This window comes from Acinetobacter colistiniresistens (assembly GCF_000413935.1).
GTDB classification, from domain to species: Bacteria; Pseudomonadota; Gammaproteobacteria; order Pseudomonadales; family Moraxellaceae; genus Acinetobacter; species Acinetobacter colistiniresistens.
Map to the genome: position 1 here is coordinate 1 of NZ_KE340377.1, position 57,671 is coordinate 57,671.

51 protein-coding genes, 1 rRNA gene, 1 pseudogene and 1 other annotated feature (1 of these 54 running past the window's edge) are annotated in these 57,671 nt (G+C 44.6%); of the genes and pseudogenes, 31 read left to right on the forward strand and 22 right to left on the reverse strand.

Features of this window, described 5'->3' with window-relative positions:
• Positions 1–75: 75 nt before the first annotated feature.
• From rrf to F907_RS15755, 6 genes and pseudogenes are all read left to right on the forward strand, one after another.
• Positions 76–190: ribosomal RNA gene (rrf, locus tag F907_RS15780) — 5S ribosomal RNA — on the forward strand.
• Between the two features lie 161 nt (positions 191–351).
• Positions 352–753, forward strand: a complete 402-nt coding sequence (locus F907_RS15775; RefSeq protein ID WP_016651239.1) for a cytidine deaminase — start codon at positions 352–354, stop codon at positions 751–753.
• 220 nt (positions 754–973) lie between these two features.
• Positions 974–2,193 (forward strand): IS3-like element ISAba19 family transposase gene (locus F907_RS15765; protein ID WP_087486619.1). Its coding sequence is split into 2 segments (ribosomal slippage): positions 974–1,250 and positions 1,250–2,193, totalling 1,221 coding nucleotides; the frame shifts between segments, so codons are not numbered across the junction.
• Positions 1,249–1,365: a sequence feature (AL1L pseudoknot), on the forward strand. (Overlaps the previous gene by 117 nt.)
• Before the next feature lie 100 nt (positions 2,194–2,293).
• A pseudogene (locus F907_RS0117815) lies at positions 2,294–2,617 on the forward strand (GNAT family N-acetyltransferase); the annotation flags it as partial.
• A gap of 10 nt (positions 2,618–2,627) precedes the next feature.
• The gene (locus F907_RS15760; RefSeq protein WP_016651242.1) at positions 2,628–2,939 is read left to right on the forward strand and encodes an ankyrin repeat domain-containing protein; all 312 of its coding nucleotides are present in this window, start codon (positions 2,628–2,630) and stop codon (positions 2,937–2,939) included.
• Positions 2,940–3,301: 362 nt separating this feature from the next.
• On the forward strand, positions 3,302–5,077 hold the full coding sequence (locus F907_RS15755) for an SLC13 family permease (protein ID WP_005270094.1): 1,776 nt from the start codon (positions 3,302–3,304) through the stop codon (positions 5,075–5,077).
• Positions 5,078–5,125: 48 nt separating this feature from the next.
• Here the strand turns inward: F907_RS15755 and F907_RS15750 are convergent, their stop codons facing one another.
• Entirely contained in the window at positions 5,126–5,887 is a 762-nt protein-coding gene (locus tag F907_RS15750) for a TIGR04219 family outer membrane beta-barrel protein (RefSeq protein WP_016651243.1), read from the reverse strand.
• 132 nt (positions 5,888–6,019) lie between these two features.
• Between F907_RS15750 and F907_RS15745 the strand changes: the two genes are divergently transcribed.
• From F907_RS15745 to F907_RS18305, 3 genes are all read left to right on the forward strand, one after another.
• On the forward strand, positions 6,020–7,462 hold the full coding sequence (locus tag F907_RS15745) for an aldehyde dehydrogenase family protein (RefSeq protein ID WP_016651244.1): 1,443 nt from the start codon (positions 6,020–6,022) through the stop codon (positions 7,460–7,462).
• 377 nt (positions 7,463–7,839) lie between these two features.
• Positions 7,840–9,318 (forward strand): sodium-dependent transporter, encoded by a 1,479-nt coding sequence (locus F907_RS15740; protein WP_016651245.1) that lies wholly within the window; start codon positions 7,840–7,842, stop codon positions 9,316–9,318.
• A gap of 10 nt (positions 9,319–9,328) precedes the next feature.
• Positions 9,329–9,472 (forward strand): methionine/alanine import family NSS transporter small subunit, encoded by a 144-nt coding sequence (locus tag F907_RS18305; protein WP_005237973.1) that lies wholly within the window; start codon positions 9,329–9,331, stop codon positions 9,470–9,472.
• A 40-nt stretch (positions 9,473–9,512) separates the two neighbouring features.
• On the opposite strand, the gene rsmB is transcribed toward F907_RS18305, so the two are convergent.
• Both rsmB and fmt read right to left on the reverse strand, forming a co-directional pair.
• The gene (gene rsmB, locus F907_RS15735) at positions 9,513–10,820 is read right to left on the reverse strand and encodes a 16S rRNA (cytosine(967)-C(5))-methyltransferase RsmB (RefSeq protein WP_016651246.1); all 1,308 of its coding nucleotides are present in this window, start codon (positions 10,818–10,820) and stop codon (positions 9,513–9,515) included.
• Complete coding sequence (gene fmt, locus F907_RS15730) at positions 10,817–11,779, reverse strand: methionyl-tRNA formyltransferase (protein ID WP_016651247.1); 963 nt, start codon at positions 11,777–11,779, stop codon at positions 10,817–10,819. The genes rsmB and fmt overlap by 4 nt, the downstream gene beginning before the upstream one ends.
• A gap of 210 nt (positions 11,780–11,989) precedes the next feature.
• Between fmt and ilvD the strand changes: the two genes are divergently transcribed.
• The 3 genes from ilvD (at position 11,990) to F907_RS15715 (ending at position 16,063) form a co-directional block, all read left to right on the forward strand.
• Complete coding sequence (gene ilvD, locus F907_RS15725) at positions 11,990–13,819, forward strand: dihydroxy-acid dehydratase (protein WP_032861725.1); 1,830 nt, start codon at positions 11,990–11,992, stop codon at positions 13,817–13,819.
• Positions 13,820–13,962: 143 nt separating this feature from the next.
• Positions 13,963–15,252, forward strand: a complete 1,290-nt coding sequence (locus tag F907_RS15720) for a hypothetical protein (RefSeq protein ID WP_016651248.1) — start codon at positions 13,963–13,965, stop codon at positions 15,250–15,252.
• 79 nt (positions 15,253–15,331) lie between these two features.
• Positions 15,332–16,063 carry a sulfite exporter TauE/SafE family protein gene (locus F907_RS15715; RefSeq protein WP_016651249.1) on the forward strand — a complete coding sequence of 244 codons (732 nt, stop codon included), beginning with the start codon at positions 15,332–15,334 and terminating at the stop codon, positions 16,061–16,063.
• 6 nt (positions 16,064–16,069) lie between these two features.
• Here the strand turns inward: F907_RS15715 and F907_RS15710 are convergent, their stop codons facing one another.
• The 4 genes from F907_RS15710 to F907_RS15695 form a co-directional block, all read right to left on the reverse strand.
• A complete protein-coding gene (locus F907_RS15710; RefSeq protein ID WP_005270108.1) occupies positions 16,070–16,966 on the reverse strand; it encodes a LysR family transcriptional regulator in 897 nt (298 codons plus the stop codon).
• A gap of 108 nt (positions 16,967–17,074) precedes the next feature.
• Complete coding sequence (locus F907_RS15705) at positions 17,075–18,370, reverse strand: solute carrier family 23 protein (RefSeq protein ID WP_005270110.1); 1,296 nt, start codon at positions 18,368–18,370, stop codon at positions 17,075–17,077.
• Positions 18,371–18,678: 308 nt separating this feature from the next.
• Complete coding sequence (gene ppc, locus F907_RS15700; RefSeq protein WP_016651250.1) at positions 18,679–21,360, reverse strand: phosphoenolpyruvate carboxylase; 2,682 nt, start codon at positions 21,358–21,360, stop codon at positions 18,679–18,681.
• 84 nt (positions 21,361–21,444) lie between these two features.
• Entirely contained in the window at positions 21,445–22,068 is a 624-nt protein-coding gene (locus F907_RS15695) for a TetR/AcrR family transcriptional regulator (RefSeq protein WP_016651251.1), read from the reverse strand.
• Positions 22,069–22,220: 152 nt separating this feature from the next.
• Between F907_RS15695 and F907_RS15690 the strand changes: the two genes are divergently transcribed.
• The 6 genes from F907_RS15690 to F907_RS15665 all read left to right on the forward strand — a co-directional run bounded on the left by F907_RS15690 (position 22,221) and on the right by F907_RS15665 (position 29,903).
• Complete coding sequence (locus tag F907_RS15690; protein ID WP_005270113.1) at positions 22,221–23,321, forward strand: efflux RND transporter periplasmic adaptor subunit; 1,101 nt, start codon at positions 22,221–22,223, stop codon at positions 23,319–23,321.
• A 2-nt stretch (positions 23,322–23,323) separates the two neighbouring features.
• Positions 23,324–26,452, forward strand: a complete 3,129-nt coding sequence (locus tag F907_RS15685) for an efflux RND transporter permease subunit (protein WP_016651252.1) — start codon at positions 23,324–23,326, stop codon at positions 26,450–26,452.
• Between the two features lie 132 nt (positions 26,453–26,584).
• Complete coding sequence (locus F907_RS15680) at positions 26,585–26,962, forward strand: hypothetical protein (protein WP_016651253.1); 378 nt, start codon at positions 26,585–26,587, stop codon at positions 26,960–26,962.
• 143 nt (positions 26,963–27,105) lie between these two features.
• Positions 27,106–28,221, forward strand: a complete 1,116-nt coding sequence (gene dnaJ, locus F907_RS15675; protein ID WP_016651254.1) for a molecular chaperone DnaJ — start codon at positions 27,106–27,108, stop codon at positions 28,219–28,221.
• 113 nt (positions 28,222–28,334) lie between these two features.
• Positions 28,335–29,156, forward strand: a complete 822-nt coding sequence (dapB, locus tag F907_RS15670; RefSeq protein ID WP_016651255.1) for a 4-hydroxy-tetrahydrodipicolinate reductase — start codon at positions 28,335–28,337, stop codon at positions 29,154–29,156.
• 96 nt (positions 29,157–29,252) lie between these two features.
• Positions 29,253–29,903 (forward strand): START domain-containing protein, encoded by a 651-nt coding sequence (locus tag F907_RS15665; protein ID WP_016651256.1) that lies wholly within the window; start codon positions 29,253–29,255, stop codon positions 29,901–29,903.
• A 44-nt stretch (positions 29,904–29,947) separates the two neighbouring features.
• Here the strand turns inward: F907_RS15665 and F907_RS15660 are convergent, their stop codons facing one another.
• Together F907_RS15660 and dkgB are read right to left on the reverse strand one after the other, a co-directional pair.
• Positions 29,948–31,135, reverse strand: coding sequence for an MFS transporter (locus F907_RS15660; protein WP_016651257.1), 1,188 nt, complete (start codon positions 31,133–31,135; stop codon positions 29,948–29,950).
• Between the two features lies 1 nt (position 31,136).
• Positions 31,137–31,943 carry a 2,5-didehydrogluconate reductase DkgB gene (gene dkgB, locus F907_RS15655; RefSeq protein WP_016651258.1) on the reverse strand — a complete coding sequence of 269 codons (807 nt, stop codon included), beginning with the start codon at positions 31,941–31,943 and terminating at the stop codon, positions 31,137–31,139.
• A 137-nt stretch (positions 31,944–32,080) separates the two neighbouring features.
• Here dkgB and F907_RS15650 point away from each other — a divergent pair, with 137 nt between their 5' ends.
• The gene (locus F907_RS15650) at positions 32,081–32,983 is read left to right on the forward strand and encodes a LysR family transcriptional regulator (RefSeq protein ID WP_016651259.1); all 903 of its coding nucleotides are present in this window, start codon (positions 32,081–32,083) and stop codon (positions 32,981–32,983) included.
• Here the strand turns inward: F907_RS15650 and F907_RS15645 are convergent.
• Positions 32,931–33,341, reverse strand: a complete 411-nt coding sequence (locus F907_RS15645; RefSeq protein ID WP_016651260.1) for a hypothetical protein — start codon at positions 33,339–33,341, stop codon at positions 32,931–32,933. The genes F907_RS15650 and F907_RS15645 overlap by 53 nt on opposite strands.
• A gap of 90 nt (positions 33,342–33,431) precedes the next feature.
• Here F907_RS15645 and F907_RS15640 point away from each other — a divergent pair, with 90 nt between their 5' ends.
• Both F907_RS15640 and F907_RS15635 read left to right on the forward strand, forming a co-directional pair.
• Positions 33,432–34,859, forward strand: coding sequence for an aminotransferase-like domain-containing protein (locus F907_RS15640; protein ID WP_016651261.1), 1,428 nt, complete (start codon positions 33,432–33,434; stop codon positions 34,857–34,859).
• A 39-nt stretch (positions 34,860–34,898) separates the two neighbouring features.
• Entirely contained in the window at positions 34,899–35,717 is an 819-nt protein-coding gene (locus tag F907_RS15635) for an isocitrate lyase/PEP mutase family protein (protein WP_016651262.1), read from the forward strand.
• Between the two features lie 50 nt (positions 35,718–35,767).
• Here F907_RS15635 and ahr read toward each other — a convergent pair whose 3' ends face one another.
• From ahr to F907_RS18310, 7 genes are all read right to left on the reverse strand, one after another.
• Positions 35,768–36,793 (reverse strand): NADPH-dependent aldehyde reductase Ahr, encoded by a 1,026-nt coding sequence (ahr, locus tag F907_RS15630; RefSeq protein ID WP_005270129.1) that lies wholly within the window; start codon positions 36,791–36,793, stop codon positions 35,768–35,770.
• 36 nt (positions 36,794–36,829) lie between these two features.
• Positions 36,830–37,384: a DNA-3-methyladenine glycosylase I gene (locus F907_RS15625; RefSeq protein WP_016651263.1), complete on the reverse strand. Its 555-nt coding sequence runs from the start codon at positions 37,382–37,384 to the stop codon at positions 36,830–36,832.
• 36 nt (positions 37,385–37,420) lie between these two features.
• A complete protein-coding gene (locus F907_RS15620; RefSeq protein ID WP_005270132.1) occupies positions 37,421–37,666 on the reverse strand; it encodes a hypothetical protein in 246 nt (81 codons plus the stop codon).
• A gap of 9 nt (positions 37,667–37,675) precedes the next feature.
• Positions 37,676–38,212 (reverse strand): M23 family metallopeptidase, encoded by a 537-nt coding sequence (locus F907_RS15615; RefSeq protein ID WP_016651264.1) that lies wholly within the window; start codon positions 38,210–38,212, stop codon positions 37,676–37,678.
• A gap of 37 nt (positions 38,213–38,249) precedes the next feature.
• Positions 38,250–39,287 carry an A/G-specific adenine glycosylase gene (mutY, locus tag F907_RS15610; RefSeq protein WP_005270136.1) on the reverse strand — a complete coding sequence of 346 codons (1,038 nt, stop codon included), beginning with the start codon at positions 39,285–39,287 and terminating at the stop codon, positions 38,250–38,252.
• 292 nt (positions 39,288–39,579) lie between these two features.
• On the reverse strand, positions 39,580–40,317 hold the full coding sequence (locus tag F907_RS15605) for a dienelactone hydrolase family protein (protein WP_016651265.1): 738 nt from the start codon (positions 40,315–40,317) through the stop codon (positions 39,580–39,582).
• 164 nt (positions 40,318–40,481) lie between these two features.
• Positions 40,482–40,640, reverse strand: coding sequence for a DUF1328 domain-containing protein (locus F907_RS18310; protein WP_004656956.1), 159 nt, complete (start codon positions 40,638–40,640; stop codon positions 40,482–40,484).
• A gap of 186 nt (positions 40,641–40,826) precedes the next feature.
• Between F907_RS18310 and F907_RS15595 the strand changes: the two genes are divergently transcribed.
• The 7 genes from F907_RS15595 to F907_RS15565 all read left to right on the forward strand — a co-directional run bounded on the left by F907_RS15595 (position 40,827) and on the right by F907_RS15565 (position 49,244).
• The gene (locus F907_RS15595; RefSeq protein WP_005270140.1) at positions 40,827–41,279 is read left to right on the forward strand and encodes a YcgN family cysteine cluster protein; all 453 of its coding nucleotides are present in this window, start codon (positions 40,827–40,829) and stop codon (positions 41,277–41,279) included.
• A 107-nt stretch (positions 41,280–41,386) separates the two neighbouring features.
• The gene (locus F907_RS15590; RefSeq protein ID WP_016651266.1) at positions 41,387–42,550 is read left to right on the forward strand and encodes a PQQ-dependent sugar dehydrogenase; all 1,164 of its coding nucleotides are present in this window, start codon (positions 41,387–41,389) and stop codon (positions 42,548–42,550) included.
• Between the two features lie 72 nt (positions 42,551–42,622).
• Positions 42,623–43,762 carry a class C beta-lactamase gene (ampC, locus tag F907_RS15585; protein ID WP_370538953.1) on the forward strand — a complete coding sequence of 380 codons (1,140 nt, stop codon included), beginning with the start codon at positions 42,623–42,625 and terminating at the stop codon, positions 43,760–43,762.
• An 83-nt stretch (positions 43,763–43,845) separates the two neighbouring features.
• Positions 43,846–45,120: a replication-associated recombination protein A gene (locus F907_RS15580; RefSeq protein ID WP_016651268.1), complete on the forward strand. Its 1,275-nt coding sequence runs from the start codon at positions 43,846–43,848 to the stop codon at positions 45,118–45,120.
• 104 nt (positions 45,121–45,224) lie between these two features.
• Positions 45,225–46,109: an aromatic amino acid DMT transporter YddG gene (gene yddG / locus F907_RS15575; RefSeq protein WP_016651269.1), complete on the forward strand. Its 885-nt coding sequence runs from the start codon at positions 45,225–45,227 to the stop codon at positions 46,107–46,109.
• Positions 46,110–46,238: 129 nt separating this feature from the next.
• Entirely contained in the window at positions 46,239–47,357 is a 1,119-nt protein-coding gene (locus tag F907_RS15570; RefSeq protein ID WP_016651270.1) for an acyltransferase family protein, read from the forward strand.
• A gap of 147 nt (positions 47,358–47,504) precedes the next feature.
• Positions 47,505–49,244, forward strand: coding sequence for an amidohydrolase (locus F907_RS15565; protein WP_016651271.1), 1,740 nt, complete (start codon positions 47,505–47,507; stop codon positions 49,242–49,244).
• Between the two features lie 41 nt (positions 49,245–49,285).
• Here the strand turns inward: F907_RS15565 and F907_RS15560 are convergent, their stop codons facing one another.
• The 4 genes from F907_RS15560 to dapA form a co-directional block, all read right to left on the reverse strand.
• Positions 49,286–51,694: a TonB-dependent receptor plug domain-containing protein gene (locus F907_RS15560; protein WP_016651272.1), complete on the reverse strand. Its 2,409-nt coding sequence runs from the start codon at positions 51,692–51,694 to the stop codon at positions 49,286–49,288.
• Between the two features lie 243 nt (positions 51,695–51,937).
• Positions 51,938–52,657 carry a phosphoribosylaminoimidazolesuccinocarboxamide synthase gene (gene purC / locus F907_RS15555; protein WP_005270154.1) on the reverse strand — a complete coding sequence of 240 codons (720 nt, stop codon included), beginning with the start codon at positions 52,655–52,657 and terminating at the stop codon, positions 51,938–51,940.
• 36 nt (positions 52,658–52,693) lie between these two features.
• A complete protein-coding gene (locus F907_RS15550; RefSeq protein WP_005270156.1) occupies positions 52,694–53,296 on the reverse strand; it encodes a hypothetical protein in 603 nt (200 codons plus the stop codon).
• 15 nt (positions 53,297–53,311) lie between these two features.
• Positions 53,312–54,205, reverse strand: coding sequence for a 4-hydroxy-tetrahydrodipicolinate synthase (dapA, locus tag F907_RS15545; protein ID WP_016651274.1), 894 nt, complete (start codon positions 54,203–54,205; stop codon positions 53,312–53,314).
• A 292-nt stretch (positions 54,206–54,497) separates the two neighbouring features.
• Between dapA and pncA the strand changes: the two genes are divergently transcribed.
• From pncA to F907_RS15530, 3 genes are all read left to right on the forward strand, one after another.
• The gene (gene pncA / locus F907_RS15540; protein ID WP_005270158.1) at positions 54,498–55,130 is read left to right on the forward strand and encodes a bifunctional nicotinamidase/pyrazinamidase; all 633 of its coding nucleotides are present in this window, start codon (positions 54,498–54,500) and stop codon (positions 55,128–55,130) included.
• 91 nt (positions 55,131–55,221) lie between these two features.
• Entirely contained in the window at positions 55,222–55,686 is a 465-nt protein-coding gene (locus F907_RS15535; protein WP_005270160.1) for an Lrp/AsnC family transcriptional regulator, read from the forward strand.
• Positions 55,687–55,902: 216 nt separating this feature from the next.
• Complete coding sequence (locus F907_RS15530; protein WP_016651275.1) at positions 55,903–56,541, forward strand: YitT family protein; 639 nt, start codon at positions 55,903–55,905, stop codon at positions 56,539–56,541.
• A 77-nt stretch (positions 56,542–56,618) separates the two neighbouring features.
• Here F907_RS15530 and glmS read toward each other — a convergent pair whose 3' ends face one another.
• Positions 56,619–57,671, reverse strand: the 3' portion of a protein-coding gene (gene glmS / locus F907_RS15525) for a glutamine--fructose-6-phosphate transaminase (isomerizing) (protein ID WP_016651276.1). The gene runs 786 nt beyond the window's last position; the window shows 1,053 of its 1,839 coding nt (coding positions 787–1,839); its start codon lies off the right edge, out of view — the gene reads right to left on this strand; it ends in the stop codon at positions 56,619–56,621.

Consider the following 57,671-nt stretch of genomic DNA (forward strand, 5'->3'; position numbering starts at 1 on the left):
AATAACTCTTTGGACCGTAAGTAAGGCATACGATGAATACATCGTGATTAAGACCCGAAAGCACCACAACAGTTTGCTGGCGACAATAGCAAGAGTGAACCACCTGATCCCTTCCCGAACTCAGAAGTGAAACCTCTTAGCGCTGATGGTAGTGTGGCACTTGCCATGTGAGAGTAAGTCATCGCCAGCTTTTAAATACTAAACACCCCCTAACTAACGTTAGGGGGTGTTTTTTATTAGCGGAAGAAAATGAATAAGAAGAAATAGGCTAAGATAGATTAAAATATTTGTAATATTAAGAATTAGATGAAAATTTCATTGCCTATAGACCATTCTGAGTCAGCTAACAAAATGGAAGAACAGCTATTTCAGGCTGCAAAAGTATTTCTAGTGAAACGTTATCCTAAAGGCTGGGGAGGTGTTGCTGCACTAGCTACAGAGAGCGGTAAAATTCTGATCAGTGTTGCTCCTGAAACACGGAACGATGCTTTATCACTTTGTATGGAAGTCGGGGCATGTCTGGAGGCACATAAAATTAATGAAAAAATTACTCATTCCCTGTGTATATGTAGAGAGTCGGAATATTCAAATATTTTAATTTTAACGCCTTGTGGGATCTGCCAAGAACGTCTTTCCTATTGGGGCGGAGATGTTCTAGTGGCAGTAACTACGCCTGAGAACAAATTATTATTTAAACCCTTAAGAGAGTTGATGCCCTACCATTGGTCGATTGTGAATGGGGTACAGCTTTGATGCGGTATAAGGAAAAGTTGTTCGCATTTAAAGAATCAGGATATTAAGTATATGTTGAGTTATCGTCTTCTCTGCTCTGATAATGAAACTGATATAGCCAATATTCAAGCTGTATTTGAGGCTACTCCAAATTATTTTAAACTTATTCAAGGACATCAGGTAGAGAAAAATGAACCGTACCGGGTTTGTCGGAGAGTCAATATTCTGAGAGACTATCCCGATGACAAAACCAAACTATACCCCCGAAATTAGAGAAAGAGCGGTTCAATTACTAATTGAATCTGAAAAAGATTATCCTTCTACTTGGGCAGCAATCACAGCTATTGCTCCTAAAATCGGTTGTACTCCTGAAACATTGCGTGTTTGGTATTTAAAGCATCTGGATCAACTAAATCCTGCCAAAGTACAACAGATATCTGACCAAGAAAAAATGAAGCAAATGGAACGTGAAATTAAAGAATTAAAACGTGCCAATGAAATTCTACGTAAAGCAGCCGCTTTTTTCGCCCAGGCGGAGCTCGACCGCCCACACAAATAATGGTGGATTTTATCCATAACAATAAAGATCGATATGGTGTTGAAGCGATTTGTAGAATTTTACCGATTGCACCTTCAACCTATTACCGAACTTTAGATCTCACTGACAATCCAGAACATCGAGCGAAACGAGATCTACATGATGAGTATCATGCTGAACAAATTAAACGAATTTGGAAAGAAAGTTCAGGTCGATATGGTGTACGTAAAGTTTGGCAAAAATTGAAACGTGAGGGTTATGTTATTGCACGTTGTACAGTTGCTCGATTGATGCAAAAGCTAGGTATACAAGGTGTTTGGCGTGGTAAGAATAAACAAACCACCCGTAACCGAGATGACCAAAAACGGGCAGATGATTTAGTGAAACGTAATTTTAATGCTGATCATCCAAACCAACTATGGGTGGGTGACTTTACGTATATTCAAACTCATTCAGGCTGGGTATATACCGCATTTGTTATTGATGTGTTCTCACGAGCAATTGTTGGATGGAAAGTATCTACACGGATGAATACAGATATGGTGCTTGATGCATTAGAGCAAGCATTGCATGATCGAGGCATGCCAAAGAATGTGATTCATCATTCCGACAGAGGTGTGCAATATCTTTCCATTCGCTATACCAATCGTTTAGAAGCAGCAAATTTACGAGCATCAGTCGGTACAACGGGTGATTCATACGATAATGCTCTGGCTGAAACGGTGAATGGCTTATACAAAACAGAGGTGATTGAATATTTAAAAGCAGATTGGCAAGGTTTAGCAGATGTACAACTTGCGACACTAAACTGGGTAGATTGGTTCAATAAAAAGCGTGTACACAGTGCACTGGGTTATGTATCGCCTTTTGAGTTTGAAGCAATGTACTATGATAAGATTAACCCGTTAGGTCAGGTGGCTTAACTTAAATAAAAAAGTCTCCGACAAACCCGGTACGGTTCAAAATGCTGCTCGAAACGATCTAAAAGCTGTACCTACTGGACATCCATTTACTGCAAAGTTTTTCTACGCGATTTATCATAAAGAACAGATGATTGGTTGTATTGATATTCTGCAAGGTTATCCTGAGTCATCGATAGTCTTCATTGGACTGCTATTATTTATAGAGTCTCATCAAGGTTTAGGTTATGGCTCGCAAGCAGTCAATTTTATTTCGGGTCTTGCTCATACTTGGGGAGGCGATCGATTGAGAATTGCAGTGGTTCAATCAAATGTATCTGCATTTGTATTTTGGTCAAAGCAAGGTTTTGTAGAACTTTACCGTAAAGAACTCAGTGCATATGTTGCTCCAGTAATTGTTATGGAGAGACCGTTAACTTTTAAATGAGAGGAACTAGATGAAACTCAACTCTTTTTCACCACTCCCTGAAGATGATGAAGAACTACATCTTCCTGAGCTGGTATATTGGGCTTCTCTTGGTGATGTGGAACAAGTAGAGCAACTATTAGCAGAGGGGACTGACCCAAACCAGACCGATGATGAGGGTTATAGCGCGTTACAGGCTGCTGCTGAGAACGACAATTTAGCGGTGGTGAAGCTACTCGTGAGTAAGGGTGCAAATGTGGCGTATAAAGGCGAATATACTGCACTACAGTTGGCAGAAATGGCAGAGCATAGCGAAGTGGTTGCGTATCTTAAAAGTCTTTAAATCACGCATAAAAATGATAGATAAAAAGAAGCCCCATCATCCTGACGGGGCTTCTTCATATTCAGTTTATGTCGTTGATATCCTATTAACGACCACGTCCTGTGTCTGTTCTTATTCTCAATGAGACTTCCTGTCTCTCTATGATTTGTATGATAGGTGAAAAGTTTGTATTGGCATATTCGCCAATTGCTGCGATTGTTGTAGGTTTTAGCGTACATTGCTCTGAAAGGATATCTGGGATTTAGGCTGCAAAGAGCATTTTGTTATCACAATTTCAGCTAAGGTTAGCAGTAAATCACATTTATATATCAACTTTGATTATATAGAATCCAAATTATTATCTATTTATGGAAAGATTGGCTATGGGCTGGGAAGGATGGTTGTCTTTGGCTTTAACCTTGGGAGGACTACTTACACTCATCTTTTCAAAGATTGCCCCGCATATCGTCATGTTGGCAATTTTGACAATACTCAGTGTATTTGGCGTGTTGACTGCTCAGGAAGCTTTGGCAGGTTTTAGTAATTCTGGATTGATTACCGTAGCGGCAATGTTTGTTGTGGCAGCAGGGATTTCTAATTCAGGCGGAATTGATCTGTTTGTGAATAAGCTATTGGGAACTCCAAAATCTGAACGCATGGCATTATTGCGAATTTTCTTACCCATCGCTCCGCTCAGCGCATTTTTAAATAATACACCTGTGGTTGCAACCATGATTCCCGCTTTAAATAGCTGGTCGAAAAAGATTGGAATTGCCCCCTCAAAATTAATGATTCCCTTGAGTTATACCGCCATTCTTGGAGGAACGATTACCCTGATTGGGACGAGTACGAATCTGGTGGTAAATGGTCAGTATCAAGCTTTAACTGGTGAAGCAGGCTTCGGCATATTTGATATTACGGTGATTGGTCTGCCGGTTGCGATTATTGGGATGCTGGTGATGTATTGGTTCGCCCCCAAATTGCTGCCCAATCACCAAGAACAAAATGTCTTCTCCAATTTGCGAGAATTTACCTTAGAAGTGATCGTCAGTCCAAATGGTCCATTGGTTGGGCAATCTATTACAGCAGCGGGTCTGCGAAGTCTAAAGCGAGTTTATCTGGTTGAAATTGAACGTCAGCAAACAATTTTAACGGCTGTCTCTTCGGATGAGATCTTATTTGGTAATGATCGTCTGGTGTTTGCGGGAGATACCGAAGCGATCACTGAACTTTTAAAAATTAATGGTTTGGTTGCACCAGCAAGTATTGATGAAAAGACCGCTTTGGAAGAAGAGCATGCAGGTCGTCGCTTAGTTGAAGCTGTTGTGTCGCCGCATTGTGAGGCAATTGGTAGTGCTATTCGTGATGCCCAGTTCCGTAATCGTTATGGGGCTGTTGTATTGGCTGTAGCGCGCAATGGTGAGCGTTTAAAAGGGGGGCTGGGTAATATTAAATTACAGGTTGGTGATACCCTATTACTGGAAGCGCGTCCGGCTTTTGTAACACGTCAAAAATATAATAAAGATTTCTTGTTGATCAATGAATTAGATCATGAACCTCCGCAACATGATAAAGCATTATTATCGTGGGGGATCTTGCTTGCAGCTGTGTTTGCGGCAGGTTTGGGCTTGTTGAGTATGCTGAATGCCGCTTTGCTGGCAGCAGGAATGATGTTATTGACCCGATGCTTAACGGTTAAACAGGCGGAAAAAAGCCTGGATTTGACGGTTATTTTAACCATTGCTGCTTCATTTGCTTTGGGGGCTGCTTTGGAGAAAACGGGTGTTGCCGAAATGCTGGCACAATTGATTGTGCATTTTAGTGCGGGTGAGGCGATTGTATTATTAATTTTGACCTATTGCTTTGTGTCTATACTGACCGAGGTGATTACCAATAATGCAGCTGCATTACTGACTTTGCCTGTGGTGTTGGAAATCACAGCCCAAGCCGATCTGAATCCAATTCCCTTTGTCTTTGCCATTATGATGGGAGCATCTGCGAGTTTTGCGACCCCATTAGGCTATCAAACCAATTTGATGGTATTAGGTCCCGGCAATTATCGTTTTAGTGATTTTATCAAAGTTGGCTTACCTATGAATATTCTGATGGGTTCTGTCACGATTTTATTGCTGCTTTTACTCTTTCCCATAAAGCTATAAATAAAAAAGCCCTGAATTACTCAGGGCTTTTTTATTGCATATATTGTTTTAGAAATGAATATCTAAGCCAATATACGGACCTTTAAAGTCAAACTTAAGGTCATTTTTCTTGTAGTCATCTAATTTGATATCGAGAATACGATAGCCTGCTTTTAAACCAACATCGACCAATAAATTATCAATAAAGTTGTATTGTAATTCGGCTTGCGCATCCGTGATTTTGGTATCGTTAAAGTTGCTATACAACAACTCGCCCTTGGCACTGAGACCAGTAAATGGAAGTTTGATGCCCGCAGAGCCATAGATGACAGGAATGGTTTTATCGATATCTGTTTTACTGACATTCAGTGTTTTGACATCACCATTTAAATTGGTTGCACCCAGACCGACATCTGCGCTGACGATGGTGTCCAAGATTTCATAATAGAGAATGAAATCGGTGTGATCGATGTTCAGATCATAGACAGGCTGGCCTGCGACTTCCTTTTCTGTTTGTGACTTTAAATTCACATAGCGAATTTTGGCATTTGGAATCAATGGAATCGGGTGTTCAAATGCAAGTGATATCTGAGCTGAACCTTTACGATCTAAATTTTCTTCAGGTGCTGAAAGACCTGCATAAGGATTTAATAAAAGGCCATCTACACCTGTTTGATTTGATAATGATGAGGTATTTGGTTTTGGTTGAACTTTTGCTTTCCCATCATAAAACCAATAACTCGCATCCGCTTTCACGCCTAGCATATCCGCTTGTGCCAGACTGCAAATGCCTGTCCCTAACGCAAACATTGATATTTTTAATATTTTCATTGCATTGTCCTAATCAGTATCAAAAACAGTAATGAATTGTTGTGAATTCATCTGTGAATGGGCGAATCATATAGTGATCTTGGAAAATATGCAGTAGTCTAAATTTAAATTTTTATAACGGGATCAAGAATAATGACAGATACAAAAAATGTGGTGGATTACCCACTTTATGTCGCAGGCAAAGCAGCCACCACAGGCCAATGGCTTGAAGTTCATGATAAGTATCACAATACCGTGTATGCACGTGTCGCCTTGGCCGATACCAAAGTGCTTGAAAAAGCGATTGCAGCTGCGGTGAAAGCTGAAGCAGAAATGGCGGCCTTAAAACCCTTTCAAAAACAACAGATCTTATTGCACTGCGTGAAGCGTTTTAATGAACTGCGTGAAGAGTTAACAGATATTCTGATTGCAGAAGGGGGGAAACCTCACGGTGCAGCAAGTGCCGAAGTCGAACGTCTGATCAATACCTTTCAATTGGCCGCAGATGCCGTGACACAGCTCGATGATGGACGAATGTTAGCTCTAGCAGTGACACCTGCAGCTGCTCAGTTCAGAGGGATGGTCAAACATGTACCCGTCGGTGCAGTTTCCTTAATCAGTCCGTTTAATTTTCCTCTCAACCTCGTTGCACATAAGATTGCGCCAGCAATTGCTGCGGGTTGTCCCTTTGTGTTGAAACCTGCCAGTTTGACTCCGATCAGTGCCTTAATGATTGCCAAGGTGCTAGCAGAAACCGATTTACCGAAAGGCTCGTGGTCGGTATTGCCTTGTGAGCGTCAGGCCGCAGATATTCTGGTCACGGATGATCGCTTCAAGTTGTTAAGCTTTACAGGTTCCGATCAGGTGGGGTGGGACATGAAAGCCCGTGCTGGTCGTAAGAAAGTCACCTTGGAATTGGGAGGGAATGCTGCGGTTCTAATTGATGCGGATACGGTGATTGATGACGCTTTGATTGATCGTTTAATCAGTGCAGCCTATGGGCATGCGGGGCAGATCTGTATCAGTGTGCAGCGAATTTTAATTCATGCTGACTTATATGCCGAAGTGAAAAAGAAACTCATCGCCAAATTAAAAAAAATTAAAGTGGATGATCCCACTTTAAGTACCACATTGGTTGGTCCCATGATTAAGGAGGCTGAAGCGATTCGTCTAAAAAAATGGCTAGATAAGGCCGAGAAAAAAGGAGCAAAAATACTGATAGGAGGACGTTTAGAAGGGGTTTTGTTCGAACCCACTTTACTGGAAAATGTCGATGTCAAGCTGGAAATCTATAAAGATGAAGCCTTTGGTCCTGTGGCAATTTTAGAAAAGTTTAAGACGTTTGAGCAGGGCATTGCGACCATTAATCAAAGTCGTTTTGGCTTGCAGGCAGGCGTATATACGCAAAATCTGAATAAGATGCTATATGCATGGGATCATTTACATGTTGGAGGTGTGATTATTAACGATGTTCCGACGTTCCGCGTCGATAATATGCCTTATGGTGGGGTGAAGGATTCGGGCCTTGGCCGTGAAGGGATTCAGTTTGCTATTCGGGATATGCAAGAGGAAAGATTATTAGCCATCAAACAATAAAAAGAGAGTGGCCCAAGCGGAGTAAATGCTTCGCTTGATTGTTTTATGTACTTGATTTTTATAGCTTGACTGTAAGGTCAAAATTACAGGCTGTTGAAAAATAATCAGTTGTTTAAAAAAGATGATTTTTTCTTGCAGAATTTACAGTAAAAAGAAATAAAAACAGGTATTGTTCGGCTATTAAAAGCAGAAAAACAACGCCCGATCTTTAAGGAAGATGGTTTGGTTTTTTGTTTGTTTGTGCATGGAAATAACACACCCACAAGGTTGAATTTTCATACAAACAAGACAAGATTTTTATGGCACTTTTCATATCTGTTGGACAATAACAAACCACAAACAGTATGGAAGGGCCAGCAGGACAATTTAGGTGTTTTATGACAGATACTCGTGAAAACTGGACATCACGATCTGGTTTTATTATTGCAGCTGTAGGTTCAGCTGTCGGTTTAGGCAATATTTGGCGTTTCCCTTACGTTGCCTATGAAAATGGCGGCGGGGCGTTTCTTATCCCTTATCTACTGGCGTTGATTACCGCTGGTTTACCTCTTTTATTCTTGGACTATGCAACGGGTCATCGTGCGCGTAATTCTCCACCAAAGGCGTATCGTGCGCTATTTAAAGGGGGAGAGACGCTGGGCTGGTGGCAGGTTTGTGTCTGTATCATCATTGGCCTGTACTATGCCAGTGTACTGACGTGGGCGGGGAGTTATGTTTACTTCTCGATAGGTCAGACATGGGGGAGTGACCCGGAAAGTTTCTTCTTCAATACGTATTTACAGACCTCGAAAGCGGCAGGTTTTGACCTTAATTTCGTGAGTCATTTGTTCTGGCCAATCGCCGGAATCTGGGCACTGACCTTAATCATTTTATATGGTGGGGTGAAGAAGGGCGTTGAATTATCCAACAAGATTTTCATGCCATTGTTATTCGTGTTGTTCACCATTCTGGTGGTTCAGTCATTACGTTTACCAGGTGCGGTGGAAGGCTTAAATGCTTTCTTTACCCCGAACTGGTCGGCCATGATGGATTATAAAGTGTGGTTAGCCGCATATGGCCATACTTTCTTCTCACTGTCTGTGGGCTTCGGGATCATGGTGACCTATGCCTCTTATCTCAAACCTAAAACCGATTTAACTGGCTCGGGTCTGATTGTTGGTTTTGCCAATGCCTCGACTGAAATCTTGGCAGGCATCGGAATCTTTGCAGCCTTGGGCTTTATGGCGCATACGGCAGGCAAAGAAGTACAGGACGTCGTGAGTGGTGGTATTGGTCTGGCATTTATTGCCTTCCCGAAAATCATTTCAAGCTTGGGTGCAGGTGCTGACTTATTCGGCTTGCTGTTCTTTTCATCACTCTTCGTTGCGGGTATTTCTTCAATGGTGAGTATTTTGGAAGTGCCAATTGCAGCGATGCAAGACAAATTGAAATGGGGACGTACCAAAGCTGTGACCATTATTGGTGGCGGTAGTGCCTTGGTTTCGGTGTTCTTATTCTCCAGTGTCAATGCGATTAAACTGGTCGATATCGTCGATCACTTCATCAATAACATTGGTATTGTTGGCGGAGCACTCGTTTCTATTCTGTGGATTACATGGTTTAAACGTTCTGCCTTGATTGAACTGCGCGATCATATCAACCGTATTTCCACGATTCAACTGGGTAAAGGCTGGGCATTTACCTTAACGGTGATCACTTCTCTGATCTTGTTAACCACCTTAAGCATGACGGTATTTAACTTGGTGAAAAATGGTTACGATAGTTATAGCATGAGCTTACAAGGCATCTTTGGATGGGGCAGTGTGATTTTCTGTGCTGTTGTTGCAATCGTGCTCAGCAAGCTCAAAGATCGCTAGGAGAAAGAATATGAATACTTCTGCAATCGTGATGATGGTTATTGCTATGTTGTTTGTTTGGGGGGGATTGGCCTTGTCGATCCTGCACCTGATGAAGCATCCAGAAGAACTCGATGAGGTTCTGGAAGAAGTCAAAGATCAACATACGCTTTAAAACAGATTTAAAAAAAGCAGGCTTCAAGCCTGCTTTTTTATTATGCCAATTTTTTAATCCGGCAATAATAGAAACCATCACCAGCGTGTGCCGAAGGCAGCAACTGACGACCATGCGTCTGCTCAATCCCCCAATCGGCTTCGATTTTGACTTCTTCAGCATCGGTATGTTCAGCAAAGAAAGTTGCCATTTGCTGCTCATTTTCAGCTTTAAGTATTGAGCAGGTGATATACAGCAAGGTGCCACCGACTTTAAGCTGTTGCCACATCTGCTGCAAAATCTGCTGTTGTAGTGCCACGGTTTGTGCAATATCGGTTGACTGTCTTAGCAGACGAATATCGGGATGGCGACGGATCACGCCTGTTGCAGAGCAGGGTGCATCCAACACGATACAATCGACAAGTTCTGGTGCCTGCCACGTGGTCGCATCTGCTGTCACAATCTCAACAAGCTTCTGATCTAGGGCAAGACGTTCTAAATTTTCAGAAACACGCAGTAAACGTTTTGCATCATGATCAAGCGCAATCAATTTTTCCGGATTAAAGCGCTCAAGGATATGCGCGGCTTTACCTCCTGGTGCAGCACAAGCATCGATCACAACTTGGTTATCTAAGTTGGGTAAAAGCGTGGCACACAATTGAGCATGCTCATCCTGAACAGAAAAACCGCCTTCTTCAAAACCGGGTAAATGGGTAATATTGCCGGTTTGTTCCAAAACAATACCAACATTTGAAAGCATACAAGGACGAGCATCAATCTGTTCTTCGTCCAAAATCTCTAAATATTCGTTACGACTGACTTGGCGTTCATTGACGCGCAGTGTCAGTGGTGCGACTTGTTTTAAGGCTTGGCATAGCGACTCTGCTTGCTCAGGCCAATCTTTTTTGAGTCGTTTGAATAACCAGCTTGGTAAACCATGTGTATTATTCAAAGCGGTTTGAAATTCATCTGTTTCACGTGAAACACGGCGCAGAATTGCATTGACCAAACCACTCATTGGCTCGAAACCGAGTTGCTTAGCCGCATTTACGGTTTCTGAAATCGCAGCATGTACAGGAACACGCGTACATAAAATTTGATATAAACCAAGATATAAACAACTTTCTAGGGCTTCATTGTCTAATTGTTTTGTGAGTAAGGGTAAGGTAATGGCTTTTAAGGAATACCATTGGCGTAAACAGCCTAAAGTAAGTTCGTGATATAAACCACGGTCACGTTCAGAAACCATATTGAGATGTTGATTCAAAACAGAAGACAAAGATTGCCCATTTTGAACAGCCAAAAGTGTTTTGACCACTTGCGCACGCAAATTCAAATTTTTTGCAGATGATTGATTCGATTGGCTCATGGGAGAATTTGTCCAATATGTAATTTCTGGGTTTGTGCAATTTGCACTGGATTTAAGGCTTTCGCGCCAGACCATTGCAAGCTGGTGAGGCACACGGCTGTATTGTCGCCGCACGCCACATGCACGCCTTGTTTATCCAAAGCCAAGATTTCACCTGCTTGAGCAGCGGCGTTGTGGTGTTGAGAAAGCATGGAGCCCCAAACACGTAAGGCATTGTTTTCATCTAACTGAATAAACGCCACCGGCCAAGGATTAAAAGCACGAATATTACGGTCGATTTGCACTGCACTTTGCTTCCAGTCAATACGCGCTTCGGCTTTGACTAACTTATGTGCATACACCGTCAGTGTTTCATCTTGCACTTCACGTTTTTCGATGAAATCCTGCAAGCTTTGTTCTGATTCGAGTACTGTACAAATCGCTTCTGCACCTTGAGCAGCCAATTTGTCATGTAAGCTGGCAGAGGTATCTTCCGCAGTAATTGGACAATAGGTTTTATACATCATATCGCCCGTATCTAAACCTGCCGCCATTTGCATGATGGTAATCCCCGTTTCTGCATCACCTGTGGCGATGGCACGTTGAATTGGGGCAGCCCCGCGCCAGCGCGGCAGCAATGAGCCGTGAATATTCAAACAGCCGTACTTTGGAGTGTCTAAAACGGCTTGCGGCAAGATCAAGCCATAAGCGGCCACCACCATCACATCTGCGCCAAGTGCTGCAAGCTCTTGTCGAGCTGCCAAGCCGTCTTCCGTCGAGGCTTTAAAGTTCAAAGGTTGATAAACAGCTAAACCGTGTTCAAGTGCCAATTGTTTAACAGGCGATGGCGTTAATTTTTGCCCACGTCCTGATTTACGGTCAGGTTGGGTATAAACCGCAATAATCTGGTGGGATGTTTTTAATAATGCCGCCAATGCGGTTGCCGCAAATTCAGGCGTACCAGCAAAAATGATTTTCACAAATGGAATCCAAACAAAACTTACCTCAAATTATAAGCGAAAAAGCGACGAGTCCCTAATTCACTGCCTGAATTGCTTTTGTGCAAAAAAAGATAGGCCTGTTGGTCATCTGTTAAACGATAACTTGTAGTATGATGCAGAGAGCTCAGTATCATTTCGCCAGAGCGAATGTCCTATTCGTCTCGAGCACACACTTGTTGGGAATAAAAAATGCCTGATTATCGTTCGAAAACATCGACACATGGAAGAAATATGGCTGGCGCACGTGGTTTATGGCGTGCGACGGGTATGAAAGATGAAGATTTTGGCAAGCCCATTATTGCAGTGGTCAACTCATTTACCCAATTTGTGCCAGGCCATGTGCATCTCAAAGATTTAGGTCAGCTTGTTGCGCGAGAAATTGAAGCGTCTGGTGGTGTGGCAAAAGAATTTAATACGATTGCCGTTGATGACGGGATTGCCATGGGGCATGACGGGATGCTGTATTCACTGCCATCACGTGATTTGATTGCCGATTCTGTAGAATATATGGTCAATGCCCATTGTGCCGATGCAATGGTATGTATCTCAAACTGTGACAAGATCACACCGGGAATGTTGATGGCAGCAATGCGCTTGAACATCCCTGTGGTATTCGTGTCTGGCGGGCCGATGGAAGCGGGTAAAGTCAAATTCCGTGGTGATGAAAAAGCAATCGACTTGGTTGATGCGATGGTGGTTGCAGCCGACGAAAGCTATACCGATGAAGAAGTCGCTGCGTTTGAACGCTCAGCATGTCCAACCTGTGGTTCATGTTCAGGCATGTTCACGGCCAACTCGATGAACTGTTTAACCGAGGCGCTTGGTTTGTCTTTACCGGGCAATGGTTCTATCGTGGCAACCCATGCCAACCGTGAAAAACTGTTCTTGAGAGCAGGTCGTTTAGTGGTTGAACTGGCGAAGCGCTATTATGAGCAGAATGATGACAGCATCTTGCCGCGTTCGATTGCCACCAAAGCTGCTTTTGAAAATGCCATGACTTTGGATATCGCCATGGGCGGTTCAACCAATACGGTATTGCATTTGCTGGCTGCTGCACATGAAGCAGAAGTTGATTTCACCATGGATGATATCGACCGTTTGTCACGTCAGGTTCCAGTCTTGTCAAAGGTTGCACCTGCAAAACAAGACGTGCATATGGAAGATGTACACCGTGCGGGTGGGATTATGGCGATCTTGGGTGAACTCGATCGTGCCAACTTACTCAATACTTCATGCCCAACCGTACATGAAAAAACTCTGAAAGATGCTTTGGACAAGTGGGATATTATCCGTACGGAAGATGCGGATGTTTATGAGTTCTATCGTTCATCTCCGGGGGGAATTCCAACCCAAGTCGCGTTCTCACAGAACCGTTATTATTCAACCTTAGATGGTGACCGTGAGAAAGGTGTGATTCGTAATGCTGAACATGCATTCTCTAAAGATGGCGGTTTGGCCGTACTTTACGGCAACATCGCTCTAGATGGCTGTATCGTTAAAACTGCGGGTGTGGATGAGTCGATTCTTAAATTCACTGGCACGGCACGCGTTTTTGAGAGTCAGGATTCGGCGGTTGAAGCAATTCTGGATCATAAAATCGTGGCGGGTGACATCGTGGTGATTCGCTATGAAGGTCCACGTGGTGGACCTGGTATGCAGGAAATGTTGTACCCGACCAGTTACCTGAAATCGAAAGGTTTGGGTAAAGACTGTGCCTTGATTACCGATGGTCGCTTCTCGGGTGGCTCGTCAGGTTTGTCGATTGGTCACGTATCTCCAGAAGCAGCGGAAGGTGGTGCAATTGGTCTGGTTGAAGATGGTGATACCATTCAAATTGATATTCCAAATCGTACCATTCACCTTGATATTGACGATGCCACCATGGCGCATCGCCGTACAGTTCAGGAAGCCAAAGGCTGGCATCCGGCAGAAGAACGTAAACGCAAAGTGTCTAAGTCATTGAAGATTTACGCATTGCATTCAACCAGTGCCGCGAAAGGCGCAGTACGAGTTTTGTAATCCCTTTGAGTCCCTCTTTCAATTAAGGGGGACTTTTTTGTTATTTTATAAGATACTGAACACATTTATTGGCTCACTTGTTCCAACACAAGTTTGAGTATATCCATCCATATTTCACTTTATGACCATTAGAGGCTGTCGACATGTCTTTGTTACGTCGTTGGTTTGATCCCATACGATCGAGTTGGTACTATCAGAAACCTTCTCGTCAGGCGGAGTTACCCACGGAACAGGGTTTAAGTATTTACCTGCGTCTAGACGATGTTTATAGCTATCTTGCCGTGCAACAACTTGGTCAGCTCAATGAAATCCTGAGTGATGAACTCAAACCGTTAAAGGTGATTATTTCGAGGCAAGACGCTGAACCTCCCAATGAGATGTCGAAGCAAGACTGGCAAACCTATTGTTTAAATGATGCCAAAATTCTCGCCAAGCAACATCGTTTTGGTTTTGACGATACCCCAGAAATCCCCAGTGCAGAAGCCTTACAACAAGCTGAAACCATTCTTAGAAACACGCCATTGCGTGAGCAGAACTTCTTACATTTGCTCGAAGACGTCTTTCATATGTTGTGGCAGCAACAATATGGCAAATTGCGTACCTTGCATGCCATGGCCAGCCAGCACCAAAGCCCTCAAGATTATCCTGAACGCATTTTTAAAGATGTGCCTGTAGCCGCCAGTTATTTCGAATTTGGTGAGCGTAAATATCAAGCCGTTGATGACTTACTCCGCTTGACCCGTCGGCTAAAACAACAGAAATTGCTGACAGGAAATCCAATTTTCCTGATCAACCATATCGAATGGCGTGAGCATTTGATTAATGATGGTGAAGCGCTGAGCGAAGTTCAAGCCATGCATCCTGAGTTGGATTTGTATATTGCGCTTGAAGATCCAATGAGCTGGTTATTATTGGCATATATCAAAGAAGAACTGGCGGATTATTATAATATTCAGTTGAAAGTTTACCCACTAAGTTATCACGGGCGAGATTGGTTTGACTGGAGTCTGGCCACTCGGGTCTCCAAGCGGACACAAGTGGCATTTACACCATTCTGCCGCCCAACCAAAGATGCAACCTATGAGATGGCACGGCTGTTTTATAGCGTGCCTGAAGAACAGCAAGTGGATTGTATTCATCAGATATTTGAAGGGGTGTGGACACGCGGTAGAGACCTGTCATTTAAAGCCCATTTTCAGCGTATGCAGAGACGTTTGGAGATCGATCAGATGACTGAACAGGATGTGGAGGCTTTATTGCAACAGAATGATGAACTGTGCCAGCAAAAGCATCAGCCTGATTTTCCAGTTCTGGAATTGCGCATTGATGGACAGAGCTATGTATTTAATAGCTTATACCGGGTCTGGATGATTGAAAGTATTATTAGCAATGTGTTGGAAGATAAATACCGAATAGCCTCAAGCTCTGCCTGAGGCCAGCTCCCAAAAATAAGAATAGGGAGAGTCCCCGTTTTTTCGTAGCATAACTCCGGTGCAACATCGGAGAGCGCGCATGACTTTTTTAGCAATCATTATTGTGGTATTTGCCTTTGCCGGCATGATCAAAGGCATGATTGGTCTAGGCTTGCCTGCGGTATCCATGGGACTATTGACCATTGCCATGAGTCCCTTTCAGGCCGCATCCCTGTTGATTGTTCCTTCCATGGTGACCAATATCTGGCAACTATTTGCTGAGGGGCGGGTCTGGATGTTTATCCGCCGTTTCTGGACCTTACTTGCAGGCATTATTGTGGGGTCGATCTGGAGCTTTTTACCGACCTTAAACCAGAGTCATGGGCACAGCAGCGAAATTTTATTGGGATGCATGCTGGCCTTATACGGATGTTACGGCCTCTGTGTCAAAAAGCTGCCCCATCTGGCCAAATATGAGCGTTGGCTATCTCCTGTCGTGGGCTATATTGGCGGTGCAGTCACAGTCGCAACGGGTGTAGTGATTATTCCTGTTGTGCCGTATTTGCAGTCTTTGCATTTAAAACGAGATGAACTGGTACAAGCCTTAGGATTGACCTTTACCGTATCTACGATTTGTCTGGCCGTATTTCTACAGCATAACCCGATGGCTGGCATGCACCTAGATTATCGACTCTCTGCCGTAGCTCTAGTGGCTGCATTGGCTGGAATGTGGCTGGGTAAAAAGATCCGTTACCAACTGAACGAGCAACGCTTTCGCCGCCTGTTTTTTATCGGGTTAATGGCCTTAGGGATGTATATGATTGCGCATTAGCATGGATCAGTTGGCGGGTTGATGCTGTAGTAAAAATTCAGCAAATTGTTGATAACCCAGCGGCAGCTGGGAAAAGTCCTGTGCGGCCAAAAGCAGCTTGCGATTGGCCCATGCACCCAGTAGCTGTACGGTATGGAAAGCGTAATCGGCCTGTAAGCGCTGTGCCGCACGGGCAGGCATAATGGCAATGCCGACCCCTTTCGCCACCACTTCTGCAATTGCAGCAAAATTGGGTAAGCGCAAACGGTATTGGATATTAAAGCCCAGTAATTTAGCTTGGGTTTCAATCGATTGCTGTAATGAATGATGCGGCATCAAGCCAATAAAGCCGTAATTTAAGGCCTCGATCAGGTTCAAGGGTGCCTGCTGAGCTAAGGCATGCTCTGCTGGACAAATCAGCACCAGCGGGTCGCTGGCAAATTCTTGGGTGTGTAAATGCTGGGTATCAAAAAAGCTGGATACCAATCCCAAGCGTGCAATGCCTTGGGTCAGAGCTTCAACAATTTCAGAGCTTTCCGCTTCGTGTAGATCAAGATTAATGGTTGGATGCAACATCAGATATTGCGGTAAGAGTGGTGGTAAATACTCACTTTGAGCAGAAGAGTTACACCAGAGTGTCAGAGATTCAGGTTGCTGTTGCCGAAAGCGTTGCATGTCATGTTCAAGCACCGCTTTTTGCTTCATTAAACGGCGGGCATGTTCTGCCAAGGCGTGACCCGCAGTGGTCAGTTCAAGGCCGTTGCTATGACGAATAAATAAGGGAGTATCGAAATAGAGCTCAAGTTTTTTTATGCGTTCACTGGCGGCCTGCAAAGAAATTGCAGAGCGTTCCGCGCCTTTGGTCAGACTACCTGTACTGATGATATGTAGAACAAGCTGTAAATCAAAAAAATCAAAACGCATGATGGCAACGTATTGAAATGTAAAAAGCCATCATACTAAAAATAAGCTGAATAAAGATAGGGCAGAAAAGCATGATGAAAAAAGGCAGCTTTCGCTGCCTTGAATATTTTAGTTTTTGTCTTTTAAATTAAACAGCAAGTTTAGGAAAATTGCGGCAAAAGTTGCAGTGCCGATCCCACCTAAATTGAAGCTACCAAACAACAGTTCGAAGTTACCTGCGCCGAGGATGATGGTAACAGAAGCGATAATCAGATTTTTATTGTTCGAGAAATCAACTTTATTTTCGATCCAGATTTTCGCACCTGCAATGGTAATCAGACCAAACACCACAATCGATGCGCCAGTGAGTACCGCATTGGGAATGGTGCTGATGACGGCGCCAAACTTAGGTGAAAGGCCCAGAATAATTGCAAATACACCGGCAATCACAAAGACCAGCGTCGAGTAAACGCGAGTGACGGCCATCACCCCAATGTTCTCGCCATAGGTGGTCATTCCAGGTGCACCGACACCGCCTGATAAGGTGGTTGCAACGCCATCGGCAACAAAGGCTTTACCTAGTTGCGGCGTGAGGTTTTCACCTGTCATTGCACCAACGGCTTTGATATGCCCTAAGTTTTCTGCCACCAAAATCAGAGCCACAGGGGCAATAATCAGAATCGCATTTAAATCAAAAGTTGGGTGTGACAAGCTCGGAATACCGAACCAAGGCGCGGCTGAGATTTGGGAGAAATCAATCGGTTTGCCATAGCCTAAGCCATTACTGGCGATTGCATAAATCGCATAGGCAATTAAAAGGCCAATTAACAGTAATAGGCGTTGTAATAGCCCTTTGGTAAAGACGGCGATGATGCCCATGCTCAGCACCGTAATCAGCGCCATCCACATTTCAAACGGCTGACCTGCAACCCCTTTGATGGTCACGGGAGCCAGATTAAGGCCAATAATCATGACGATTGCACCTGTCACCACAGGGGGCATCAGTTTCTCAATCCAGCGTGTACCAGTCAGCATCACTGCAAAACCGATGAGGGCATAAACAATCCCGCAGACCACGATCCCGCCCAAAGCGACTGACAGGTTTGGATTGGCACCCGAGCCCGTAATATGACCTGTTGCTGCCGCAACCACCCCGATAAAAGCAAAACTTGAACCTAAATAACTTGGAACACGACCACCTGTCATAAAGAAGAACAGGATGGTACAGATCCCTGACATTAAAATGGCCAGATTGGGGCTAAAGCCCATCAATAAAGGTGCAAGGACGGTTGAACCGAACATTGCAAATGCATGTTGAACCCCGAGCACCGCACTTTGTAAGGGCGGTAAATATTCATTTGTCGCAACAGGGCGATGATCAACCTGTCCCTGATACGGCTGCCATTTTGGAAACCAACTTGACATAAATTAGACTCATTATGTGATATCAGCGCGTATGATACCCTGTCTTAAAACGCGCTTTCACCTATAAGTCATTGAGAAGATTGCCAGATCAGCCTTTTAGAGTTTGTGTTTTTACCTTTTGGTAAAATTTATTTCAAAATAAGCATGTGGATTTATTATTGATTTTGTCGAGATTATTTGAAAAGTTAAATATCTTATTTTCAAAATAATTTTTTGAATTTTTTCTCATTTTTTTATTGAAATGGCATATTTTGCCAATCTTGCCATCAACAGAGGCCTTTCTATTGATGGCAAGGCTGACGTGAGACTTAACCCGTGTTACGCAGACCTGCGGCAATCCCTGCAATACTGACCATGAGGGCATGATCGACAGGGCTGTGTTCGGTCTGGTGTTCGGCCAGATAAAGACGACGACGTTTCATCAACTCGGCTTGGAGTAGATGTAACGGTAATAAATAGGGTTTACGCACTTGCATGGACTGATCCAGCACATCATTATTACTCAGCAGTTTCGATTCCCCTTTCAGACTGAGCAGGGTATCCACTGCATTTTGTAAGCGTTGCCGTAATTCCACGCCCAGCACTTTTAAATCCTGATCTTGGGTCAGATGAGATTCATAATACAGGGCAATATCGGCATCGGATTTAGACAACACCATTTCCAGCATATCAATCAAAGTCTGGAAATATGGCCATTGTTCCAGCATCTCATTTAAGGTGCTTTTATGTTGCTCGTGCACCTGATTAATCGCGGTACCTGTCCCCAGCCAAGCTGGTAGCATCAAGCGGATTTGAGTCCAAGCAAACACCCATGGAATGGCGCGAAGCGATTCAATACCACCACTGACTTTACGCTTAGCCGGACGTGAACCCAATGGCAGCATTTGTAGCTCAAGTTCAGGTGTGACGGTACGCAGGTAGCTGACAAAGTTGGGGTTTTCACGCACGGTTTGACGATACACTTTGACCGATAAATCCGTCATGTGGTTCATCAGCTCACGCCATTCCTGTTTCGGTTCGGGTGGCGGCAACAACGTCGCCTCTAAAGTCGCTGCGGTATAAATTTCCAGATTTTGTAGCGCGATACCTTCCAAGCCGAATTTGAAACGAATCATCTCACCTTGTTCGGTAACACGGATGGCACCTGAAATTGAACCCGGTGGCTGTGAAAACAGGGCTTGCTGTGTTGGTGCACCGCCACGGCTAATGGAACCACCACGACCATGGAACAGGGTCAATTGCACACCATGCTGTTTAGCGATGGCGGTCAGTTCTTCCTGAGCACGATATTGCGCCCAGTTGGCCGACATAAAGCCAGCATCTTTGGCTGAGTCTGAGTAACCAATCATCACTTCATGTTTGCCTTGAATATGCTGTTTGTACCAATGCATATTGAACAAGGTATTCATGGTTTTGGCCGCGCCGTCCAGATCCTTTAAGGTTTCAAATAAAGGCACCACACGCAATGGATGCTGAATCCCAGCCTCTTTTTGCAGCAGTAACACGGCCAGCACATCACTTGGATATTCCGCCATGGAAATAATATAGGCACCCAAGCTCTCGGTGGGCTGTTCCGCCAAAGTGCGCATAGTGGCAAACACTTCCAGAACATCGGGGTGTTGAATCAGGCTGCCTTCAGGTTCATTGAAGAATTTGGGTAATAACGGGCGTTTGCTCTGTAATTCTTGAATCAGAAAGTTCTGACGGGCCTGTTCGGTCCATGATTCAAAATTGCCCAGACCTAAATATTCGGTAATCGCAGAAATGGCTTGGCGATGGCGGCCGGACTCCTGACGGATATCCAGTTTGAGCAGTTCAATTCCGAAGCAATTGACACGATAAATGAAATCCAGCAATTGTCCATTGGCGATCTCAGCTAAATTACTGTCAATCAAAGAGCGATAGCAGAGCAGCAATGGCGCTAATAGTTCATCTTTATCTTTGATGATATTGCTGTCATCGGCTTCAGCACCTTGTAAGCGTTGCCCCAACCAATAGCGGGTGGCTTTTAAACGTTCACGGGTGTCGCGCAGATATTCACGATAGGGCTCAGGGTGTTCATAGCCCAATGCTTGAGTCAGTTCTTCAGAACAGCTTTGAATTGACAATTCCCAACGTAGATTTTCAATATCACGCAGGTATAGGTCGGCTGCTTGCCAACGTGATAACCACAATACTTCTTGGGTCACCTGATGGGTGACATTCGGGTTGCCATCACGGTCACCGCCCATCCATGAGGCAAAACGAATCGGTGCGATGTGGAGAGGTAAGGCTTGCGCACAATGTTGCTGGGTCAGCTCATTCAGTTCACGGATGAATTTAGGTACAGCATTCCAGAGTGATTGTTCAATCGTAGCAAAGCCCCATTTGGCTTCATCAACAGGGGTTGGACGATGCTGGCGGATTTCATCGGTTTGCCATGCAGAGCTAACCAGTTGTTTCAGGGTGGCGATGGTCTGTTGACGTTCTTTGGGTGTCAGCTTTTGCTGATCTAGTTGTGACAGGCAATCAGTAATATCATCATATTTTTGAATGAGAGTACGGCGGCTGACTTCAGTTGGATGAGCCGTTAGCACCAGTTCAATTTTTAAATCACAGATCTGTTGAAACAGTTGCTTTGCGTTGATCTGTTGGGTTTTGAATTTTTCAAATAGATGCGGGAGCGGATTTGGGCTGGGTGCATGTTCATCGAACTCAGCCTGACGACGGCTACGCACCACATGATATTGTTCAGCAATATTGGCGAAGTTAAGAAAATGTGAGAATGCGCGAGTCAGTGGCAAAATCTCTTCATCTTTTAAACCGAGAAACAATTGTTCGAGCTGTTTTTCCGCTTCGATCTGGCCGTCACGTGCACCTTTGGCTAATGCGCGAATTTGCTCAATCTGATTAAACAAATCTTGCCCAGCATGTTGCTTTAAGGTCTCTCCAAGTAAATTGCCGAGTAAACGGACATCTTCACGTAGTGGAGCAGTGATTTGCTGAATCATTCTAATTCTCCTGTTGTTCTCACTCGACTATAGCGCGATTGGGAGACATTCCAAGAGCAGAACGTAAAAAAATGTGAATATTCTCTAATTTATTGGTTGATATTTAAGCAAAAAAATCTCGATCGCGTGCTGAATCATCTGATCAATTTGAGTTGCTGTTGGCACAGGGGCTAAACCCAGCAACACTTGTTGATGGCGGATGCCCAACATCAGTGAGATGATCAGCTCAGTTTGTTTCATCGGTTCATCGGCCTGAATAAATTTAAAGGCGATGGCTTGCTCGAAAAAATCACACCAGACATGGCACATGCGGGTATGTGAGGCATCAAAGAATTGTTTGGCTAACGGACTTTGTTCTGCCGCCAATTCAAATAGCAAGCAGTCCAGTTTTAAGGCTTCAGGCAGATAAATAATACTTAAAGCCCGCTGGCACATCAGCACCAAGGCTTGCTCAAAGTCGGAATCCGCAGTGAGTTCAAACTGTTTGGTACGAATCGATTCTTCACAGCTTTCTTCAATCGCACACATAAACAGATTACTTTTGTCCTGAAAGTGATTGTACACCGTGAGTTTGGTGACGCCCGCTTCTTTGGCAATCTGATTCATATTGGTGGCGTGATAGCCCATTTTTAAGAAAATAGATTTTGCGGCTTGTAAAATTTTGGCTCTTTTCTCTAAATCTTTAGGACGGCCACTGCTGATTTGCACGTTATCGTTCTCTGTTAATCAATTTTAAAAATCAAAATTCTAACTTTATTTTTTAATTAATGTACCCATGAGTATATTAATTAAAAAATAAACAATCTATGATAATGCTCATATCACGCCTTAAAAATCAATTTGAATAAGAGCGCCATTAGATGAATCAGATCAATCGTATCATATTGGGCTTACTGGTTGTCAGTAGTGTAGTCCTCAGTGCTTGCCAAAAAGAAACACCCAAGACTGAGGAAATCCCTTATGTCATGGTGACCCAGCCAAATAGCAACCATATCGATCAAAAAAGCTATGCGGGGGATGTGCAGGCACGGCAGCAAACGGCTTTGGCTTTCCGTGTCGGGGGACAGATTACCGAACGTTATGTCGATGTCGGTGATCGGGTGAAAGTCGGGCAAGTGCTGGCCAAGCTGGATGTCAAAGATGCGCAATTGCAAATGAATGCGGCCAAGGCACAGTTACAAAGCGCCGAAGCAGCGGCCAAAATTGCCGCTGAAGAATATCAGCGTTATCAGCAACTTCTACCGGTCAATGCCGTGAGTCGCTCACAATTTGATGCGGTCAAGAATCAATATGAATCGGCACAAGCCAGTTTGCAGCAGGCCCGTTCTAATTATCAAGTGTCCTCAAACCAGACGGGCTATAACCAGCTGATTTCGAATAAGAATGGGGTGATTACCCAACGCCAAATTGAGATTGGACAAGTGCTTGCCGCAGGGCAGGCGGCCTATCAATTGGCGATTGATGGGGAGCGTGAGGTGGTTTTCGGAGTACCTGAACAAGCAGTCAGTACCATCAAAGTCGGGCAACCGGTATGGGTGACCTTGTGGTCGCAACCCGACGCCCGTTTTGCGGCCAAAGTGCGGGAAGTATCACCTGCTGCCGATCAATCACGAACTTTCACTGTTAAGGTGTCTTTGCTTGAAGGGCAGTCCAGCATTCAACTGGGTCAAAGTGCACGGGTGTTTTTTGTTGCACATGACAACAATGTTTTGAGCGTGCCTTTATCCAGTGTTACCGCCAATGATCAGCAAGCCTATGTTTGGGTGGTGAATGCCAATCAAACCATTCGTAAAGTGCCTGTGACCTTGGGCAACTATGCACGTGACAGTGTACCTGTCCTCTCGGGCTTAAAAGCCACGGATTGGGTCGTGGTGGGTGGGGTACATTTACTGCGTGAGCAGCAAAAGATTCATCCGATTGATCGTGATAATCGCGATGTTAGCGTCAAAACGGGAGGTTAAAGATGAAATTTAACCTTTCAGAATGGGCGCTCAAGAATAAAGGCATCATCTTTTATTTTATGCTGTTGCTTGGCATCGTGGGCATTATGTCCTATTCCAAGTTGTCACAGAGTGAAGATCCACCGTTTACCTTTAAAGTCATGGTGGTACAGACCTATTGGCCGGGAGCAACGGCCAAGGAAGTCTCGACGCTGGTGACCGACCGCATTGAAAAAGAATTAATGACCACCGGGCAATATGACCGCATCATGGCCTATTCGCGGCCAGGTGAATCGTTGGTGACCTTTGTTGCCAAAGACAGTTTGCCTTCGAGCGCCATTCCTGATGTCTGGTATAACGTGCGTAAAAAGGTCAATGATATTCGCTCACAATTGCCGAGTGGTGTACAAGGGCCGTTCTTTAATGATGAGTTTGGCGATACCTTCGGTAACATCTATGTGCTGACAGGTAAAGACTTTGACTATGCGGTGATGAAAGAATATGCCGACCGTTTGCAGCTGCAATTGCAACGGGTCAAAGATGTAAGCAAGGTCAATCTGGTGGGGCTGCAAGATCAGAAAATCTGGGTTGAGCTATCAAACACCAAAGCGGCACAGTTAGGTGTGCCCGTTACTGCCATTCAGGAGGCGATTCAAAAGCAAAATGATATGGCGGGTGCAGGTTTCTTCGAAACGGGCACAGACCGGATTCAAATTCGGGTCAGTGGGCATTTACACAGTGTTGATGATCTGAAAAAAATGCCGTTGCTGGTGGGGAATAAAACCATTCAACTGGGGGATGTGGCAGAGGTTTATCGCGGTTTTAGTGAACCTGCGCAACCGCGCATGCGTTTTATGGGTGAAAACGGTATCGGGATTGCGGTCTCGATGCGTAAAGGCGGGGACATTATTGCGCTCGGTAAAAATCTGGAAACCGAATTCAACCGCCTGCAAAAAAGCTTACCTTTGGGCATGAAGCTGCAAAAAGTTTCGGATCAACCCGTTGCAGTACAACGCAGTATTCACGAGTTCTTAAAAGTTCTGGCCGAAGCCGTGATTATTGTTTTATTGGTGAGTTTCTTCTCGCTCGGTTTCCGTACTGGTTTGGTGGTGGCGCTGTCTATTCCACTGGTACTGGCCATGACCTTTGCAGGCATGAATCTGTTTGATGTCGGGCTGCATAAGATTTCACTGGGAGCATTGATTCTGGCACTGGGGCTGCTGGTTGATGATGCCATTATCGCCGTGGAAATGATGGCGATTAAAATGGAACAAGGCTACAGCCGGCTGAAAGCTGCGGGTTTTGCTTGGCAAACCACCGCTTTCCCGATGTTAACGGGGACGTTAATTACGGCTGCCGGATTTTTGCCGATTGCCACGGCGCAATCTGGGACGGGAGAATATACTCGTTCTATTTTCCAAGTGGTGACAATTGCGCTGATTGTGTCATGGATCGCTGCAGTGTTATTTGTACCGTATTTGGGTGAAAAATTATTGCCTGACTTCAGCAAACAGAAGCAACAAGCAGCATGGTACTTACGCTTGTGGGCAAGATTGCGCAAGCAACCTGCACCTGTAGTGGAAGCACATGGTCAGCATCATGACCCGTATCAGTCCAGATTTTATCAATCTTTTCGCCGTGTGGTGGAAATTTGTATTAGCTATCGTAAAACCGTGATTGCCGTGACAGTCGGGCTCTTTGTGCTGTCGGTCGCGATGTTTAAATTGGTGCCACAACAGTTCTTCCCGCCATCGAATCGGGCTGAAATTTTGGTGGATTTAAAACTGGAAGAAGGTGCATCACTGACCGCCACGGAACAGGCCGTGCATAAGGTGGAACAGTTCCTGTCTAAACAAAAAGGTATTGATAACTATGTGGCCTATGTCGGTACTGGGTCTCCGCGTTTCTATTTGCCTTTAGATCAGCAATTGCCGCAAGCCAGTTTTGCCCAGTTTGTGGTATTGGCTTCGTCGTTGGACGATCGTGATGAAATTCGCCGCTCTCTGGACAAACAGATTAAGCAGTTGTTGCCTCAAGTACGGACTCGCGTGTCTTTATTGGAAAATGGCCCCCCAGTCGGTTATCCATTGCAGTATCGTGTCTCTGGTGAAGATTTGGGGACGGTGCGTCAATGGGCGCAGAAAGTGGCTAAAGTGCTGAGTGAAGACCCGAATACCACCAATGTACATCTGGATTGGGGTGAGCCGAGCAAAATTATTGCCATTGAAATTGACCAAGACCGTGCACGTCAAATGGGCGTTTCCAGTGTCGATTTGGCCAATTTCCTCAATGCTTCGGTTACGGGTGCGGTGATGAATCAATATCGTGAAAAGCGTGAATTGATTGAAATCCGTTTGCGTGGTGATAAATCTGAACGCGTCGAAGTGGCCTCTTTAGCCAGTTTGGCCGTGCCAACCAGTAAGGGCACCACCGTACCTTTGGCTCAAATTGCCACAATCGAACCCCGTTTTGAAGAGGGTTTGATCTGGCACCGCAATCGTTTGCCGACCATTACTGTTCGTGCTGATATTCGGACTCATTTACAACCCGCCACGGTGGTACAGCAGCTGGCTGATCAGATGCAGACTTTACGTGCCGATTTACCAAGCGGTTATCTGCTTGAAGTGGGGGGCACGGTCGAGGAGTCAGCCAAAGGACAAAACTCGGTCAATGCGGGTATGCCCTTATTTTTGGCTGTGGTGATGACCTTATTGATGATTCAATTGCGCAGTATGTCGCGCGCGACCATTGTGTTGCTGACAGCGCCTTTGGGATTGATTGGTGTGGTGGCGTTCCTGTTACTGTTGAATAAGCCCTTTGGTTTCGTGGCAATGCTGGGTACGATTGCATTGTCAGGCATGATTATGCGTAACTCGCTGATCTTGATTGATCAGATCGAGCAAGACATTCAGGCTGGGCATCAACCGTGGGAAGCGGTGATTGGTGCAACCATGCGTCGTTTCCGTCCCATTGTGTTGACTGCACTGGCTGCGGTGCTGGCCATGATCCCGTTATCACGCAGTATTTTCTTCGGTCCGATGGCGGTTGCAATTATGGGTGGCTTGATTGTTGCGACCTTATTAACCCTATTTTTCCTGCCCGCACTGTACGCAGCATGGTTTAAGGTCAAAAAAACAACACAACTATCGTAATTATTTTGTGAATAAAGGTGCGAAACATTGAAAATTTCAATATAGTAGCACCTATATTTTAAGACCAAAAAATAATTGAATTTCATAGTATGGCAAATTTTGCCTAGTGCTGTGAATGAGGTGATATAGAGCATGGGGCAAGACAGTATTGAACAGCATCGCCGCTATGTGGCGATTTCTTATGTGTTCATGTTTCTTGCATTATTTACAATCGTGTTTGCTGCGTTTGCATACCTGTTAGCACGAAAAGTTGCGATTGTGGATAATGCCGAAGTATGGATACATGCGCATGCACTCTGGATTATGCGTAATGTGCTGTTATTTCTGGTGATGGCGTTCTTTGCAGCTCTATGGTTTATTCCACTGTTCTTTTTCGCATGGAACAGCATCCTCTGGGTCACCGCAATGACGGTTGCCGGTGTGGTGTTTAGTTCGATTGCATGGTTGTTTTTATTGAATGCATGGTTAAAAGGTATTGCCAAGTATTTCAAAAATAAAGCAGTTTTTTAATTTTCTGCTTTTTTATTGCAATAGACCTTGTAAATTTATCGTACAGTCCCTATTAAGGCTCTGTTGACTTTTTTATTTCTTAAGTCGACAGAGCCTATTTGTTTTTTAGATTTAAATAAATTCCGTGAGGAGCATCGCCAACCATGGCTAAACGTGATTATTATGAGGTTTTAGGCGTTTCGAAAACCGCAAGTGATGATGAGATCAAAAAAGCCTATCGTAAGTTGGCGATGAAGTATCATCCAGACCGTAACCCGGACAACGCAGAAGCAGAAGAAAAGTTCAAAGAAGCGGCAGAAGCGTATGAAGTGCTGTCTGATGAAGAAAAGCGCAGCATGTATGACCGCGCTGGACATAGTGCCTTTGAAGGCGGCTTTGGCGGCGCAGGTGGTGGCTTCGGCGGTTTTAGCGCAGAAGACATTTTCAGTCAGTTTGGCGATATTTTTGGTGGTGCATTTGGTGGCGGTGGCCGTCAGCAACAACGTCAACGCCGTGGTTCAGACCTCCGTTATGTGATGGAACTGACGCTTGAAGAAGCGGTCAAAGGGGTGAAAAAAACCATTACCTTTACTGCACCAGCACCATGTGAAACCTGTGATGGTAAGGGATCTAAAAATCCGAATGATGTTGAAACCTGTCGTACCTGTCATGGTGCGGGTCAAGTGCGCATGCAACAAGGTTTCTTCTCGGTTCAGCAGACCTGTAGCACCTGTCGTGGTCAAGGTAAAATCATCAAGAACCCATGCACTAGCTGTCATGGTTCAGGCGTTTCAGACCGTCAGCAAACCCTTGAAGTCACTATTCCTGCAGGCGTAGACAATGGTGACCGCGTACGCTTAACCGGTAAAGGTGAAGCGATTCGTGATGGTCAAGCCGGTGATTTATACGTTGAAGTGGTGGTTCGTGAACACGAAGTCTTCCAACGTGATGGTGCAGATCTGTATATGGACGTGCCAGTCAGCATTGCAGATGCAGCTTTAGGGAAAGAAATTGAAATTCCGACCCTTGATGGTCGTGTCAGCTTAAAAATTCCTGAAGGAACGCAAACTGGTAAGTTATTCCGCCTACGTGGTAAGGGTGTTCGCCCTGTACGTAGCAGTATGGTTGGGGATTTACTCTGCCGTATCGTAGTGGAAACGCCTGTGAACTTAAACAGTCGCCAACGTGAATTGTTAAAAGAACTGCAAGCGTCTTTTGATGGTGATGGTCATGCTGCATCGCCAAAGAAAAAATCATTCTTTGACCGCCTATTTGATTAATTGACATCAATAAAAAACCTGCTGCGGCAGGTTTTTTTATGGGAAATTTTTAGCGCAGCCAAAGAGTTTTGCTATAGTAGCTCAATTGTTTAAATAAAAGACTGGGAAAAATTATGTCAACTTCTCCACGCATTGGAATCTTGGGTGCAGGCGGACGCATGGGACGCATTCTGATTCAGGCGGTACAACAAGCAGGCTATCAACTGGCAGCAGCTGTTGAACGTCCTGAAAGCAGCTTGGTGGGTGCGGATGCAGGTGAGCTTGCAGGGATCGGTAACATCGGTGTCAAGATCGTGGGAAGTTTGAGTGAGGTTCTAAAAGATTGTGATGTGGTGATTGATTTCACGGCACCTGTGGCCACTGAACAGCACTTGAAGTTATGCCGTGAAGCGGGCGTGGCTATGGTGATTGGGACTACGGGCATGTCAGATGAACAAAAGGCATTCTTGGACGAAACCGCAACCCAGACCCCTGTGGTGTATGCCGCCAACTATTCGGTCGGCGTCAATGTCTCGATTAAATTATTGGAACTGGCTGCAAAAGTGTTTGGCGATACGGTGGATATTGAAATCATTGAAGCGCACCACCGTCATAAAGTCGATGCACCTTCTGGTACTGCATTTATGATGGGCGAGGCGATTGCGGATACCTTAGGTCGTAATTTAAAAGAAGTGGCGGTGTATGGTCGTGAAGGCTATACCGGCCCTCGTGATCGTCAAACCATTGGTTTTGAAACCATCCGTGGTGGCGATATTGTCGGTGAACATACGGTGATGTTTATTGGTGAAGGTGAGCGTGTTGAAGTCACGCACAAAGCCACCAACCGTATGAACTTTGCTTCAGGTGCAGTCCGTGCAGCAGCATGGGTGGTGGGCCGAGAAGCAGGTAAATATGATATGAAAGATGTACTAGGCTTTAACGAGATTGAAGTATAAAACGCTACGATTTGCTACTATAAAAGCGCTTGTTGAGCTTGGTTTCCAGTTAGAGTGAGACAGGCGCTTACCATCATTAAAACAATTGAGCATGACATGAATAAAAAACATATTGTTCTTGCTACACTGCTAAGCGTGACCAGCTGGGCTGCAAGTGCTGCGACAGACACTGCCAAACTGAGTTTAAACCGTAATAATATTAAAGTCTGGACGTATCAGGCCGAAAATAATCCGATTATTCAATATAAAGCTGAAACCACCTTTGATGTGCCTTTAGAACGCGCTGTCGCTGTGGTCTTGGATGTTGAGCGTACCCCACAATGGGTACCTTATGTCGGTAAAGTGCAGATGCTATCTCGAGATGATAAAAAGGGTGAGTTTACCCTGTATATGGTGCTGGATTTCCCTTTTCCTTTAAAAGACCGCGATGTGGTGATTAAAGGAAAAATGAGCAAAAATGCAGATGGCAGTATCAGTATCAAAAATAATGCCATTCAGAATAACTACCCTGAGCAGCCTGATGTGGTGCGTTTAACCAAGTATGCAGGCGATTGGACTTTCCAGAAACTCGCCAATAATAAAGTGAAAGTCATCACCAATGGTTATGCCGATCCTGCGGGTTCAATTCCATTGAGCTTTGTGAATATGTTTGTGCAGCAGCAGCCCTATCAAATGCTGATGAAGATGAAAAAAGAAGTCAATAATCCAATCTATGCGCAACCGAAATTACCGGATGTATTAAAATAAAACAAAGCCTGATTTTAATCAGGCTTTGTTTTATTTGGGGAAGATTAAGCTTGCGGACATTGTTGTAATTGCGCACTGGATTTGGCCGCCAGTTTGATTTGAATCAGAAGCAAGATCAGACCGATACCTGCCAACATAGCGCCGATCATCGAGACTGCTGCGTAGTTCAAGCCGAGACTTAACACCGCACCGCCTGCAGCTGCACCAATGGCATTGCCGAGGTTAAAGGCGCCGATATTGACTGAAGAGGCAAGACCAGAGGCCTCATGCGCAACTGACATCACTCGCATTTGTAATGGCGGAACGATGGCGAAGGCTGCAGCTCCCCAGATCACTAAAGCAAACGCTGCCCCCAATTGTGTTTGAGCAAGGATTGGGAAAATCAGCATTAAGCTCATCAGCAACAACAGGAAGCCAATCAGGGTTTTGTTCACGGATACATCCGCAAACTTGCCACCGAAATGGTTACCGATTGAGAAACCAATCCCGATCAAGACCAACATCAGGGTGATAAAGGTCGGTGAAGCATGAGTGAACTCCACCAGACTTGGCGCGATATAGGTGTACAAGGTAAACATGGCTGAGGCACCAAACACCGTGGTCAGTAATGCCAAAACGACAGGCAGGCGAGTCAGAACTTTGAGTTCCATTTTCACATTCGGTTTTTGACCCACAGCACCGACGGGTAGGGCTTTCCAGAGTGCTAGCATGGTAATGACCCCGAGCACAGAAATGGCAAGGAAAGACATGCGCCAGCCAATATTTTGTCCCACCCATGTTGCTAGTGGTACGCCACCAATATTGGCGATGGTCAGTCCCATAAACATGCTGGCCACCGCACTGGCCTGTTTATTTGCTGGAACAACACTAGCAGCCACCACAGAGCCAATTCCGAAAAAGGCACCGTGATTCAGACTGGTAATCAGGCGAGCGCCCATCAAACTCATATAGTTGGGTGCAAAGGCTGCGATCAGGTTACCAAGGGTGAAGATTGCCATGAGCAGAATCAGGGCATTCCGACGGGCAAAGCCACCAAACCATAGGGTCATGATTGGCGCACCGAGCATCACGCCGAGTGCATAACCCGTAATCAGCATGCCTGCACTTGGGATCGAGACCCCAAGATCATTGGCAATATTGGGCAACAGCCCCATTGGCGAGAACTCTGTTGTGCCAATGGCAAATGCACCAATCGCAAGTGCCAGCAAGGGAAGGTTGAGGCGGCTGCTCATGTTATTGGTCCCATTCAGGTGCAAAAGGTTCAGGACTCACTTCTCGACCATTACGTTCCAGTTGAGCGATCAGCTGCATTTCCTCTGCACTTAAAATTAAGTCTTGTGCTTTTAAGTTGCTGATCAGGTTTTCGCGTTTTGTGGATGATGGAATCACAGCAAAACCGTTTTGTAAGGCCCAAGCCAATGCCACTTGTGCGGTGGTTGCCTGATGTTGTGCTGCAATCTCCGATAAGGTTGGATCATGTAGTACTTTGCCATAGGCCAGTGTCATATATGAGGTCACATCAATATTTTGTTCACCTAAAAAATTGACCAAGGTGCGGTTTTGTAAATACGGGCTTAACTCAATTTGGTTGGTGGCAATGTGTTCTACACCAATGCTGTCAATCGCTTGCTGAGTCAAAGCAATATTGAAATTCGAGATACCAATTTGCTGGGTCAAACCTTGTTGTTTCGCTTCTAACAGCAATTGCATCACACTGGGGATGGACACACCGAGTTGTGGCGCAGGCCAGTGGATCAGGGTCAGATCAACAGCATCGGTACGAAGTTTTTGTAAGCTGTCTTTTAAGCTGGGAATGAATTTGTCTTCAGCAAAGTTATCGACCCAGATTTTTGTGGTGAGGAACAGATCTTGACGAGCGACGCCACTTTCAGCAATGGCTTGACCTACTGCTGCTTCGTTTTCATAAACCTGTGCGGTATCAATGGCACGATAACCCACTTCCAGAGCGGTTTTAACTGAGTCAATCACTGCTTGATCTTTAAGACGGAAAGTACCTAAACCGAATTGAGGGATACGCATATTTTTCACCTAATCTTGTATTGCTCAATGGAGCGTTTTCTGTGGATGGCTGCTATTTTGCGATGATTATTGTTGCTAAAAAATAGAGGAATTTGCAAAATACAGTTGACTAAATATCAATAATTGAGAGGGTGGCAATGAAGTCTACGGTAGAAGAACTGCTTGCTTTTATGACCATCGTCGATACAGGTTCATTTATTGCCGCTGCCGAACGACTAGGGCAGACCGCATCGGGGCTGAGTCGTTCACTCAGCCGTTTAGAATCCAAGCTCGAAGTCACTTTGTTGGAACGCACCACGCGCAAATTAAAACTTACCCAAGAGGGTCAGCAGTTTCTACAACAGGCCCGTAAAATTCTCAGTGATCTGAATGCGGCCGAAGAAGCATTACAGAAATCAGATCAGGATACTTCGGGGGTGATTCGGATTGACTCAGCCACACCGTTTATTCTGCATGTGATTACGCCATTGGTACATAAGTTTCGGCAGTGTTATCCCAATATTGAAATCGAGTTGAATAGCAATGATTTGGTGATTGATCTACTGGAACATAAAACCGATGTAGCATTTCGTTTTGGTGAATTACATGATTCCAGCCTGCACGCCAAATTGGTGTGTAAAAGCCGGATCTATATCGTTGCCAGTCCTGAATATCTAAAGCGTAAGGGCAAACCCGTACAGCCTCAGGCATTACCTGAACATGATCTGATTGGTTTTACCCGTCCTACCTATATCAACACTTGGCCGATTAAAATTGAGGGTGAATATTTTCAGGCACAACCTAAAGTCAGAGCCTCAAGTGGTGAAACCGTGCGACAACTCTGTTTACGTGGGCAGGGGATTGCTCGACTGTCTGAATTTGAGATTTGGCAGGACATTAAACAAGGGCGCCTTGAGGCATTGTTTGAGGACCAGATTGAACATTCTTATCAAAGCATCCATGCGGTGTATTATCAGCAAGAGCACTTGCCGAAACGGGTCCGTTTATTTATTGAGTTTTTGACTGAGCAACTAAGTCAGGGCTTCTCGGTTTGCCAATAGCTTCATTTTGCAGTTGTACATTCAGCACCGGAATTGACAGTCCTGCTTTTTGGATCACTGACACCACAATATGTTGCTGCTGTAGCTTACATTCAAGTTCGACCGTTGGCAGAAATGTGCTTGAGAGCATTATGCCATTTTCATTGGGCTTTTTATAGGTGAGTTTGATGATCTGAGCGTGTGCTGGGGCTGTAGCTTGTTCCATTTTCCATAATTCATAGGTCGGTTGGTTCTGAATTTGCAGATAGCCCTGTGAGAGTGATTTACACACTTGTTGTTGCTGATAGGTGGCTTGTTCGGTGAAATGGCAGCCTGTAAATAAAATGGCACTTAATATAAATAAAATATTATTTTTCATAATCTTATCCTTTGGCTGTTGATTTTTATAGCTTAACGGTGTTGTATAAACCAATACAGATACAGAAATTTATAAAAAAGCAGTACAGAGATGACTTTCCAATATCAACGTTTAGCAGAACAGCTGGCGCATAAAATTTACCAGCATGAATTACAGCCCCAACAAAAGTTAAGTTCTTTAAGGGAATTTGCACGTCAGCAAAGCATTAGTTTGAGTACTGCCCAGCAATGCTATGAACTGCTAGAAGCCAAGGGACTGATCTATGTAAAAGCCAAATCAGGCTATTTCGTTAATTCGAGACAATATCAAAGTGCTGTTCCTGATAGCCCGCAGTTTGAATCCAAAGCTCGGCGGGTTTCAAATTTAGATTTGCAAAATCAGATTCAGACCGCTTCAATTCAACACAATTTAACGCCTTTGGGGGCAATTCAATTGTCTCCTCATTTGATTCCTGTGGATGGTCTACGTCGTTCTCTGCAACGTGCCCTCAAACACTGCCAACCTGAAGATTTTTTATATTGTAATAAACAGGGACATCAACATCTGCGCCAAGCTTTGTCCGATCATTGGCGTGAAGATGGGATTTATGTGGCGACAGAAGATATTTTTATTAGCAATGGCTGTATGCCCGCTTTATCGCTGTTGATTCAACAGATCAGTCAAGAAGGCGACAGTATTTTGCTTCCAACTCCGACCTTTAATGGTCAGTTGCAAATGTTGGCCAGCCTGAAGCGCAACATTATCGAAATTCCTGCCGATCATCGTGGTATTGATCTGGAACGTTTAGAGTTTTTTATGCAGCAGGGCAGTGCCAAGCTGTGTTTGCTTACCGCCAATTTCCAGAACCCATTGGGCTACTGTCTCAGCAATGAACAGAAACAGCAGATCGCGCGACTGGCACAGAAATATCAATGCTTTATTTTGGAGGATGATATTTATGGCGAATGTAGCTTCCAAAAAGAACGGCCTTTGCCAGTGCGTTATTGGGATCAGGAAGGCTATGTCATCTGGTGTGGTTCGGTCTCTAAATCATTATCAACAGCCTATCGAGTAGGATGGTTCTGTTTAGGGCGACAGTTACAGCATTTACGTCCTCAGCTTTTGGCCAATAATGTCGGTGTGAATACACCACTACAGTTGGGCTTGGCAGATTTTATTTACAGTCGTGGTTATCGGGAGCATCTGGATCGCTTAAGACCCAAGTTGATGCAGCAGGTGGAACAGTATCGAGCCTATATTCTAGAGTGCTTCCACGGTATTCCGATTGCGCTGAGCCAGTCACAAGGTGGCTATGCCTTATGGATGCAACTACCAGAAAGTACTACGGGTTTGGAGCTCTATTATATGGCGCAAGCACAGGGGATCAATATTGTACCTGGCGAGGTGTTTGGCGAAGACCGTCGTTATCAGCATTTTATTCGATTAAATGCAGGCCATGCATTAACGGCAGAAATCCGTCATGCCATTCAAAAGTTAGCGCAGTGGACACGGGCCAGTTTGAGTTCATTAGAGCATTAAGGTCCAGTCGACCATCAGAATGAAAGAGGGATAAAAACAATGCAACCTACAATTGCTGAGAAAAGAAAAATATTTCGTGACCTGCATCAGACAGGCTGTTTTGTGTTGCCTAATCCATGGGATGCGGGCAGTGCAAAAATGTTGCAGCAACTCGGTTATCACGCCTTGGCAACAAGCAGTGCGGGTTATGCTTGGTCGTGTGGCAAGACCGATGGGCAGTTGTCACGCGCAGAGGTACTGACTCATCTGCGCACTCTGGTTCAATCAACCGACCTGCCGGTAAATGCAGATTTTGAAAGTGGTTTTGCCGAGACCATTGAGGGCGTGTTTGAAAGCGTCAACATGGCAATCGCAACGGGTGTTGCGGGTATTTCGATTGAAGACTCGACCGGCAATATGGAACAACCCTTACGAGAGCTTGAGGATGCGGTTGCGCGGATAGCTGCCGCACGTCAAGCGATTGATGCAAGTGGTGAAGATGTGATGCTGATCGGACGCGCTGAAAACTTCTTTGTTGGTGTTCCTGATCTAGAGGATACCCTTACGCGACTGAAAGCCTATGCTGCTGCGGGTGCAGATTGTCTTTATGCGCCTGGTATCAAAACAGCTGAACAGATTGTTGCGGTGGTGCAAGCTGTGGCCCCCAAGCCCGTCAATGTTCTGATCGCTTGGGACAGTGAACTGAGTGTGCAAACACTGGCATCCTTAGGCGTTCGACGAATCAGTGTCGGGAGTGCATTGGCGCGGACGGCATGGAACAGTTTTATTCAGGCAGCCAGCTCGATTGCGGAAACAGGCCGTTTTAACTGTTTTGCAGAGAATATCTCTGGGGCGGAACTGAATAAAAGATTGGGCTAATATCCGTCAAGCGATTGGTGCATTGACGGACCATAACGAAATCAGCTGAATTAATCGAAATCGGCTTTGAGCACGATACGATAACGGGCTTGCCCTGAATGGAGTCGTTCAATGGCTGCATTCAGTTGTGACATTGGGAACAACTCAATTTGTGGGGCAATGTTTTTTCGTGCCGCAAACTGTAAAAGTTGGCGCAGTGCTAACGGTGAGCCCGTTGGTGATGAGGTGACAGATTTAGCGCCGCCCATGATTGCACCCACGGAAACAGGGATCGGTTCTAAAGTTACACCAAGGAAATGGAGACGACCTTTTGGTGCAAGGGTATTCAGATAGGCTTGCCAGTTCAAGGTCACATTGACAGTGCTGAGTAATAAATCAAATTTGCCACGTTGTGCCTTGATGGCTTGTGCATCGCGACTATTCACCACATGATCAGCGCCCATGGCTTTGAGTTCTTCAGTTTTGTCTGGACTCGAACTAAAGGCGGTAATTTCACAGCCCCATGCTTTCAGCAATTTAATCGCAATATGACCGAGACCACCAATACCGATCACGCCGACATGATGCGTGGCTTGAATTTTATGTTTGAGCAAAGGATCAAAGACCGTAATACCACCACACAGCAGTGGACCTGCACTTTCAGGATCTAAGTCCTCAGGTAGGGGAATGACCCACTGCCAGCCTGCACGGACTTTATCGGCAAAGCCACCAGCATGACCCACAATGGTCGAGATCTTTCCGCCCGTACAGAGCACCTGATTGCCACCGATACACGGATCGCAAGCTTGGCAGGTTTCTGCAGTCCAGCCAATACCGACGCGTTGACCGAGCTTAAGCCCCTTGGCTTCTGACCCCAGTGCAATGATGGTACCAATGATCTCATGACCTGCAACAGCAGGGTAAACCGAGGATTGCCATTCATTATTGATGACGGAAAGATCAGAATGACACAGTCCGCAATATTCGACTTTGACTTCAACCTGATGGGCTGCTAACTCACCCGCGTCAAATTGGTAGGGTACCAGTGGCTCACCTGCCTGCATTGCAGCATAAGCTCGAACTTGATTTTGACTCATGACAACTCCCATTCAAGGAAAATCGATGAAGATTGGTTATTTAAACTGACAACTATTTTCATGGTCATTGACCATGCCGACCGCTTGCATAAAGGCGTAGCAGGTGGTGGGACCTACAAATTTAAAGCCACGTTTTTTTAAGGTTTTGGATAATTTCTGGCTGATCTCGGTCTGGGCAGGCGCATCACGATAATTGACCACATCATTATTTGGGGTTTGATGATCGACAAAACTCCATAGCCAAGCAGGAACATCGTCAACGTCATCTTTGAGTTTCAGCCAAGCAATGGCATTATCCCGAATGGCTTTGAGTTTCCCGAGATGACGGATTAAACCGGCATCGCTGAGTTTGAGTTCGAGTTGATCATCGGTGAGTGCTGCAACTTCGGCAATCGGATGTTGAAAGAAATGTTTACGGTAATGTTCACGTTTTTTCAACACCGTGATCCATGATAAACCCGCTTGTTGCCCTTCCAGACAGAGCATCTCAAATAGGTGTGTTTCATCATGTTGTGGCTTGCCCCATTCTTGATCATGGTAAGCCATATAGAGAGGATCATCGGAGCACCAGCCACAGCGTTGAGTTGTCATATTTGATGCTCCTTGTTGTTATTAGAACAGAGTGAATTAGAGTTTGAATATCACCCATTCATTTGGGCGAGTATCCCAATAATACAATTCTGCGCTGTTTAAATCAGCAAATTTAAGCCAAAAGTCTTTACCTGATTTATCGGCAAAACCGGTACTGATCAGCAAGGCATCTTCAGTAATTTCCATGATCCAACCCTGATAGCTGGTACCATTGATGATGATCTTTTGCTGATTTCCAGACTCTGCAAATTCAACCAGACGTTCAATCAATGCTTCTGACATTGTAGCTTCCTAACGTAAATACGGGTATGGGTTGACTGCACCACGCCCTTTGCCATTTAAATAAATACCGTAATGTAAATGTGGAGCGGTATAGCGGGCATTACCTGTATTTCCCACATAACCGATCAGATCACCTTTGCGGACATAATCTCCGACATTGAGACCACGTTTATGCCCGTCCAGATGTGCATAATAGTGCCAAGATCCTGAGGGTCCCATGATCCAGATGACTTTGCCACCTAAATTATTATTACGTAAATCAGCAACTAAGCCTTCGGTTGCACTATACACTTTCGTACCACGTGCTGCCATGATATCTATGCCTTCATGACTACGGCCTTGACTGCGGGCAGCGCCCCAAGTGTCGCGTAATTCGTTTCGACTTACACCTTTAACTGGCACAGGCAGGCGGCTGTCTAAACGCATCATTTTGAGTTTATTCACCTGTTCATTTGGCAAAGGTGTTGGTTTTTTTGGGGCCGTGGTACATGCTGAAATTAAAACGATCAACACACCAAGAACCGTATAGGATATCGAATGACGCACACAAACTCCTTGCGTTTGAATGACAGCGTTTCGGGCATCAGGCCTGCTGTTTTGCTGTCATCAATTTTTTCATGGCTGTGGGAATGCCTTTGGCAATCGCGGTTTCTGGACTCAGCCATATGCCATTTAATTCGATACTGAGTTGTTCTTTTTGATCGTGTTCCACGTGGAACAGTTTCTCATGCAGTAACCAAGTAAAGTGGGTGAAGCTATGGCTAATCTGCAAAGATGATACTTGAGCTTGGAGTTTAAAGTGCTGTTCGATCTGTTGTAATTCGGTTGCCTGCTCAATAATCGGTAGGCAATACAAGCCACCCCAGAGACCCTGTGCTTCGCGTTGCTGCCACAACCATTCATTACCTGACTGGATCAGGAGGACATTCGCCGTTTTCACAGGAACAGGTTTCTTGGCTTTCTTGAATGGAAGTTCCTGTTCTAAACCTTGTTGATAGGCCTGACAATGTTGCTGCATGGGACAATATAAACATAGTGGCTTTTTCGGGGTGCATACCGTTGCACCCAAGTCCATAATTGCTTGGGTATAATCATGATTGCGCTCTTTTGGGCAGAGATCTTCCGCAATTTGCCAGAGTGCCCGTTCATGTTGGGGCTTCGATAGATCATCCTCGATGGCAAGAAAACGAGCCAATACACGTTTCACGTTGCCATCCATAATCACACCATACTGGCGCAAGCCCAGTGACATGAGCGCCCCAGCCGTGGAACGTCCAATGCCCGGTAATTCGATCCATTGCTCTAGCGTTTCAGGGAAGTGACCTTGTTGGCTAACAATGCCTGCTGCTTTGTGCAGATTGCGTGCACGGGCGTAGTAACCGAGACCTGCCCAATAGGGCGCGACATCATCCCAACTGGCTTGACCTAAGGTTTCGACGGTTGGGAAGCGTTCAATAAAACGATCAAAATACTGTAATACGGTTTTGACTTGCGTCTGTTGCAGCATGATTTCTGAGACCCATACTTTGTAGGGATCATCGGCCACTTGCCACGGGAGGTCGTGACGACCATGTTGGTCGAACCATGTAAGCAGTGCATCAGAAAATGAGAAATCAGGCATGAATCAGGACAGTAAAAAGCAGAGGCGTAGTATAGCCGAAATAGGTTTTTTTAGGCGTTAAAATTCTATTGGAACATCAACGAGATGCAGGTCGTCAAAGACATAGTGTGAAATTCGATGAGAACTTGGCAAGACTCCGTTAAGTTTGCACTGCCCAATTGAAAGCAGAGCAAGGCAGCCAAACAGGCGACATCCATGTCGCCTTGCACAAGTAGACGTTGTCTAGGATTTAAACAAACTATATTTTTTCTCAATTCCGTCCTGATTGGGTTCTTAGAGATAGTTTTTTAAATCACTTTAAATGTTTATCTAACAGCTCATACATCGCTTCAAGACTTTGACGCTCTGCTTCTGCGTTATAGCCTAAGTCAACATTATTGGCTTTGGCACGTTCATCTGCGAGTGGATTGCTAAAACCATGTTTGGCATCTTCAAAAATAATGACTTCATGATCCACTGCGGCATGATGCATTTCCTCACGGAAGCTTGCGACATTGTCCAAGGTAACCATGCTGTCGAGTTCGCCATGTAGAACTAAAATCTCGGCTTTGACTTTGCCTTTTTCAGCAGGGGCTTTTGGACTTAAGATGGCATGGAAGGTGGCAACGGCTTTGATGTCTGCCCCCGCACGCGCTAAATCGAGCACCACTTTGCCGCCATAGCAAAACCCAACTGCTGCGAGTTGATCTGCTTTGACCTCTGGTTGAGCCGCTAAAGCCGCTAAGCCTGCTTGAGCGCGATCAACGATGGTATCTGCATGCTCAAAAGTCTGATTCATCCATTCGGATGCTTGTGGAACAGCGGTCGTTACTTTCTTGTCACCATACATATCAATCGCGAGGGCAGCAAAACCATGCGCTGCAAGCTCACGAGCACGTTGTTCGGTATATTCATTACGGCCCCACCATTCAGGTGCAACAATCACACCTGCAACAGGTTGATCAATTGCAGGGACTGCAAAATAGCCAATGAGACGTTGACCATCTGGTGCGGTATATTCGATTTCACGTGTGTTAATCGGGAAGCTCATTCTATAATCCTGATCTGTATTTTTAAAATGTATTGATTAAAGCATAAAAAAGAAAAATTGATGACATCATCACCGTAAAAGTGTTGCTGTCATTGGGAGGGTTTAGACATAAAAAAAGAAGAATGCGGAGATTCTTCTTTTTCTTCTTGAGTGCTATTCAGCCTCTAGACTTTGCCTCTGGATAAGAAACCGACGATTGCTAAAATCACGGCAACCACCAGTAAAATAACGGCAAAATCTTTAGATAAACCTGCCACGCCACCAAAGCCTAATAAGCTAGCAATGAGTGCGATTACAGCAAAAATAATGGCCCAACGAAACATGTCGTGTCCTCCTATTTTTTCGTTATTTTTTTACTATAGCGCGTGTTTTTTGCACAAAATGTGGTGTTTATGTGGTTTAAATGTTCAATTCTTAAAGAGATGTTCAAGCAATTAAGACAGATTGGGCAAGCAGCTCCTCGATGAATGCTATAATCAAAAACTCATTTAAAAATTGAAACAACTGGTATGTCCATCGAACTACGTCCTAATTTCTGGAAACAATATTCACTTGATCAGCTGAGCAATGCTGAATGGGAAGCATTGTGCGATGGCTGTGGTTTATGTTGCTTAGTCAAGCTTGAGGATGAGGAAACGGCAGAGGTGGCTTATACCAAAGTGTCTTGCAAGTTACTCGACTGTAAAACGGCGCGTTGCTCGGATTATGCCAATCGCCAGCAACAGGTTCCTGATTGTATCCAGTTGACCCCAGAGCGTCTTGCAACGATCTCATGGTTACCGCCGAGTTGTGCTTATCGCCGTTTAAGTGAAGGTAAGAATCTACCCTCATGGCATTATCTCAATACGGGCTCGCGTCAAAGTGTGATTAAGGCCAAAAAATCTGCAGCTGGGCGTTGTATTTCAGAAGTGGAGGTTGATGAGGAGCAGATTGAAGACTACATCGTCCGGTGGATACGTTGATTTTTGCAGGCAATGGATAAGTCGTGCTGATCATAAACACAACACTTTTACAGTATTTTTATTGATTAAACTCCCTAAGATAAATTTTATAAAGAGGGAGAGAAGCAATGAATAAACTGTTAATGACACCTTTGCTCTGTAGTAGCTTTTTATTTTTGTTGGCCTGTGGTCCAAACAATACCAATTCAAAACCGTCTGAAAATAATACCGCTCAGCAAAGCTCACCCCAGACACTCAAGCAGACCTATCAACTTGAATCCGTCACTGGCTTAAATGAGCCTTGGGCAATTGCAATTTTGCCCGATCAGCGTTTACTCATTACTGAGCGCAAGGGACAATTAAAACTCTTTGATCCAAAAACCAAAACCAGTCTGAATGTTTCAGGTGTACCTAAGGTTAGCTACGGTGGCCAGGGGGGCTTGGGGGATGTGGTCCTGCATCCTGATTTTCGCAACAATCATCGGCTTTATTTGAGTTACGCCACTCAAGGACAAGCAGGGTATGGGGCGATGATCTCAACTGCAAGATTGGACTTATCCAATCCTCAGCAACCGAAACTTACGGATTTAAAAGCAATCTGGCAGCAAGTACCGAAGGTTTCTGGACAGGGACATTATGGACATCGAATGTTATTTGGTGCTGATGGCAAACTGTGGGTCAGTTCGGGCGAGCGGCAAAAATTTGATCCCGCCCAAGATTTAAAAAGTAATTTGGGCAAAATTCTACGTTTAAATGAGGATGGAACCGCTGCTGAGGGTAATCCTTTTGCTGCACAAGGTGGGGTCACTGCGGAAATCTGGTCACTGGGTCACCGTAATCCGCTCGGTATGGCATTTGATGAACAAGGACAGCTGTGGGTGGTTGAAATGGGTCCCAAAGGCGGTGACGAGCTGAATCTGATTCTGAAAGGGGCCAATTATGGCTATCCAAAAGTTTCGAATGGTGATCATTATTCGGGTTTACCGATTCCTGATCATAATACTCGTCCTGAGTTTAAAGCCCCTGAAATTGATTGGACGCCAGTGATTTCACCTTCCAGTTTGATCATTTATTCAGGTCAGCAGTTTCCTTTATGGCAACATAAGGCGCTCATTGGCGGTCTCTCCTCTAAGGCAATTGTGGTTGTCGATCTAAAATCTCGACCTGTGCAAGAGGTACAACGACTTGAGATGCAACAGCGCATTCGAGGATTACAACAGGCACAGGATGGTTCGATCTGGGTAATCGAGGATGGCCCTGAAGCCAGACTACTCAAGTTGAGTGCAAAATAAAAGTGAATGGATAGTGAATGGAAAATGATGAACTTGAATGATATCTCTAAGACCTCGAAACAGCTGTTGTTCATGACGGGCTTGGTGTGTGCTAGCTCAATGTTATGGGCACACCCGTTGAATGAGCAACAGGTAAAAGCCATCGTGGATCAGCAATTTAAGCCTTTGTTGGCACAGTATAACATCCCTGGTATGGCGGTTGCTGTGACCCTGAATGGGCAACATTATTTTATCAATTATGGGCTGGCCTCTAAACAAAGCCAGCAAGCTGTCAGCAACAATACCTTATTTGAACTGGGTTCAGTGAGTAAGACCTTTAATGCTACTTTGGCAAGTTATGCCCAAGCACAAGGGCAGTTGTCTTTGTCTGATCACCCTGCCAAGTATTTTCCTGAACTGAAAAATACTGCCGTGGATCGTGCCACCCTGTTGAATCTTGGGACCTATACTGCAGGTGGTTTTCCATTGCAGTTTCCCGATCAGGTGGTTCAACAGCAGGATATGATTCAGTATTTCCAAAGCTGGAAACCAAAAACCGGCATAGGCGCTGCTCGCCAATATTCCAATCCAAGTATTGGTTTGATGGGCTATGTCACGGCGCGGGCAATGAAAAAACCCTATGCAGAGCTGCTTGAAAAAACACTGTTTCCGCAGCTCGGTTTGACCCAAAGTTTTATACAGGTGCCTGAACAACAGATGCCACAATATGCATGGGGATATAAAGCCGATCAAGCCCTGCGTGTTTCACCGGGAATGTTGGATGCGGAAGCGTATGGTGTGAAAAGTAGCAGTGCCGATATGCTGAGATTTCTGGATGTACAAATCAATCCACAACACTTGAAACAGCCGTTACGCAAAGCGATTGAAAATACACATGTCGGTTATTTTAAAGTGGGTGCCATGACGCAAGGTTTGGGTTGGGAGCAATATGCTTATCCTGTTAAGCTAGAGACGTTATTGCAGGGTAATTCAAGCAAAATGGCGTTAGCAAGCCATCCAGCAATTGCAATTAAACGGCCAAAGATTGCCCCAGCCGCCACCTATTTTAATAAAACAGGTTCAAGTAACGGTTTTGGCGCCTATGCTGCATTTATTCCAGAACAAAAAATTGGAATTGTGATGTTGGCCAATACCAACTTTCCGAATGAAGCACGGATTCAGGCCAGTTATACGGTTGTACAACAGCTGCTTCAAACCAATACTGCGCAATAGAATGTCGCAGCGATTGCAGATTCAAATTGTAGATTTGGGTCAGACACAATAGACTAGGGTAAAAGATCATAAAGCCAGTGATGATGTCAGATACGCATATTCCTTTACCTGAACGTTTACGTCCACGTGACTTGTCCGAAATTATCGGACAAGATCATTTGCTGGGTGAACATGCTCCTTTACGCCAGATGATTGATCAGGGGCATTTGCCTTCAATCATCTTCTGGGGCCCACCAGGGGTAGGCAAGACCACGATCGCATTGTTATTGGCTCAAGCGGTGGATCGTCCTTTTATCAGCTTGTCTGCGTTAAATACGGGGGTAAAAGAGCTGCGTGAGGTGATTGCGGAGAGTGGTGATCTGTTAACCCCAGTGGTCTTTATTGATGAAATCCATCGCTTCAATAAATCGCAACAAGATGCGCTGCTGAATGCGGTAGAGAAAGGCAAAATCACGCTGATTGGCGCAACCACCGAGAATCCATCCTTTGAAGTCAACAGCGCGCTGTTGTCGCGCTGTCAGGTTTATACCTTAAACAATTTGAGTGCTGAAGCAATTCAAACGCTACTTAATAAGGCGATTCAAAACGATAAGTTTTTAAAAGAGCGTTTTATTCAGATCGAAGAATACGATGCGTTGGTGCAATTCGCTGCGGGTGACGCACGTAAGGCACTTAATCTGATTGATCTGATTGCCAGTACTTTTGAGCCTGATGTCGAAAATATCGTGACCAATGCGATTGTGGTCAAAGTGGCGCAGCAAAATATTGCACGCTATGACAAATCGGGTGAGCAGCATTATGATCTGGTTTCGGCCTTTATCAAATCGATTCGCGGCAGTGATCCAGATGCAACGCTATACTGGATGGCACGCATGTTAAAAGGTGGTGAAGATCCGGTCTTTATTGCACGTCGGATGTTGATTGCCGCCTCAGAAGATATTGGCAATTCCAACCCGAATGCCTTATTGCTGGCGGGAGAATGCTTCCGTTCAGTGCAGGCGGTAGGCATGCCTGAAGCACGGATTATTTTGGGTCAATGTGCCGTGTATCTGGCCACCAGTCCGAAAAGTAATAGCACCTACCTCGCGATTAATAAAGCGCTGGAGCTGGCTGAGAAAACGGCAAATCTGCCTGTGCCATTACACTTACGCAATGCCCCGACCAAGTTGATGAAGCAACAAGGCTATGGGGTCGATTATCTGTATCCGCATAACTATCCAGAGCATTTTGTTCTGCAAGAATATTTGCCACCTGAATTACGTGGTACCAAGTTGTATGAACGCGCCTTAAACAAACGTGAAGTTGAAGGTGAGCGTTTGCAACAACGACGCTGGCAGCAGGAACAGCAACAGCAGTAGTAAGGATTCAACTCGAATCCTTACGGGTCATTTACAGCTTTCCAAAGCAAGTTTTTGAGTGAAAGCGGAATTTTGCTTTGGTTTAAACGTCTATTTGTATAAAAATGAACGCAAAAAAAGCAACACTGATTGGACTGGTGGCCATCTTTTTATGGAGCTTGATCGTTGCCTTGATCAAGGATGTCAGCAGTCATTTTGGTGCAGTCGGTGGCGCGGCCTTAGTCTATACATTGGCTTCAATTTTTCTGTTGTGCTCAGTGGGTTGGACCCGCCTGAAAAGCTTTCCCAAAGCTTATTTAATTTGGGGCAGTATTTTATTTGTTGCCTATGAGCTTTGTCTGTCACTGTCGATTGGTTATAGCAGTAATAATCGACAAGCCATTGAGGTGGGCATGGTCAATTATTTATGGCCCACCTTTACCATGGTCGCTGCGATTTTGTTTAACCAACAGAAAGCCAATTTTCTGATCATTCCTGGTTTTGCCATTTCTTTGCTGGGGATTGGCTGGGTGTTGGGAGGCGAGCAGGGCTTTGACTTGGCAGGCATGTTGCAAAACATACAGCAGAATCCGCTTAGCTATGGTCTTGCCTTTATTGGAACCTTGCTATGGGCGGCTTATTGTACGCTCACAGCGAGAATTGCGAAGGGTGTAAATGGCATCACCTTATTTTTTATGCTGGTTGCCATCGTACTTTGGATTAAATATCTGTTGATGGGGGGCGGAAGTTTTGATTTCGACGGGTCATCTTCGCTTTCTTTGTTGTTTGCTGCGGCTGCGATGGGTTTTGGCTATGCTGCATGGAATGTTGGGATTCTGCATGGCAATGTGACTTTGTTGGCTGGAGCTTCTTATTTTATTCCTGTTTTTTCAGCTCTTTGTTCAGCAATTTTACTGAGTACCCCATTGACGCTTTCATTCTGGTCAGGTGCCTTGATGGTCTGTTTAGGCTCAATTTTATGCTGGATTTCGACACGGGCGCAGCGCTAAAGGCTGGGTGGCTTGATGCCGTATTTGAGATGCGTCGCTACAGTCACTGTATTTTTGTAAGTGCCCTCTAGACACTGCCGATAAAAGGTCGCATCATCATTCGCTTATCAAGGATGATCAAGCTCCACCATGACCACAAACAAAATTAATGCCGCGGAAAGTATCCGAGGCTTGGCATGTCTCGCCGTTGTGTTGTCACATATCTCACTGACTTTTTTCCCGCAGCTGCATAATTTTGATGTCAGTAGGGTGCCGCAATATGATTTTTTTGCGCAGCTCCATCATTCTCCTCTGGCATTCTTTTATTCGGGTACAGGGGCGGTTTTTGTCTTTTTTGTTTTAAGTGGATTTGTACTGAGTTTATCCAGTTTTAAGAAGCAAAATAGTGCAGCACAGTTGAAAACATCCTTAATTAAGCGCTACCCACGTTTGGCCATTCCGACCTTTGTCTCTTGTGTGATTGCTTATCTGGTGTGTTTTGTCCCTGTTGATGTGTCTCATGTTTCAGAATGGGGTGCAGCGTTAGCCAATCCACATCCACAACTGAGCACAGCACTTTATGAAGGCAGTATCGGTGCATTCTTATTTGGGGATTCTAGCTATAACTGGGTGCTGTGGACCATGCAAATTGAGTTACTTGGGTCACTGGTCATTTATCTTGCCTGTTATTTTTATGGCAAGTTGCCCATTCTCTGTGGTCTGTTTTTGATCTTGAGTGTGATTACTGCTTATCTGATTTCGCAAACGGTATTCCTTGGCATCCTGAGTTTTATTTTGGGGATGGGACTGTTTCTGTATGCCGTAGAGCTGAGTACCGTCGTTTCGGTTGTGCTGTTTATATTGGGCTTATATTTATGTGGTGCGCATAACAGTAGTGCCAGCTATCAGTTTTTTACCCGATTTCTAGGTGAACAAACTTACGACTACCTCAACTTTGTCGGTGGTTTTTGTATTGTGTATGCGGTGCTTAAAGGTCAATGGCTCGCCCAATTTTTTGATCGAACCGTTTGGGTGTTTTTAGGTAAGATCTCATTTTCAATTTATCTGATCCACTTAGCGGTGCTGTATGCTTTGGGCATTCCATTGTTTAATTTCCTCTACGTACAAGGTGGCTTGTCCTATCTCAATGCGGGATTACTGGCGAGTTTAGTGATTATGTTGCTGAGCATTCTTTTGGCACAACCTTATAGCCGTTATGTCGATGATGCCGCGATTAAAATCTCGAATAAGCTGGCAAAAATGTTTTAACTGCTAAGCTATGCCGTCGCTATCCGTTGGCTTGCGGCATATTGAAAAATTGAACAAACATTACAAAAATCATCAGGCAATGCTTTCTATTGTCGCCAGAATCAGTTTTAATCAAAAAACACATAATAAAAATATGGGTTTTAATATATGAACCGTACTCATCTCAAACACTTTAGCCTATTCACTTCGATTTCGGTGGCGATAGCAGGCTGCGCAAGCACAGCAGTACCCGTCACAGCAACAGAACAGCTGTTTTATGGCGGACCGATTCTCACTATGTCGGGCGATGCACCTGAATATGCAGAAGCTATCTTGGTCAAAGATGGAAAGATTCGTTTTGTCGGGTCTAAGCAGCAGGCGGTACGCTTGGCGGATCGGAAAGTTCAGTCGATTGATTTAAAAAATAAAACCTTATTACCGAGCTTTATTGATGCGCATAGTCATGTGAATATGGTCGGTTTCCATCAAATGGTCGCCAATCTCTACCCGATGCCTGATGGGCAGGTTTCAGATATCAATTCTCTGGTGAATGTATTGACGCAATGGAAAGCTCAGAATCCAGCTGTGATTAAAACTATGGGCGGCTGGATTCTGGGTAATGGTTATGATGATGCGCAATTGACCGAGCAACGCCATCCGACGGCAACCGATCTAGACCGGGTCTCCAAAGATCAACCTGTGATGATCTTGCATCAATCGGGGCATTTGGCTTCGGTCAATCATAAAGCACTGGAATTACTGAAGATCGATCAACATACCCCAAATCCAGCGGGTGGGGTGATTCGCCGTGAAGCAGGTTCAAATGTGCCGAATGGTGTATTGGAAGAATCGGCTTTATTTACTGCAATTGGCTCAATTTTTAAAGATGTACCCCCTGCGGTGATGTTTCAGATTGCAGAAAAAGGCATTGATGCCTATGTAAAAAATGGTTTTACCACGGTACAAGAAGGGCGGGCTGATCAGGGTACTACGGAAATGTGGCACGCTTTAGCCAAGCAGAATCGGCTGCCAATTGATGTGGTCTCTTATCCCGATATCACCACCAGTCAAGACTATATGCTTAAGCAAGGCAGTAGCCATCAGTATGATCATCATTTCCGTATTGGCGGAGTCAAAATTAGCTTAGATGGCTCACCTCAGGGGAAGACCGCTTGGCTGACACAACCCTATTTAGTTCCACCTGAAGGTAAAGATAAGACTTACAGAGGCTATCCTGCGATTAGTAATGATCAACAGGTCAAGGACTATATCAATTTAGCCTTTAAGCAAGGCTGGCAAGTACTGGCCCATGCCAATGGTGACGCAGCCATTGATCAGTTTATTGGGGCGGTAAAAGATGCCACCGCAAAACAAGGCAAGGCAGATCGCCGCAGTGTACTGATCCATTCGCAGACCATTCGGGATGATCAGCTGGATCAGCTCAAAGCACTTGATATTATTCCGTCATTTTTCTCTTTACATACTTTTTATTGGGGGGACTGGCATCGCCAACAAACGCTTGGAGAGACGAGAGCTGCCCGTATTTCGCCAACGGCAACGGCATTCAACAAGCATCTGATCTTTACGGAGCACCATGATGCCCCTGTGGTGCCACCGAGTAGCATGATGATGCTGGACGCCACGGTAAATCGAGTCACACGTACGGATTATGTATTGGGCGCAGATGAAAGAATCAGTCCTTATCTGGCATTAAAATCGATGACAGCTTGGGCGGCGTATCAATATTTTGAAGACCAGACCAAGGGCACATTAACTCAAGGCAAGTTGGCTGACTTGGTCATTCTGAATCAGAACCCGTTGACTGTCCCGAGTCGTGAGATTAAAAACATTAAAGTGCTGGCCACTTATAAAGAAGGCAAACTGATTTATCAGGATTCAAGCCATTAAAAGCATAAAAAAACCGAGCTAAAACGCTCGGTTTTTTATCTCTACCAACGGTAATTGATCTTGCCGTAATAGAACGCGCCATTAAAGCCAAAAGGTGAGAACTGGCTATAAGGCAAGCTTCCCCCAGTCGGTTGGTTGATGTCATATACATCTTTATCAGGATAAACATCGGTAATATTGTCTCCACCAACGGTAAAGTTCCAGTTTTGATATTGGTAAGACAGGGCTAAGTCCAGTAACCATTTGGCTGAGAATTTTTGGTCTTTGGCTTCGCCTGAATTACTAAAGGTTTTAAAACTGCCATAGCGGGTGAGATTGGTATTCACACTGAAATTTCCAAGCTTATAGTCATTCGCTAAACTGAATTTATGTTCAGGGGTACTCGCGGCGAGTAGACCATATTGCTCTCGACGGTCCAATCGGGTCAGATTGATTCCCAACGCATCTAGGATGGCAGGATTGCCATCGACATGAGTGACTTTATTTTTATTGTAGTTATAAGCCAAAGAGCTATTCAGTTCCCCATAAGGCAAGTCCGTCCACTTATAGGTTGCGACTAAATCAACACCGCGGGTGCGGGTATCGCTGGCATTGTTGAAATAACGGATGCTGCTGAAGTTGGTGTTGCTGATGCCATTTGAATTCAGATATTGACGTACTGTATCGCTACTGGCATTGATATTGGAAGACAGGCTAATCCGGTGATCAATGTCGATTTGATACGCATCCAAGGTCACATACAACTGATCTGTCGGCGTTAGTACCACACCCACACTATAGTTTTTTGATTTTTCTGGTTTCAGCTGTTCGGCACCGAGTAATTGTGCCACTTGTGAGGTGGTTGGAAAAGTGCCAGCTTCAACCAACTGACCATTGACCAGTTGGGAGGAGGTCTGAGCAAAGTATTGTTGCGCTAAGCTTGGGGCACGAAAACCTGTAGAGGCACTGCCACGTACTGCAAGCGCAGGATGAATGGCATAGCGTAAAGACAGGGATGCATTATCAGTGTGGCCAAAATCATTGTAATATTCATGGCGATAGGCTGTAGATGCAGACAGTTTTTCAGTTAAATTGGCTTCTAAATCCAGATAAGCCGCATAACTGTCGCGTGACCATTCTCCTGCATCAGCAGCACGAAAACCGGCTAAACCAGAAGAGCCACTTTTATAATAAGAAGCAGGATCACCTGCTTGAATTTGATATTTCTGATTCAGATATTGTGCTCCAAAGGCAACATTCAGTGGGCTGGCGAGTGCTGCGAGATTAAACGCTCGAGAAAGATCGAAATTCACCACGGCTTGAGCATTTTTCAGTGAGCCATTTTGGAAACCAAAAGGTGTGACGGCTCGATCTTTATAGAGATCAACATTGATCGTTTTGGTATCAACATCATAGCGATTCAGACCATAATTGACCGAAGCATCATAATGCCATGCGGACCAATCGCCTTTAATCCCTGCCACCGCGCCAAAATCATCCAGTTGTCCTTGTATGATTGGCAGATAGCCATTTGGATAGAGGGCAGGAATATTATTGGAGGCATTGCTTAAACGATAGAATCCCGCAGTCTCGGCATTACGGTGGCTATAGGTGGCAAAGGAATACAGTTCCGTGTTATCACTAAGATCGTAGCCCAGATTGATGGCTGCTTTGACTTCATCAGAATCTGGATCACCAAAGCGGAAAGTGCGTTGCCCATAGGTGGTTGATCTCGGATCACGCAAGTCAGGCCCTGCGCGATTGGTGGCTTGGCTATCCTGCCATTCCCCTGAAAAAATTGCATAGCCATAATGATTCAGTTGGGTGCCACCTGATGCAAAAGATTGTTTTTGCTCACCATCGCCCTTGTTATAAATACCGTATTTAATCCCGGCTTCGCCATGTTTTGGATTGGATTTCAAAATAATATTAATCACGCCTGCAATCGCATCGGAACCATAGCGAGCTGATGCACCTTCACGGAGTACTTCGACACGGCTAATCGCCGAGATGGGAATGGCATTTAAATCAGTGGGTGCAGAACCTCGACCAATGGTCCCGCCGAGATTGATAAAAGCCCCTGTATGGCGACGTTTGCCATTGACCAAGACCAGCACCTGATCAGGTGCAAGCCCTTTCAGTTGTGCAGGGCGAACCAGCTCGGTTCCATCCACCACCGTTGGGCGTGGAAAGTTAATTGAAGGAATAATCCGTGATAAGGCTGTGCCCAATTCATTGGAACCAGTCCGTTCGGTCAGCTCTTTGGCACTAATCACATCAATCGGCTGTAAGGATTCGGTTTGTGAGCGATTGTTGGCACGGGTTCCTGTCACCACAATCGTCGCGAGTGTTTTGACCTGTTCGGGTTCGATAGGATTGTTTTCAGCTGCATGCAGATTGCTATACAGGGCCAGTAGAATCAGGCTCGTACTGAGACGAAAGGGAAACATTTTGATCTGGGGAGTATTCATGTTGATGTTCTAACTCAAGTTCTGTAAATATTTGTGAACATGGTAGGAGCATCAAAATACTTTCAAAAACAATATAAAAACATAAGGTTAGAACAAAATTTGCAAAGCTGAAAATGATGCTTTTTAAGTAAATGATTTATAGGATATTGATATTTAAAATGAAGTTATTTATTTTTGAATCGGAAATAAAAAAACCAGCCCGAGCGGACTGGTTTTTCTGAAGCAGTAACAGCTTCGTCTAACTTAGATATCGTCTAAGTTAATGCCTAAACGGGCAGCGACTTCTTCATAAGCTTCAACCACACCACCTAAACCTTGGCGGAAACGGTCTTTATCCAGTTTCTTCTTGGTGTCTTTATCCCATAAACGACAACCGTCTGGAGAGAACTCATCACCCAAGACGATACGGTCATGGAATACACCGAATTCAAGTTTGAAATCAACCAGAATCATATTACCTGCATCGAATAATGCCTTGAGCACATCATTCACTTGGTAAGTCAATTCTTTCATTTTTTCCAGTTGTTCAGCTGTTGCCCAGCCCAAAGCAATCGCTTGAGATTCGTTTACCATTGGATCGCCAAGCGCATCATCTTTGAAGAACAATTCAAAGGTTGGCGGTGTTAATTCTTTACCTTCCTCAACGCCTAAACGACGGCACAGTGAACCTGCTGCATAGTTACGAATCACGCATTCCACAGGGATCATGTGTAGCTTTTTCACCAGCACTTCAGTCGGAGAAAGCAGTTTTTCGAAATGCGTTTCGATACCCGCAGCAGCCAATTTGTCCATGATGAAGGCGTTAAAACGGTTGTTGACCTTGCCCTTACGATCGAGTTGCTCAATTTTTTCGCCATTGAATGCTGAAGCATCATCACGAAAGACCAAAATCAGGTGATCAGCGTTATCTGTCTCGTATACAGATTTAGCTTTACCAGTATAGAGCAAGGTTTGTTTTAACATGGAGGAACCTTTTGAAAAAAAATGCCTAGTAAACGACTAGGCTGGCCAATTTTGGTAAATCTGGGTTAACACTTCAGTCGCAACCGCTGGGTCTGCGAACGTGGTATCAGGTTTGAAGAGGGCAATGGTATTGCTTGAGCCTACCGCAGACAGCTTCAACACGTAGTTCTGATCATTCACCTTAATCGTTGCTTCATAGCCATGATCTGCTTGCGAGATGACTTTATAGTTGAGGCTGCTCGCGGTGGCAAAGGCATATTGCCACGCAGTCGCCGTTGGACCTTCTACTTTCAGTAATGGATTTTTGTTGCCATCCATGACCAGTTGTGGACGCCCCAAGCTGGTTACTGTCGCTTCAGTGCTATTGCTTGCAGTTTGCATTGACTCTGGACGAGGTAATGCATAACGGTTGCCAGTTTTATTTTCAAATGTTGGCGCATGTTGAATCGCAAGTGGGTCAACCGTTGGTGCTGGATACAATGGCGTGAATGGTCTTACCGTTGCATTCTCAGGGAATTTGAGAGGTTCAAGCGCTTGCGCTTTTTTATAATCTAAAGAATGATTATTGAGGGCAAAACGACCACAACCAGCCAAACTTAAAGCTGAAATGACAAGGACAACACCAAGACGTAATTGCATCATAAATTGCTCGTATTAAATAATGCCCGCAGTTTTTAAATCTGTGCGGAGCGGTTCACGATATTGTTCTGCGAGAGCGGTTAAAGGCAGGCGTAGACCTGTACTAATGTATCCCATCTCATGCAATGCCCATTTCACAGGAATTGGGTTTGATTCGCAAAACAAAATATTGTGTAGATTTGCAATTTGTTGATTCAAACTTTGTGCTTTGGCTTGATCGCCAGCTAAGGCTGCTTCACAAACTTCGCTCATTTGTTTTGGTGCAACATTGGCGGTAACCGAAATATTACCTTTCGCGCCCAGTAAAATCAGTTCCCAAGCAGTTTCATCATCGCCTGAATACACTGCAATTTTACCTTTTAAACCTTCGATGAGGGCTTGACCACGGGGTACATCACCTGTTGCATCTTTAATCCCAACAATGTTTTTAACATCGGCAAGACGAATCACGGTTTCATTTTGCATGTCAACGCCAGTACGGCCTGGAACATTATAAAGAATTTGTGGAATATCAACGGCTTCAGCAATCGCTTTATAGTGTTGATATAAGCCTTCTTGTGTGGGTTTATTATAATATGGCGTAACGAGTAATGCGGCATCTGCACCGAGTTCTTTAGCTGCTTTGGTCAGTTCAATTGCTTCGTGAGTTGAGTTTGCACCTGTACCCGCGATAATTGGAATGCGTTTATTGGCTACACGAATCACTTCTTTGATGACTTGTGTGTGTTCTTCCATGCTTAATGTAGATGCTTCGCCCGTTGTGCCAACAGCAACAATACTATGTGTACCTTGTTGGATGTGCCACTCAACGAGCTTCTCAAGGCTCTTCCAATCTACGCGACCATCTTCAAACATAGGGGTGACGAGTGCGACAATTGAGCCTTGAATATTCGGTGCTAGCTGAGTCATTTTAAAAAACTATCCTATTTTCCCATCCGAGATTGAATTAGTTGAAACGAAATATTGGATGGTTGCAGTATTTTGATTCGCCACTCAATAATGAATCCGATTGAATGACAATTATGCAAATTATGACTGATCGGCGGCATAAGAACAATATGCTTTAGTCAAACAGCTGAAAACTTTCATTCATCTTTAAGCTGAATGATTTTCATCTTATGAAAAGTTTAGATCGGGTTGGCTAGTCAGATGAGGTGAGGCAGGGTATTGTACTCAGGAGTGATCTGGATTGAATAATGAGATGCAAACTGATTCAAAACACAGTGCCTTAATTGTGGTCGATGTGCAAAATGGCTTTACCCCAGGTGGAAACTTGGCAGTCACGGATGCAGATCAGATTATCCCTGTGATTAACCAGCTGGCGCAACAGTTTGATACGGTGATCCTGACGCAGGACTGGCATCCTGATCAGCATATCTCCTTTGCCGATAATCATGTCGATAAACGAGCTTTTGAGACCATCGAGTTGCCTTACGGAACTCAGGTCTTGTGGCCAAAGCATTGTGTACAGGGGACACAGGATGCTGAATTTCATCCCAACCTGAATATTCCAACCGCACAGCTGATTATCCGTAAAGGCTTTCATGTGGAGATCGATAGCTACTCTGCTTTTATGGAAGCGGACCGCAAAACTCCGACAGGTCTCCAAGGCTATTTAAAAGAACATCAAATTGATACGGTCTATATTGTCGGGATTGCCACGGATTTTTGTGTCGCATGGACGGCACTGGATGCTGCACAGATGGGATTCACAACCTATGTCATTGAAGATGCCTGTAAAGCCATTGATTTGAATGGTTCACTGCAACAGGCGTGGCAACAGATGTTGGAGCAAGGGGTGCAGCGGATTCAATCGGCTGCTATTTTGCCATAAACTTGAGCTGTCTGATCTAAAGACGCTAAACTTCGAAAGCTGATGCATGAACATCAGTGAAATTATGCCTTAAACCTGAATTGAGCGTTTTATGACCGTTGAACTTGATGATTTTGATCAAAAAATTATCCATCATTTACAGATGAATGGGCGCTTGGCCAATCAGGAACTTGCTGAGTTGGTCGGACTATCGACCTCTCAATGTTCACGCCGCCGTGTTCAGCTTGAACAGAAGAAAATTATCACGGGCTATTATGCGCAAATCGCATTGAGTGCTGATCCGGCACCGATTATGGGGATTATTGAGGTGAAATTGCAGAATTATAGTGATGCAACCCATGATCGCTTTGTTGAATTTCTGATGCATGAGCCGGCAGTCAAAGATATTCATAAACTGACAGGCAGCTATGATTTTGCATTGAAAGTTGCAGTTAAAAATCTCGATGAAATGGTCAAGCTGATTGGTATCCTGTCTTCCAAAAATTTTGGAGTGAGTAATCTCAATACTTCGATTGTGCTGGAAAAATTAAAAGAAAATGGTATCGGAATTAAATAGCACCCTATCTTGCTCGACTTAGAGGCAATGAAAAATAATACAGGAGGTCGTTAACGGGCGGAGTGTATTTGAAAGGGATTATTTTGAATATAAATTGCATTTATGGCAAAAATATAAGAATAAATTGCGAAATTTAAATAAAAATGATCAAATATGTCATGTCTTTCCTTGAAAGACATCTCTCCCTTCTGCTGTTCTGTTTTTGAGTTATGCCTTATGAATACCGAGCAAAATGTATCTCTGGTAAGTCCAGTCGTGTCTGTCATCGACCAACATTCCAAGGTTGAAGATGCATTGGCCATGTTGACAGGGACATTTATCCTTTCTTTTGCGATGATCTTATTAAAACAAGCAGGCATCATGAGTGGAGGGACGGCTGGTCTATCTTTGTTATTGCATTACATCACAGACCTCAAATTTGGCATGCTGTTTTTCCTGATCAATATCCCATTCTATTATTTTGCCTATAAAAAGATGGGTGTTGCACTGGTGGTGAAAACCTTTATTGCCGTGACATTGCTGGCGGGCTTTAGTGAGCTTATTCCACAGTTTTTTCATCTTTCAGACGTCAATCCAATTTATGCCACCATTTTTGCCAATGTATTGATGGGGGTGAGCTTTCTGATTTTATTTAGACATCGCTCAAGCTTAGGGGGCATTAATTTGCTGGCCTTGTATTTACAGGAACGTTTTAACATTCCAGCAGGTAAAGTTCAGTTAGGGCTGGATATCGCAATCTTGTCCACGTCATTGTTATTTGTGGACTGGAAGCTGATCTTGATTTCGATTTTGGGTGTGATTATTTTGAATTCGATTATTTTACTGAATCATAAAACCACGCGCTATGTGGCATAAAATCATTGTCTTATTATTATAATGAATTGAAAAATATAAAAATAGAAGAAGGGCGAACCCTTCTTCTATTTCAAGGTTTATTCTACGGTCACGCTCTTGGCAAGGTTACGAGGCTGATCCACATCCGTTCCACGTAATACAGCAACATGATAAGAAAGCAACTGCACAGGAATACTGTAGACAATAGGTGCTAACCATTCATTGACTGCTGGGACGTGTACGACATGTTGGCGGTCTTTGCCATGAATGCCGCTGTTTTCATCTGCAAAGATAAACAACTCACCACCACGTGCCTGTACTTCTTCCATGTTGGATTTAAGTTTATCCAGCATATCGTCATGAGGTGCCAAGATCACTACAGGCATATCATTGTCGACTAATGCCAATGGACCATGTTTGAGTTCACCTGCGGCATAGCCTTCAGCATGAATGTACGAAATTTCTTTTAGTTTCAATGCACCTTCAAGTGCAATCGGGAAATTCGTACCACGACCCAAGAATAAGCAATGATTTTTTTCAACAAATAATGCCGACAGGCGAAGAATTTCAGTATCACCTTGTAAGGTATCTAAAATGATTTTCGGGCAGTGCCATAATGCAGTTGCAATTTCTGTAAGCTGGTCAGCAGACAAACGTTGTTTTACTTGACCCACTTTCAGGATTAATAACATCAATGCGGCAAGCTGAGTGGTAAAGGCTTTGGTTGATGCCACGCCAATTTCCGGCCCTGCCAGTGTCAGCAAGTGATAATTTGTTTCACGAACCATGGATGAGGTTGCAACGTTACAAATCGTCATGGTGCTGATGTCAATGTTGTTGGCTTTGGCACGTTTTTGTGTTTCACGTAATGCCGCTAAGGTATCGGCAGTTTCACCTGATTGCGAAATACAGATATATAAGGTGTTGGCAACGATCACTGGGTTGCGATAGCGGAATTCACTTGCAATTTCAACTTGGCAAGGTACGCCAATCAAGGCTTCAAACCAGTATTTGGCAATCATTCCCGCATGGTAGCTGGTCCCACAGGCAATGATTTGGACTTGTTGAATTTTTGCAAAATCAGCATTGGCATGATTGAGAAAATCGTCACGTAAGTTGTTGCCATTGAGTGCTTGGGAAATCGTCTGCTG

What these genes read in the sequence shown, in the direction of transcription:
- F907_RS15605 (WP_016651265.1), bottom strand. Translation starts at nt 40,317, where the DNA reads ATGAGCTTCCCGATTAACACACGTGAAATCGAATATACCGCACCAGAT.
- yddG (WP_016651269.1), top strand. Translation starts at nt 45,225, where the DNA reads ATGAACGCAAAAAAAGCAACACTGATTGGACTGGTGGCCATCTTTTTA.
- F907_RS15750 (WP_016651243.1), bottom strand. Translation starts at nt 5,887, where the DNA reads ATGAAAATATTAAAAATATCAATGTTTGCGTTAGGGACAGGCATTTGC.
- F907_RS15775 (WP_016651239.1), top strand. Translation starts at nt 352, where the DNA reads ATGGAAGAACAGCTATTTCAGGCTGCAAAAGTATTTCTAGTGAAACGT.
- F907_RS15740 (WP_016651245.1), top strand. Translation starts at nt 7,840, where the DNA reads ATGACAGATACTCGTGAAAACTGGACATCACGATCTGGTTTTATTATT.
- ilvD (WP_032861725.1), top strand. Translation starts at nt 11,990, where the DNA reads ATGCCTGATTATCGTTCGAAAACATCGACACATGGAAGAAATATGGCT.
- F907_RS15530 (WP_016651275.1), top strand. Translation starts at nt 55,903, where the DNA reads ATGAATACCGAGCAAAATGTATCTCTGGTAAGTCCAGTCGTGTCTGTC.
- F907_RS15660 (WP_016651257.1), bottom strand. Translation starts at nt 31,135, where the DNA reads ATGAGCAGCCGCCTCAACCTTCCCTTGCTGGCACTTGCGATTGGTGCA.
- F907_RS15620 (WP_005270132.1), bottom strand. Translation starts at nt 37,666, where the DNA reads ATGTCAGAAGCATTGATTGAACGTCTGGTTGAATTTGCAGAGTCTGGA.
- F907_RS15755 (WP_005270094.1), top strand. Translation starts at nt 3,302, where the DNA reads ATGGGCTGGGAAGGATGGTTGTCTTTGGCTTTAACCTTGGGAGGACTA.
- ahr (WP_005270129.1), bottom strand. Translation starts at nt 36,793, where the DNA reads ATGAGTCAAAATCAAGTTCGAGCTTATGCTGCAATGCAGGCAGGTGAG.
- F907_RS15650 (WP_016651259.1), top strand. Translation starts at nt 32,081, where the DNA reads ATGAAGTCTACGGTAGAAGAACTGCTTGCTTTTATGACCATCGTCGAT.
- F907_RS15640 (WP_016651261.1), top strand. Translation starts at nt 33,432, where the DNA reads ATGACTTTCCAATATCAACGTTTAGCAGAACAGCTGGCGCATAAAATT.
- pncA (WP_005270158.1), top strand. Translation starts at nt 54,498, where the DNA reads ATGCAAACTGATTCAAAACACAGTGCCTTAATTGTGGTCGATGTGCAA.
- F907_RS15595 (WP_005270140.1), top strand. Translation starts at nt 40,827, where the DNA reads ATGTCCATCGAACTACGTCCTAATTTCTGGAAACAATATTCACTTGAT.
- F907_RS15570 (WP_016651270.1), top strand. Translation starts at nt 46,239, where the DNA reads ATGACCACAAACAAAATTAATGCCGCGGAAAGTATCCGAGGCTTGGCA.
- F907_RS15680 (WP_016651253.1), top strand. Translation starts at nt 26,585, where the DNA reads ATGGGGCAAGACAGTATTGAACAGCATCGCCGCTATGTGGCGATTTCT.
- rsmB (WP_016651246.1), bottom strand. Translation starts at nt 10,820, where the DNA reads ATGAGCCAATCGAATCAATCATCTGCAAAAAATTTGAATTTGCGTGCG.
- F907_RS15550 (WP_005270156.1), bottom strand. Translation starts at nt 53,296, where the DNA reads ATGCAATTACGTCTTGGTGTTGTCCTTGTCATTTCAGCTTTAAGTTTG.
- mutY (WP_005270136.1), bottom strand. Translation starts at nt 39,287, where the DNA reads ATGCCTGATTTCTCATTTTCTGATGCACTGCTTACATGGTTCGACCAA.
- F907_RS15635 (WP_016651262.1), top strand. Translation starts at nt 34,899, where the DNA reads ATGCAACCTACAATTGCTGAGAAAAGAAAAATATTTCGTGACCTGCAT.
- dkgB (WP_016651258.1), bottom strand. Translation starts at nt 31,943, where the DNA reads ATGCGTATCCCTCAATTCGGTTTAGGTACTTTCCGTCTTAAAGATCAA.
- F907_RS15580 (WP_016651268.1), top strand. Translation starts at nt 43,846, where the DNA reads ATGTCAGATACGCATATTCCTTTACCTGAACGTTTACGTCCACGTGAC.
- F907_RS15690 (WP_005270113.1), top strand. Translation starts at nt 22,221, where the DNA reads ATGAATCAGATCAATCGTATCATATTGGGCTTACTGGTTGTCAGTAGT.
- F907_RS15560 (WP_016651272.1), bottom strand. Translation starts at nt 51,694, where the DNA reads ATGAATACTCCCCAGATCAAAATGTTTCCCTTTCGTCTCAGTACGAGC.
- F907_RS15645 (WP_016651260.1), bottom strand. Translation starts at nt 33,341, where the DNA reads ATGAAAAATAATATTTTATTTATATTAAGTGCCATTTTATTTACAGGC.
- F907_RS15590 (WP_016651266.1), top strand. Translation starts at nt 41,387, where the DNA reads ATGAATAAACTGTTAATGACACCTTTGCTCTGTAGTAGCTTTTTATTT.
- F907_RS15715 (WP_016651249.1), top strand. Translation starts at nt 15,332, where the DNA reads ATGACTTTTTTAGCAATCATTATTGTGGTATTTGCCTTTGCCGGCATG.
- F907_RS15625 (WP_016651263.1), bottom strand. Translation starts at nt 37,384, where the DNA reads ATGACAACTCAACGCTGTGGCTGGTGCTCCGATGATCCTCTCTATATG.
- dnaJ (WP_016651254.1), top strand. Translation starts at nt 27,106, where the DNA reads ATGGCTAAACGTGATTATTATGAGGTTTTAGGCGTTTCGAAAACCGCA.
- F907_RS15760 (WP_016651242.1), top strand. Translation starts at nt 2,628, where the DNA reads ATGAAACTCAACTCTTTTTCACCACTCCCTGAAGATGATGAAGAACTA.
- dapA (WP_016651274.1), bottom strand. Translation starts at nt 54,205, where the DNA reads ATGACTCAGCTAGCACCGAATATTCAAGGCTCAATTGTCGCACTCGTC.
- purC (WP_005270154.1), bottom strand. Translation starts at nt 52,657, where the DNA reads ATGTTAAAACAAACCTTGCTCTATACTGGTAAAGCTAAATCTGTATAC.
- ampC (WP_370538953.1), top strand. Translation starts at nt 42,623, where the DNA reads ATGACGGGCTTGGTGTGTGCTAGCTCAATGTTATGGGCACACCCGTTG.
- F907_RS18310 (WP_004656956.1), bottom strand. Translation starts at nt 40,640, where the DNA reads ATGTTTCGTTGGGCCATTATTTTTGCTGTAATCGCACTCATTGCTAGC.
- F907_RS18305 (WP_005237973.1), top strand. Translation starts at nt 9,329, where the DNA reads ATGAATACTTCTGCAATCGTGATGATGGTTATTGCTATGTTGTTTGTT.
- F907_RS15535 (WP_005270160.1), top strand. Translation starts at nt 55,222, where the DNA reads ATGACCGTTGAACTTGATGATTTTGATCAAAAAATTATCCATCATTTA.
- F907_RS15685 (WP_016651252.1), top strand. Translation starts at nt 23,324, where the DNA reads ATGAAATTTAACCTTTCAGAATGGGCGCTCAAGAATAAAGGCATCATC.
- dapB (WP_016651255.1), top strand. Translation starts at nt 28,335, where the DNA reads ATGTCAACTTCTCCACGCATTGGAATCTTGGGTGCAGGCGGACGCATG.
- F907_RS15710 (WP_005270108.1), bottom strand. Translation starts at nt 16,966, where the DNA reads ATGCGTTTTGATTTTTTTGATTTACAGCTTGTTCTACATATCATCAGT.
- F907_RS15665 (WP_016651256.1), top strand. Translation starts at nt 29,253, where the DNA reads ATGAATAAAAAACATATTGTTCTTGCTACACTGCTAAGCGTGACCAGC.
- F907_RS15565 (WP_016651271.1), top strand. Translation starts at nt 47,505, where the DNA reads ATGAACCGTACTCATCTCAAACACTTTAGCCTATTCACTTCGATTTCG.
- F907_RS15720 (WP_016651248.1), top strand. Translation starts at nt 13,963, where the DNA reads ATGTCTTTGTTACGTCGTTGGTTTGATCCCATACGATCGAGTTGGTAC.
- ppc (WP_016651250.1), bottom strand. Translation starts at nt 21,360, where the DNA reads ATGATTCAGCAAATCACTGCTCCACTACGTGAAGATGTCCGTTTACTC.
- F907_RS15745 (WP_016651244.1), top strand. Translation starts at nt 6,020, where the DNA reads ATGACAGATACAAAAAATGTGGTGGATTACCCACTTTATGTCGCAGGC.
- F907_RS15705 (WP_005270110.1), bottom strand. Translation starts at nt 18,370, where the DNA reads ATGTCAAGTTGGTTTCCAAAATGGCAGCCGTATCAGGGACAGGTTGAT.